This is a genomic window from Massilia sp. Root351, from assembly GCF_001425045.1.
Classification (GTDB): Bacteria; Pseudomonadota; Gammaproteobacteria; order Burkholderiales; family Burkholderiaceae_D; genus Rugamonas.
In genome coordinates, this window is the sequence record NZ_LMDJ01000001.1 from 567,477 (window position 1) to 623,696 (window position 56,220).

The 56,220-nt window shown below is 66.0% G+C and carries 55 protein-coding genes (2 of these 55 running past the window's edge); 35 read left to right on the top strand and 20 right to left on the bottom strand.

Going from position 1 to position 56,220, the window contains the following annotated elements; all coding sequences use genetic code 11:
• The 5 genes from accC to ASD15_RS02545 all read right to left on the bottom strand — a co-directional run.
• Positions 1-552, bottom strand: the beginning of a protein-coding gene (accC, locus tag ASD15_RS02525) for an acetyl-CoA carboxylase biotin carboxylase subunit (protein ID WP_057153154.1). The gene continues 807 nt to the left of window position 1, outside the view; only the first 552 of its 1,359 coding nucleotides appear in the window; its start codon is at positions 550-552; its stop codon lies beyond the left edge, outside the window.
• Positions 553-655: 103 nt separating this feature from the next.
• A complete protein-coding gene (gene accB, locus ASD15_RS02530; protein ID WP_057153155.1) occupies positions 656-1,123 on the bottom strand; it encodes an acetyl-CoA carboxylase biotin carboxyl carrier protein in 468 nt (155 codons plus the stop codon).
• A gap of 90 nt (positions 1,124-1,213) precedes the next feature.
• Entirely contained in the window at positions 1,214-1,651 is a 438-nt protein-coding gene (gene aroQ, locus ASD15_RS02535) for a type II 3-dehydroquinate dehydratase (RefSeq protein WP_057153156.1), read from the bottom strand.
• Positions 1,652-1,734: 83 nt separating this feature from the next.
• On the bottom strand, positions 1,735-2,283 hold the full coding sequence (locus ASD15_RS02540) for a TlpA disulfide reductase family protein (RefSeq protein ID WP_057153157.1): 549 nt from the start codon (positions 2,281-2,283) through the stop codon (positions 1,735-1,737).
• 17 nt (positions 2,284-2,300) lie between these two features.
• Positions 2,301-2,927, bottom strand: a complete 627-nt coding sequence (locus ASD15_RS02545; RefSeq protein ID WP_057153665.1) for a hypothetical protein — start codon at positions 2,925-2,927, stop codon at positions 2,301-2,303.
• Between the two features lie 96 nt (positions 2,928-3,023).
• On the opposite strand from ASD15_RS02545, the gene mpl reads away from it, so the two are divergent.
• The 9 genes from mpl (at position 3,024) to corA (ending at position 11,709) form a co-directional block, all read left to right on the top strand.
• The gene (gene mpl, locus ASD15_RS02550; RefSeq protein WP_082551502.1) at positions 3,024-4,415 is read left to right on the top strand and encodes a UDP-N-acetylmuramate:L-alanyl-gamma-D-glutamyl-meso-diaminopimelate ligase; all 1,392 of its coding nucleotides are present in this window, start codon (positions 3,024-3,026) and stop codon (positions 4,413-4,415) included.
• Positions 4,412-4,996 (top strand): YqiA/YcfP family alpha/beta fold hydrolase, encoded by a 585-nt coding sequence (locus ASD15_RS02555; RefSeq protein ID WP_057153159.1) that lies wholly within the window; start codon positions 4,412-4,414, stop codon positions 4,994-4,996. Before mpl ends, ASD15_RS02555 begins: the two co-directional genes overlap by 4 nt.
• Positions 4,993-5,598 carry a chorismate lyase gene (locus tag ASD15_RS02560; RefSeq protein ID WP_057153160.1) on the top strand — a complete coding sequence of 202 codons (606 nt, stop codon included), beginning with the start codon at positions 4,993-4,995 and terminating at the stop codon, positions 5,596-5,598. The genes ASD15_RS02555 and ASD15_RS02560 overlap by 4 nt, the downstream gene beginning before the upstream one ends.
• A 2-nt stretch (positions 5,599-5,600) precedes the next feature.
• Positions 5,601-7,667 carry a ribonuclease catalytic domain-containing protein gene (locus ASD15_RS02565; RefSeq protein WP_057153161.1) on the top strand — a complete coding sequence of 689 codons (2,067 nt, stop codon included), beginning with the start codon at positions 5,601-5,603 and terminating at the stop codon, positions 7,665-7,667.
• Positions 7,668-7,793: 126 nt separating this feature from the next.
• Positions 7,794-8,678, top strand: a complete 885-nt coding sequence (locus tag ASD15_RS02570; protein ID WP_057153162.1) for a TonB family protein — start codon at positions 7,794-7,796, stop codon at positions 8,676-8,678.
• 18 nt (positions 8,679-8,696) lie between these two features.
• Complete coding sequence (gene aroE / locus ASD15_RS02575) at positions 8,697-9,515, top strand: shikimate dehydrogenase (RefSeq protein ID WP_057153163.1); 819 nt, start codon at positions 8,697-8,699, stop codon at positions 9,513-9,515.
• Positions 9,512-10,234, top strand: a complete 723-nt coding sequence (gene mtgA, locus ASD15_RS02580; RefSeq protein WP_057153164.1) for a monofunctional biosynthetic peptidoglycan transglycosylase — start codon at positions 9,512-9,514, stop codon at positions 10,232-10,234. Before aroE ends, mtgA begins: the two co-directional genes overlap by 4 nt.
• 25 nt (positions 10,235-10,259) lie before the next feature.
• The gene (locus tag ASD15_RS02585; protein ID WP_057153165.1) at positions 10,260-10,655 is read left to right on the top strand and encodes a hypothetical protein; all 396 of its coding nucleotides are present in this window, start codon (positions 10,260-10,262) and stop codon (positions 10,653-10,655) included.
• A gap of 88 nt (positions 10,656-10,743) precedes the next feature.
• Positions 10,744-11,709: a magnesium/cobalt transporter CorA gene (gene corA / locus ASD15_RS02590; RefSeq protein WP_056393003.1), complete on the top strand. Its 966-nt coding sequence runs from the start codon at positions 10,744-10,746 to the stop codon at positions 11,707-11,709.
• 18 nt (positions 11,710-11,727) lie between these two features.
• Here the strand turns inward: corA and ASD15_RS02595 are convergent, their stop codons facing one another.
• The 4 genes from ASD15_RS02595 to ASD15_RS02610 form a co-directional block, all read right to left on the bottom strand.
• Positions 11,728-12,225, bottom strand: a complete 498-nt coding sequence (locus ASD15_RS02595) for a hypothetical protein (protein WP_057153166.1) — start codon at positions 12,223-12,225, stop codon at positions 11,728-11,730.
• A 34-nt stretch (positions 12,226-12,259) separates the two neighbouring features.
• Entirely contained in the window at positions 12,260-13,270 is a 1,011-nt protein-coding gene (locus ASD15_RS02600; RefSeq protein WP_157200792.1) for a hypothetical protein, read from the bottom strand.
• Positions 13,271-13,451: 181 nt separating this feature from the next.
• The gene (gene hemL, locus ASD15_RS02605; protein WP_057153168.1) at positions 13,452-14,741 is read right to left on the bottom strand and encodes a glutamate-1-semialdehyde 2,1-aminomutase; all 1,290 of its coding nucleotides are present in this window, start codon (positions 14,739-14,741) and stop codon (positions 13,452-13,454) included.
• A gap of 12 nt (positions 14,742-14,753) precedes the next feature.
• Positions 14,754-15,608, bottom strand: a complete 855-nt coding sequence (locus ASD15_RS02610) for a hydroxymethylpyrimidine/phosphomethylpyrimidine kinase (RefSeq protein WP_057153169.1) — start codon at positions 15,606-15,608, stop codon at positions 14,754-14,756.
• A gap of 95 nt (positions 15,609-15,703) precedes the next feature.
• Between ASD15_RS02610 and ASD15_RS02615 the strand changes: the two genes are divergently transcribed.
• Genes ASD15_RS02615 through ASD15_RS02640 form a run of 6 tightly spaced genes read left to right on the top strand, consistent with a single transcriptional unit; the run spans position 15,704 to position 25,688 of the window.
• A complete protein-coding gene (locus tag ASD15_RS02615) occupies positions 15,704-15,856 on the top strand; it encodes a rubredoxin (protein ID WP_057153170.1) in 153 nt (50 codons plus the stop codon).
• Between the two features lie 32 nt (positions 15,857-15,888).
• Positions 15,889-16,290: a PleD family two-component system response regulator gene (locus ASD15_RS02620; RefSeq protein WP_057153667.1), complete on the top strand. Its 402-nt coding sequence runs from the start codon at positions 15,889-15,891 to the stop codon at positions 16,288-16,290.
• 17 nt (positions 16,291-16,307) lie between these two features.
• Positions 16,308-16,676, top strand: a complete 369-nt coding sequence (locus ASD15_RS02625) for a response regulator transcription factor (RefSeq protein ID WP_056393017.1) — start codon at positions 16,308-16,310, stop codon at positions 16,674-16,676.
• 3 nt (positions 16,677-16,679) lie between these two features.
• The gene (locus tag ASD15_RS02630; protein WP_057153171.1) at positions 16,680-17,234 is read left to right on the top strand and encodes a chemotaxis protein CheW; all 555 of its coding nucleotides are present in this window, start codon (positions 16,680-16,682) and stop codon (positions 17,232-17,234) included.
• Between the two features lie 26 nt (positions 17,235-17,260).
• Positions 17,261-19,639 carry a methyl-accepting chemotaxis protein gene (locus ASD15_RS02635; protein WP_057153172.1) on the top strand — a complete coding sequence of 793 codons (2,379 nt, stop codon included), beginning with the start codon at positions 17,261-17,263 and terminating at the stop codon, positions 19,637-19,639.
• A gap of 19 nt (positions 19,640-19,658) precedes the next feature.
• Complete coding sequence (locus ASD15_RS02640; protein WP_057153173.1) at positions 19,659-25,688, top strand: Hpt domain-containing protein; 6,030 nt, start codon at positions 19,659-19,661, stop codon at positions 25,686-25,688.
• Between the two features lie 51 nt (positions 25,689-25,739).
• Here the strand turns inward: ASD15_RS02640 and ASD15_RS02645 are convergent, their stop codons facing one another.
• Positions 25,740-27,209, bottom strand: a complete 1,470-nt coding sequence (locus ASD15_RS02645) for a deoxyribodipyrimidine photo-lyase (RefSeq protein WP_057153174.1) — start codon at positions 27,207-27,209, stop codon at positions 25,740-25,742.
• Between the two features lie 161 nt (positions 27,210-27,370).
• Here ASD15_RS02645 and ASD15_RS02650 point away from each other — a divergent pair, with 161 nt between their 5' ends.
• The 6 genes from ASD15_RS02650 to ASD15_RS02675 are packed head-to-tail and all read left to right on the top strand — an operon-like array spanning position 27,371 to position 32,018.
• Positions 27,371-28,030, top strand: coding sequence for a YqgE/AlgH family protein (locus tag ASD15_RS02650; protein ID WP_057153175.1), 660 nt, complete (start codon positions 27,371-27,373; stop codon positions 28,028-28,030).
• Between the two features lie 13 nt (positions 28,031-28,043).
• Positions 28,044-28,445 carry a Holliday junction resolvase RuvX gene (ruvX, locus tag ASD15_RS02655; RefSeq protein WP_373888152.1) on the top strand — a complete coding sequence of 134 codons (402 nt, stop codon included), beginning with the start codon at positions 28,044-28,046 and terminating at the stop codon, positions 28,443-28,445.
• Complete coding sequence (pyrR, locus tag ASD15_RS02660; RefSeq protein WP_057153176.1) at positions 28,429-28,962, top strand: bifunctional pyr operon transcriptional regulator/uracil phosphoribosyltransferase PyrR; 534 nt, start codon at positions 28,429-28,431, stop codon at positions 28,960-28,962. Before ruvX ends, pyrR begins: the two co-directional genes overlap by 17 nt.
• Positions 28,955-29,920, top strand: a complete 966-nt coding sequence (locus ASD15_RS02665) for an aspartate carbamoyltransferase catalytic subunit (RefSeq protein WP_057153177.1) — start codon at positions 28,955-28,957, stop codon at positions 29,918-29,920. The genes pyrR and ASD15_RS02665 overlap by 8 nt, the downstream gene beginning before the upstream one ends.
• Positions 29,917-31,236, top strand: coding sequence for a dihydroorotase (locus tag ASD15_RS02670; RefSeq protein ID WP_057153178.1), 1,320 nt, complete (start codon positions 29,917-29,919; stop codon positions 31,234-31,236). Before ASD15_RS02665 ends, ASD15_RS02670 begins: the two co-directional genes overlap by 4 nt.
• Before the next feature lie 11 nt (positions 31,237-31,247).
• Positions 31,248-32,018 (top strand): 1-acyl-sn-glycerol-3-phosphate acyltransferase, encoded by a 771-nt coding sequence (locus ASD15_RS02675; protein ID WP_057153179.1) that lies wholly within the window; start codon positions 31,248-31,250, stop codon positions 32,016-32,018.
• 94 nt (positions 32,019-32,112) lie between these two features.
• Here the strand turns inward: ASD15_RS02675 and ASD15_RS02680 are convergent, their stop codons facing one another.
• A complete protein-coding gene (locus tag ASD15_RS02680; RefSeq protein WP_057153180.1) occupies positions 32,113-32,958 on the bottom strand; it encodes a symmetrical bis(5'-nucleosyl)-tetraphosphatase in 846 nt (281 codons plus the stop codon).
• Positions 32,959-33,072: 114 nt separating this feature from the next.
• Between ASD15_RS02680 and rfbB the strand changes: the two genes are divergently transcribed.
• From rfbB to ASD15_RS02740, 12 genes are all read left to right on the top strand, one after another.
• A complete protein-coding gene (gene rfbB, locus ASD15_RS02685; RefSeq protein ID WP_057153181.1) occupies positions 33,073-34,143 on the top strand; it encodes a dTDP-glucose 4,6-dehydratase in 1,071 nt (356 codons plus the stop codon).
• Positions 34,140-35,066, top strand: coding sequence for a glucose-1-phosphate thymidylyltransferase RfbA (gene rfbA / locus ASD15_RS02690; protein WP_057153182.1), 927 nt, complete (start codon positions 34,140-34,142; stop codon positions 35,064-35,066). The genes rfbB and rfbA overlap by 4 nt, the downstream gene beginning before the upstream one ends.
• Positions 35,063-35,608, top strand: coding sequence for a dTDP-4-dehydrorhamnose 3,5-epimerase (rfbC, locus tag ASD15_RS02695; protein WP_057153183.1), 546 nt, complete (start codon positions 35,063-35,065; stop codon positions 35,606-35,608). The genes rfbA and rfbC overlap by 4 nt, the downstream gene beginning before the upstream one ends.
• A complete protein-coding gene (gene rfbD / locus ASD15_RS02700; RefSeq protein WP_057153184.1) occupies positions 35,605-36,474 on the top strand; it encodes a dTDP-4-dehydrorhamnose reductase in 870 nt (289 codons plus the stop codon). Before rfbC ends, rfbD begins: the two co-directional genes overlap by 4 nt.
• Before the next feature lie 144 nt (positions 36,475-36,618).
• Positions 36,619-37,710 carry a glycosyltransferase family 4 protein gene (locus tag ASD15_RS02705; protein WP_057153185.1) on the top strand — a complete coding sequence of 364 codons (1,092 nt, stop codon included), beginning with the start codon at positions 36,619-36,621 and terminating at the stop codon, positions 37,708-37,710.
• A 66-nt stretch (positions 37,711-37,776) separates the two neighbouring features.
• The gene (locus ASD15_RS02710; protein ID WP_057153186.1) at positions 37,777-38,088 is read left to right on the top strand and encodes an H-NS family nucleoid-associated regulatory protein; all 312 of its coding nucleotides are present in this window, start codon (positions 37,777-37,779) and stop codon (positions 38,086-38,088) included.
• A 155-nt stretch (positions 38,089-38,243) separates the two neighbouring features.
• Positions 38,244-39,626, top strand: coding sequence for a phosphomannomutase/phosphoglucomutase (locus tag ASD15_RS02715; RefSeq protein ID WP_057153187.1), 1,383 nt, complete (start codon positions 38,244-38,246; stop codon positions 39,624-39,626).
• Between the two features lie 18 nt (positions 39,627-39,644).
• Entirely contained in the window at positions 39,645-40,649 is a 1,005-nt protein-coding gene (waaC, locus tag ASD15_RS02720; RefSeq protein WP_057153188.1) for a lipopolysaccharide heptosyltransferase I, read from the top strand.
• 1 nt (position 40,650) lies between these two features.
• The gene (waaA, locus tag ASD15_RS02725) at positions 40,651-42,018 is read left to right on the top strand and encodes a lipid IV(A) 3-deoxy-D-manno-octulosonic acid transferase (protein ID WP_057153189.1); all 1,368 of its coding nucleotides are present in this window, start codon (positions 40,651-40,653) and stop codon (positions 42,016-42,018) included.
• Positions 42,019-42,136: 118 nt separating this feature from the next.
• On the top strand, positions 42,137-43,945 hold the full coding sequence (locus ASD15_RS02730; RefSeq protein WP_057153190.1) for a CIA30 family protein: 1,809 nt from the start codon (positions 42,137-42,139) through the stop codon (positions 43,943-43,945).
• A 9-nt stretch (positions 43,946-43,954) separates the two neighbouring features.
• Positions 43,955-45,091 carry a sensor histidine kinase gene (locus tag ASD15_RS02735; RefSeq protein ID WP_057153191.1) on the top strand — a complete coding sequence of 379 codons (1,137 nt, stop codon included), beginning with the start codon at positions 43,955-43,957 and terminating at the stop codon, positions 45,089-45,091.
• Positions 45,088-45,693 carry a response regulator transcription factor gene (locus ASD15_RS02740; protein ID WP_057153192.1) on the top strand — a complete coding sequence of 202 codons (606 nt, stop codon included), beginning with the start codon at positions 45,088-45,090 and terminating at the stop codon, positions 45,691-45,693. Before ASD15_RS02735 ends, ASD15_RS02740 begins: the two co-directional genes overlap by 4 nt.
• 136 nt (positions 45,694-45,829) lie before the next feature.
• Here ASD15_RS02740 and ASD15_RS02745 read toward each other — a convergent pair whose 3' ends face one another.
• The 7 genes from ASD15_RS02745 to ASD15_RS02775 all read right to left on the bottom strand — a co-directional run bounded on the left by ASD15_RS02745 (position 45,830) and on the right by ASD15_RS02775 (position 53,886).
• Positions 45,830-46,999, bottom strand: a complete 1,170-nt coding sequence (locus tag ASD15_RS02745; protein WP_229418035.1) for a M48 family metallopeptidase — start codon at positions 46,997-46,999, stop codon at positions 45,830-45,832.
• Positions 46,945-47,637, bottom strand: a complete 693-nt coding sequence (locus tag ASD15_RS02750) for a 1-acyl-sn-glycerol-3-phosphate acyltransferase (protein ID WP_056394927.1) — start codon at positions 47,635-47,637, stop codon at positions 46,945-46,947. The genes ASD15_RS02745 and ASD15_RS02750 overlap by 55 nt, the downstream gene beginning before the upstream one ends.
• A gap of 69 nt (positions 47,638-47,706) precedes the next feature.
• Positions 47,707-48,294: a D-glycero-beta-D-manno-heptose 1,7-bisphosphate 7-phosphatase gene (gmhB, locus tag ASD15_RS02755; RefSeq protein WP_057153673.1), complete on the bottom strand. Its 588-nt coding sequence runs from the start codon at positions 48,292-48,294 to the stop codon at positions 47,707-47,709.
• A gap of 13 nt (positions 48,295-48,307) precedes the next feature.
• Positions 48,308-50,431: a glycine--tRNA ligase subunit beta gene (gene glyS, locus ASD15_RS02760; protein WP_057153193.1), complete on the bottom strand. Its 2,124-nt coding sequence runs from the start codon at positions 50,429-50,431 to the stop codon at positions 48,308-48,310.
• 14 nt (positions 50,432-50,445) lie between these two features.
• Positions 50,446-51,384: a glycine--tRNA ligase subunit alpha gene (gene glyQ, locus ASD15_RS02765; protein WP_057153194.1), complete on the bottom strand. Its 939-nt coding sequence runs from the start codon at positions 51,382-51,384 to the stop codon at positions 50,446-50,448.
• Positions 51,385-51,439: 55 nt separating this feature from the next.
• Positions 51,440-53,008, bottom strand: coding sequence for an apolipoprotein N-acyltransferase (gene lnt / locus ASD15_RS02770; protein WP_057153195.1), 1,569 nt, complete (start codon positions 53,006-53,008; stop codon positions 51,440-51,442).
• Complete coding sequence (locus tag ASD15_RS02775; protein WP_057153196.1) at positions 53,008-53,886, bottom strand: HlyC/CorC family transporter; 879 nt, start codon at positions 53,884-53,886, stop codon at positions 53,008-53,010. Before ASD15_RS02775 ends, lnt begins: the two co-directional genes overlap by 1 nt.
• Positions 53,887-54,027: 141 nt before the next feature.
• On the opposite strand from ASD15_RS02775, the gene ASD15_RS02780 reads away from it, so the two are divergent.
• On the top strand, positions 54,028-54,315 hold the full coding sequence (locus ASD15_RS02780) for a hypothetical protein (RefSeq protein WP_057153197.1): 288 nt from the start codon (positions 54,028-54,030) through the stop codon (positions 54,313-54,315).
• 1 nt (position 54,316) lies between these two features.
• Here ASD15_RS02780 and ybeY read toward each other — a convergent pair whose 3' ends face one another.
• Complete coding sequence (ybeY, locus tag ASD15_RS02785; RefSeq protein WP_057153198.1) at positions 54,317-54,781, bottom strand: rRNA maturation RNase YbeY; 465 nt, start codon at positions 54,779-54,781, stop codon at positions 54,317-54,319.
• The gene (locus tag ASD15_RS02790; RefSeq protein WP_057153199.1) at positions 54,765-55,823 is read right to left on the bottom strand and encodes a PhoH family protein; all 1,059 of its coding nucleotides are present in this window, start codon (positions 55,821-55,823) and stop codon (positions 54,765-54,767) included. The genes ybeY and ASD15_RS02790 overlap by 17 nt, the downstream gene beginning before the upstream one ends.
• Before the next feature lie 154 nt (positions 55,824-55,977).
• Here ASD15_RS02790 and ASD15_RS02795 point away from each other — a divergent pair, with 154 nt between their 5' ends.
• Positions 55,978-56,220: the 5' portion of a hypothetical protein gene (locus tag ASD15_RS02795; protein WP_057153200.1), read on the top strand. 63 nt of this gene lie beyond the right edge of the window; the window shows 243 of its 306 coding nt (coding positions 1-243); its start codon is at positions 55,978-55,980; the stop codon falls past the right edge of the window.

The window sequence follows — 56,220 nt, forward strand, 5'->3', positions numbered from 1 at the left end:
CATGGCCACTGCGTTGATCAGCGCCGCCTCGGTGTGCACCACGCGCATGCCGCGACCGCCGCCGCCGCCAGCTGCCTTGATGATGACCGGGTAGCCCACCTTGCGGGCGATCTGCACGATGGCTTTCGGGTCTTCCGGCAGCGCGCCTTCCGAACCGGGCACGCATGGCACGCCGGCCTTGATCATGGCCTGCTTGGCCGACACCTTGTCGCCCATGATGCGGATCGATTCGGCGCGCGGGCCGATGAACACGAAGCCGGATTTCTCCACGCGCTCGGCGAAGTTGGCGTTCTCCGACAGGAAGCCGTAGCCCGGGTGGATCGCTTCGGCGTCGGTCACTTCAGCCGCGCTGATGATGGCCGGCATGTTCAGATAGCTCAGGGTGGAGGCGGCCGGACCGATGCAGACCGACTCGTCGGCCAGCTTCACGTACTTGGCGTCCTTGTCGGCTTCGGAGTGGACCACCACCGTCTTGATGCCCATTTCTCGGCAGGCGCGCTGGATGCGCAGCGCGATTTCGCCGCGGTTGGCAATGAGGATTTTTTCAAACATGGCAGGTTCTGTGTTTGTGGGGAGCGGCTGCTCCAGGGTGTAGAGAGAGTGCGGAACCAGATCGGGGCGGCCGGCGGAAGCATCCACGGGCCGCGCGCCCGATTTAGCCGATCACAAACAGGGGTTGGCCGAACTCGACCGGTTGGCCGTTTTCCACCAGGACCTGGGTCACAACGCCGGACACGTCCGCGTCGATTTCGTTAAGCAGCTTCATCGCTTCGATGATGCACAGGGTGTCGCCTTCCTTGATGGACTGGCCCACTTCGACGAAGGCGGCGGCGCCCGGCGCCGAGGAGCGGTAGAAGGTGCCCACCATCGGCGACTTGACCACGTGGCCGGTCGGCTCAGCGGGGGCAGCCGGGACGCTGGCGACTGGTGCGGCCGCCACAGGCGCGGCGTGCTGCTGGTACTGCGGCTGCATGCCTTGCGGTTGCATCATCACAACCTGGTTTTGCGGCATGGCGGACGACTTGACGATGCGTACTTTGCTCTCGCCTTCCGTCACTTCGAGCTCGGCAATATCCGATTCAGCGACCAAGTCAATCAACGTCTTGAGCTTGCGTAGATCCATCTGAGACTCCCTGTGTATCTTTGTTATGTGATTGTGGGCAGCGCGCCATTGTGGGGCGGCGCCGCGATAAATGCGCGCAGATCGCGTAGATTAACGTTTTTTAAGAGCAAAGTCGATGGCTAAGCGATACCCGTCTATGCCCAGGCCGCAGATCGTTCCTTGCGCGACCGCGCTGAGAAAAGAATGGTGGCGGAATTCCTCACGCCGGTAAATGTTCGAAATATGGACTTCCACGAACGGAATCGCCACCCCGGCCAGCGCATCGCGCAGGGCCACGCTGGTGTGCGTCAGGCCGCCCGGGTTGATGACGATCATGTCCACGCCTTCGCCGCGCGCGGCATGGATACGGTCGATCAGCGCCCCTTCGTGGTTGCTCTGGAAACAAGACAGCTGGGCGCCGGCGGCTTGCGCCTGCGCTTGCGCGGCCCGTTCCACATCGGCCAGGGTATCACTGCCGTAAACCTCAGGCTCGCGCGTCCCCAGCAAATTCAGGTTGGGGCCATTCAGTAGCAGGAGGTTTTTTGCCATGTGTTCAGACCGTTTTCCGCGAAAGTTTCGCATTTTGCCGCCAACAGCGACCCTTGGCAAGTGAAAATATATTGCCGAAATTATTACATGCTTGCAAGATCCGCACGCAATTCATCGAACTTCAGGCGGCCCAGATAGGTCTTTTTGACCTGGCCATCGGCGCTGATGAGTACGGTGAACGGCAAGCCGCCGTGGGCGTTGCCCAGCTGGCGCGACAAGTCCGTGCCGCTCATGCCGCCCACGTACACAGGATAGGCGATTTTGTGTTTTTCGGCGAATTCGGCGATGTTGGCGGGGCTATCGATGCCGATGCCAATGATTTGCAAGCCCTTGACGGCCTGTTCGCCCTGCAGCGCCGACAATTCCGGCATTTCTTCCACGCAGGGCGCGCACCAGGTGGCCCAGAAGTTCACCACCAGCGGCTTGCCCTGCCACTGCGCCAGCGCCTGCTCCACGCCTTTGCCGTCCTTGAGCTTTTGCTGGTACAGCGCCGCCACCGGCGCCGCTGCCGCCGTGCCCGCCGCTGCAGCGGGTTTGGCGGCGGGGGCTGTGGTCTTCATATTGGCCCACACGCCGGCCGCGCCGCAGGCGATAGCAATCGCCGCGTATACAAGATAGTTCTTCTTAAACATTATATTTCTGAGTTGTATTAAATATCGTGGCTGTCAGATAGTAGCAAGGCCCGTACGCCCGCGATGTCGGCACGGATCGGCCTGCCGTCGCTGCGCGCTTTCAGCGCGCCGCGCATATCGTCCAGTTCATACAGTGCCGCGTGCACGCCCTCCTTGTGCCACAGGAAGCTCACCGTCTCGACCGGTTCGTAGCGCGGCCCCTTGAAGTGCGGCGTTTCCGAGATGTCGATGTTGACGTTCTTATTCAGCAGGAAGATCTCCACCTCCTTGGCGCTGTCGGCAAACAGCTGCAGGTGGATATCGTCGTGCGGCCCTGCCGTGCCGTTCAGCACGGCGCCGGTGAGGAAGGGATTGTACTGCTCCAGCGCTTCCATCACCTGCAGCGCGGCGGTGCGCAGCCGGAACAGGCGCGCCGGCTGCGTGTCCGCGTTGAACAGCGCGTGGTACAGCCGCACCTCTTCTTCGATCTGGCTGTTGTCCGGCAATACGCTGGCGCTGCCGTTGTGCTGTTCGCCCAGCACCTGGCGCGCGGCTTTGCGCTTGGCGGTGGCGTAGTCGGCGCCGTCGGCGGCAATCAGCCGCGCCGCGGCCGCCGCCACCTGTGCGCGCAGCAGTTGAATGTCATCGTTTGGGGGAGGCGTCATGTCCGAGATCATACTCTGAACCGGAAGAAGCCACGCGTCAGGTAAAATCACCGTCCTGACAGTTTGTCCGACCCTTGTTTCATAAGCACCCTCAACATGCATATTCATATACTAGGTATTTGCGGCACCTTCATGGGCGGCCTGGCCGTGCTGGCCAAAGAGGCGGGCCACCGCGTCACCGGCTGCGACGCCAACGTCTACCCGCCGATGAGCACCCAGCTCGAAGCCCAGGGCATCGAGCTGATACAGGGCTTCGGCCCGGAACAGGTGGCGCTCAACCCCGATCTGTATGTAATAGGCAACGTTGTCTCGCGCGGCAATCCGCTGGTGGAGGAAATCCTCAACCGCAGCTTGCCCTACGTGTCCGGCCCGCAGTGGATGGGCGAGCACATCCTGCGCAACAAATGGGTGCTGGCCGTGGCCGGCACGCACGGCAAGACCACCACCTCGGCCATGCTGGCCTGGATCCTGGAAGACGCCGGCTACGCGCCCGGCTTCCTGATTGGCGGCGTGCCGATGAACTTCGGCATCTCGGCGCGCCTGAGCGGCACTGCCGGCGGCAAGGCCGTGGACTCGGACTTCTTCGTCATCGAAGCGGACGAATACGACACCGCCTTCTTCGACAAGCGCAGCAAGTTCGTGCACTACCACGCCAAGACCGCCGTGCTGAACAACCTGGAATACGATCACGCCGACATCTTCCCCGATCTGGGCGCCATCGAAACCCAATTCCACCACCTGGTGCGCACCGTGCCCGGCATCGGCCGCGTCATCGCCAACGCCGACGAGGCGGCGCTGGGCCGCGTGCTCAAGCGCGGCTGCTGGAGCGAGAAGGAAAGCTTCGGTGGCGTCGACGACGCCAACTGGAAATTGAAAGAGCACGACGACGGCAGCTTCGACGTCATCTTCAACGGCGCCGTCGCCGGCAAGGTGCAGTGGCAGCTGACCGGCCGCCATAACCGCAGCAACGCGCTGGCCGCCATTGCCGCCGCGCGCCACGTCGGCGTGCCGATCGCGCAGGCGGCCGAGTCGCTGGCCAAATTCGAGAGCGTCAAGCGGCGCATGGAAGTGCGCGGCGTGGTCAAGGACGTCACCGTCTACGACGACTTCGCCCACCATCCTACCGCCATCGCCACCACCGTGGGCGGCCTGCGCCAGAAGCTCAAGGCCGGGGCCGCCGCCGGACGCATCCTGGCCGTGCTCGAGCCGCGCTCCAACACCATGAAGCTGGGCGCCATGAAAGACGCCTTGCCCGGCAGCCTGGCCGAGGCCGACCTGGTGTTCGGCTTCGGCAGCGAACAGTCGCTCGGCTGGAGCCTGGGCGCCGCGCTCGCGCCCATGGGCGAGGTGGCCAGCGCCTACGACGACCTCGACGCCATGGTGCAAGCCATCGTCGGGCACGCGCGGCCGGGCGACCACGTGGTGGTCATGAGCAACGGCGGCTTCGGCGGCGTGCACCAGAAGCTGCTGGAGGCGCTGACCCGATGATTTTGTATCTGCACGGATTCCGCTCCTCGCCGCAATCGATGAAGGCGCGGCTGATGGGCGAGCGCATGGCCGGGCTGGGCCGCAGCGCCGACTACCTGTGCCCGCAGTTGCCGGCCTCGCCCAGGCTGGCCATGGAACTGGCGCTGTCTCTGGTGGATGGCGTGCCAGCCGGGGAACTGGCGGTGGTCGGCTCCTCGCTGGGCGGCTACTACGCCACCTGGCTGGCCGAGCGCCTCGGCTGCCGCGCCGTGCTGCTCAACCCGGCCATCGTGCCGCGCCAGGACCTGCAGAAGCACGTCGGCGTCACCACCCAGTACCATTCCGACGCGCCGTTCGAGTTCAAGCCTGAATATATAGACGAACTGCGCGCGCTGGATGTGGCGCGGATCAGCCAGCCCGGGCGCTACTTCCTGATTGCCGCCACCGGCGACGAAGTGCTGGACTACCGCGACATGGTGGCGCACTATCAAGGCGCGCGCCAGCATGTGATCCAGGGCAGCGACCACGGCATCAGCGAATTCGCCGACTATATAGATGAGGTGCTGGCGTTCTGCGGCATCGGCGCCGGCGGCCCGCGGTGAAGGGCCGTTCGCTGCGTCTTGCGAACTGGCACAGCCATGTGATCGCCGTCAACGCGCCGGAAGCCGTGCGCCACTGGCTCACCGGCGGCGGTTCGCTGACGAACAAATTGAAAGCGCACAGCCGCGCCTTCCGCGTGCAGAAACTGCACCAGAGCCCGGCGCTCTGCCTGGCCGACGAGGCGGCCGCCATCGGCCTGCACCGGCCCAGCCGGGTGATTGAACGCGAGGTGCTGCTGCGGTGTGATAATACGCCCGTGGTGTTCGGGCACACGGTCGTGCCGACCTCGGCCGACGCCGGCGACTGGCCGCTGTTCAGCGCGCTGGGCGAACGCTCGCTCGGCTCCACGCTGTTCGGCGACCCGCAGGTGCGGCGCGGCGAGCTGGAGTTCGCGCGCCTGCGCGCCAGCCACCCGCTGGCCCGGCGCGCCCGGGCCGCTGTGGGGCAGGCGGCGACGGGCTTGCAGGACGAACAGATATTGTATGCACGGCGCTGCCTGTATCAGCGCCACAATGGATTGCTGCTGGTGACCGAAGTGTTCATGCCCCAAGTGCTGGACCTGGTCCCATCCGCAGTCAACTCGACTTTAGAGAACAGAACATAATAATGAACGTATTTTTCGAAGAATCCGGCGACTTCAAGGTCGGCTCCGTCATGTCCCACGCGGGCGAGGCCTACCAGGTGGAAATGGCCAGCGGCAAGCGCAACAAGGTCAAAGCCAAGGACGTGCTGCTGCAGTACGAAAAGCCGGCCCCGGCCGAGCTGCTGGAGCAGGCCAAGGCGGTCGCCGCCGAGATCGACCTGGAATTCCTGTGGGAAGTGGCCGGCGAAGAAGAGTTCGGCTTTGCCGAGCTGGGCGCCGAGTACTTCGGCCACGCGCCGCTGCCGCACGAGGCGGCCGGCCTGATCCTGGGCCTGCACAACGCGCCCATCTATTTCTACAAGAAGGGCCGCGGCCGCTACAAGAAGGCGCCCGAGCAGTCGCTGCGCGCCGCGCTGGCCGGCATCGAAAAGAAAAAGCAGCAGGCCGTGATCCAGGCCCAGTACGTGGAAGAGCTGAAAGCCAACAAACTGCCCGACAGCATGAAGCCCATCGTCTGGCAGCTGCTGTTCAAGCCGGACAAGAACACCATCGAATACAAGGCGCTGGAAGCGGCCTGCAATGACACGCACCAGAGCCCGCAGCGCCTGATGCTGGCCGCCGGCGGCATTGCCTCGCCGAAGGACTTGCACATGTCCAAGTTCCTGTTCGAGAACTTCCCGAAAGGCGCCGGCTTCCCGGACGTGCCGGTGCCCAGCGCGCCGGCCAACCTGCCGCTGGCTGCCGTGGAAGCGTTCTCGATTGACGACGTCACCACCACCGAGATCGACGACGCCTTCTCCGTCACGCACCTGGCGGACGGCAAGGTCAAGGTCGGCATCCACATCGCCGCGCCCGGCCTGGGCATCCGCCCGGACGACGCGGTCGACAAGATGGCGCGCGCGCGCATGTCCACCGTGTATATGCCCGGCGACAAGATCACCATGCTGCCGGACGCCATCGTCGACGCGTTTACCCTGGCCGAAGGCAAGACCTGCCCGGCGCTGTCGCTGTACGCCACGCTAGACCCGGCCGACTGGAGCGTGGTCGGTACCGAGACGCGCGCCGAGCTGGTGCCCATCGCCAACAATTTGCGCCACAACACGCTGGACGACCTGGTCAACGAAGAGACCTTGGCCAGCGGCGAGGGCGAGTACCCGCGCAAGGCCGAGCTGGGCCTGCTGTGGAAATGGGCGCTGCAGCTGGAAGCGGGCCGCATGGTCAAGCGCGAAGGCTTCGGCCTGAAGCCGGAGCAGAACAACCGGGTCGACTACAACTTCTACGTCGAGGACGACGTGGTGACGGTGACCCGGCGCAAGCGCGGCGCGCCGCTCGACAAGATCGTCGCCGAACTGATGATCTTCGCCAACAGCACCTGGGGCAAGCTGATGCACGACCATGGCGTGCCCGGCATCTACCGCAGCCAGGGCCAGGGCGTGGGCGGCTGGGCCGCCAAGATGCAGGTGCGCATGCTCACGCACGCCGCGCCGCACCAGGGCCTGGGGGTGGACCAGTACGCGTGGAGCACCTCGCCGCTGCGCCGCTACACCGACCTGGTGAACCAGTGGCAGATCCTGGCCGTGGCCGAGAAGGGCGTGGCCGCGCCGTTCGTGGCGCCGTTCAAGCACAAGGACGCCAATCTGTTTGCCATCGTTTCGCAGTTCGACGCCGCCTACTCGGCCTACAACGATCACCAGAGCAATATGGAACGCTACTGGTGCCTGCGCTGGCTGGGCCAGCAGGAGCAGCGCCACGTTGAGGCGGTGGTGCTCAAGGACGAGGTGTTGCGCCTGTCCGACATCCCGCTCATCATCCGCCTGGCCGGCATGCCGCCCGCCGCGCGCGGCGCCCAGGTCAAGCTGGACATCCTGCGCTGGGACGAGGTCGACCTGAGCATCGAAGCGCGCCTGCTGGAAATCGTCACCGCCCCGGCCGCCGCCGATGCCGAGCTGGATTACGAAGAGGAAGAGGAAACCCCGGCCGAGCATGAGCAGGAACTGGCCGCCGCCGCCGCGCCCACCGACGAGCAAGCCGAGGTGGCCGAGCTCGCCAGCGAAACCGCCGTTACCGAGCCGGCCCCCGAGGCGCCATAGGCCAGGTCCGGGCGGGCAGGCCGGGTCAGGCGTGCGCGCCGTGGCCCGACTATGCCAAGCCCGGGTCCCCGCCAGCCTCCGCTTGTCGTAGAATGTCCCATCTTTGATGTTGCCGACGGTCCCTGCGTGAAGTCTTTACAAGAAAACCGCTTCCTGTATTTCGCAACTGGCGTTTCCCTGCTGGCGCACGGCGTATTGCTGGCCGTGACCTTTGTGGCGCCGAAAAACTTCAAGATCGAGCCCACCGACCCCGGCCTGGAAGTGATCCTGGTGAACGCCAAGCACGACAAGGCGCCGCTGAAGGCCGACGCGCTCGCGCAAGCCAACCTGGACGGCGGCGGCAAGGCCGACGCCGGCCGCGCCAAGTCGCCGCTGCCGGACATGCGCAAGAACGAAACCGGCGAAAGCGTGAAAGCCACCAAGCGCCGCATCGCCGAGCTGGAGGAAACCCAGCGCAAGCTGCTGACCCAGGCCGCCAGGCCGAACCCGCTGACCGCCGCCCCGGTGACGGAAAAGGTCAAGCCCGACCCCATGCCCAGCGGCGCCGACCTGCTGGAAAGCAGCAAAGCGATCGCCCGCATGGCCGCCGAGATTACCCAGACCATCGACGACCAGAACAAGCGCCCCAAGAAAACCTTCATCACCCCCAGCACGCGCGAAGTGGGCTACGCCATGTACTACCAGCGCCTGCAGCGCAAGGTGGAAGAGATCGGCACGCTGAACTTCCCGCAGAAGAATGGCCGCAAGCTGTACGGCGAACTGGTGGTCTACATCCCCATCTTCCAGGACGGCACCATCTACGAAAAGGAAGGCGGCGTGCGCGTCGAGAAAAGCTCCGGCAACGACGCGCTGGACGAGGCTGCGCTGCGCATCGTGCGCCGCTCCGCGCCGTTCGGCAAATTCCCGCCGAACATGCTGTCCAGCGAGCGCGACGACCTGTGGGTCATCATCACCCGCTTCAAATTCACCCGTGAAGAAAAACTGGAGTCCGACCTGAGCGGAACAAACTAGAAAACATGGATCGCTTCAATGGATAAGTATTGCGTCTTCGGCAACCCCATCGGCCACAGCAAATCGCCCGACATCCACGCCGCCTATGCGCAGCAAACGGGCCAGCAGCTGAGCTATGAAAAGCGGCTGGCGCCGCTGGACGGCTTCCCGGCCGCCGTGCGCGCCTTCGTCGCCGAAGGCGGCAAGGGCGCCAACGTCACCGTGCCCTTCAAGCTCGAGGCCCACAAGCTGTGCGGCGCGTTGACCATGCGCGCGCAGGCGGCGGGCGCCGTCAACACCTTGCTGTTCACCGACGACGGCACCATCGGCGACAATACCGACGGCGCCGGCCTGGTGAACGACATCGTGTCCAACGCCGGCGTGCCCATCACCGGCAAGCGGGTGCTGCTGCTGGGCGCCGGCGGCGCCGCGCGCGGCGTGGTGCTGCCGCTGCTGGAACACCACCCGGCCCAGCTCACCATTGCCAACCGCACCGTCGCCACGGCCGAGGCCTTGGTCGAACAGTTCGCCGCGCTGTCCGGCGGCGCGGCACTGTCGGCCTGCGGCTTCGACGCGCCGCGCGGCCAGTACGACATCGTCATCAACGCCACCTCGGCCAGCCTGAGCGCCGACCTGCCGCCGGTGCCGCCGGAGATATTCGGCCCCGGCACCCTGGCGCTGGACATGATGTACGGCAAAGAGCCGACGGTGTTCATGCAGTTCGCGGCCGATCGCGGCGCGATCGTGCGCGACGGCCTGGGCATGCTGGTCGAGCAGGCCGCCGAGGCGTTCCTGGCCTGGCGCGGCGTGCGCCCGCAAACCACGGAATTACTGGCACAACTGCGTGCAAAATTATGACAAAAGTGCGCAACCCTGCTGCAAAGCGCGGCAAGTGGTGGTGGGTGAAGTGGCTCTTCATTGCCCCGGTGCTGCTGTTCGTGGTGGTGCAGCTGTATTTCCTGCTGCAGATCTGGTGGTGGGTGGGGCATAACCCCACCACCACCGCCTTCATGCGCGCCCAGCGCGCCGCGCTGCAGGAGGTCAACCCCAAGGCCAACATCCAGCAGCAGTGGGTGCCGTACGCCCGCATTTCGGGCAACCTGAAGCGGGCGATTATCGCCTCCGAAGACGCCAATTTCTCCGATCATGAAGGCGTGGATTGGGAAGCGCTGCAAAAGGCCTACGAAAAGAACAACAAGAAGAAGAAAGTGGTGTCGGGCGGCTCCACCATCACGCAGCAGTTGGCCAAGAACCTGTTCCTGTCCGGCTCGCGCAGCTATCTGCGCAAGGGCCAGGAGCTGATCATTACCTACATGCTGGAAGCGCTGATGGACAAGGAGCGCATCTTCGAGATCTACCTGAACGTGGTGGAGTTCGGCAAAGGCATCTTCGGCGCGGAAGCGGCCGCCAAGCATTACTACGGCATCAGCGCATCCAAGCTGGGCGCGGCCCAGGCCGCCAAGCTGGCCGTGATGCTGCCCAATCCGCGTTTTTACGACAAACACCGCGACTCGAATTACCTGGCGCGCCGCACCGGCGTGATCTTGAGACGGATGGGCTCGGCTGAGTTACCATAGGGCATCATTCTATTTCGGGGGCTTCATGCTTCATCGGCAGCGCGGTATCAGTCTGGTTCTAGTGGCGGTGCTGATGGCGGGCGTGGCGGCGCTGGCGATGGCGGCCATCTTCTCCATGCGCTACGAGCGCAACCTGTTTGCCGAGGGGCTCGCCAAGCTGGCCGGCAAGCCGGCGGCCGGACAGGGGACGGCTGCCGCCGCTGCCGTGGCTCCCTCCCCCGCCAACCAGCTGCGCCGTTGCGTCATCGACGGCAAAACCGTGTTTTCCGACACCGAATGCGGCGCCGCCAACGCCACCGCCAAAAACGTTATCGTGCATGAAACAAAGGGCATAGAAGCGCCCAAGGCGCCCAAGCCGGACCCGGCCGCCGCCGCGCCGCAGGACCTGCGCGCGAAAATGATAGAAAACGCCACCCGCTGAGGCAAAAAACAGCAAGCAAAGGTGGCCGAAAAAAGGGCTTGCGGGTACACTTGCGCTGTTTCGTTCCCACCGCTGGCTGAGAGTGCCTATGATCAATGTCTTCGTCTTACAAAATGGCCGTCTCAACCAGGTTCCCATCGAATCCCGTGAAGACCTGGAAAAGCTCGAACCCGTCTGGGTCGACCTGACCGACCCGAACGACGACGAGCGTGCCTGGGTCAAAGCCATTTACGGCGTAACGCTGCCGGGCGAAGACGAAGTCAAAGACATTGAAGCCTCGGCCCGCTATTACGAGGCGGAAAACGGCGACCTGCACCTGCGCACCGACTTCCTGCTGGAAGAAGACGACGGCCCCTCGCGCATCGTCACCGTGGCCTTCATCCTGGCCAAGAAAATGCTGTTCTCCGTCCATACGGACGACCTGCCGGTGTTCCGCCTGGTGCGCATGCGCGCCCGTTCGCGCCCCGGCTCCATCGCCGACTACATGGACGTGCTGCTGGACCTGTACGCCACCGACGCCGAGTACTCGGCCGATGCGCTGGAAGGCATCTACCAGAACCTGGAGGAAGTGTCGGGCCGCGTGCTGCAGGAAGAATTCACCGACAAGGACGCGGCCGACGCGCTGAGCGCCATCGCCCACGAGGAAGACTTGAACGGCCGTATCCGCCGCAACATGATGGACACGCGGCGCGCGGTCAGCTTCCTGATGCGCGGCCGCCTGCTCAATTCCGAGCAGTTCGAGGAAGCGCGCCAGATTCTGCGCGACATCGAATCGCTGGACGGCCACACCTCTTTCCTGTTCGACAAGATCAACTTCCTGATGGACGCCACCGTCGGCTTCATCAACATTAACCAGAACAAGATCATCAAGATCTTCTCGGTGGCCAGCGTGGCTTTCCTGCCGCCGACGCTGATCGCCAGCGTCTACGGCATGAACTTCGACAATATCCCCGAGCTGAAATGGGCGCTGGGCTATCCGTGGGCCTGGGGCCTGATGATCACCAGCGCCATCGCCCCCTTCCTCTACTTCCGCCACCGCGGCTGGCTGAAATAACGCCGTGCGGCCCGCAGGCTATACCACGCGCGGGCTGAAATCGAGCGACAGGGCGTGATTGAAAGGAATTTCCTGCCATTGCGCGTGCAGCGCCTGGGCGCGCTGGTACAGCGTGGCGTGCACATCGATGCCGCTCAGGTCGAACGGCCGGTGGCCGCGCGCCGCGCAGGCGCTGTTGGCCGCTGCCAGGAAGGCGTCCAGATTGAAACTGCCGCACCAGAGCTGGGTTTGCAGGCCTTCGACGATGGCTTCCACCTGCGCCGCCTGCTGGTGCGCCGCCGGGTTGCCTGCGCCGTGCCCAGCCTGCTCGAGCAGCTGCGCGTCCGCGCCCAGCGCCACCTGGCTCAGGAAACCATGGCGCAGCGGCAGCGCGGATTCCACCACGTAATGGATCAGGTCATGCGGCAGGATGCCCTGGCGTGGCATCAGCGCATCCGTGGCGCTGCCGTTGTTGCGCACAAAGCGGAGTACATCATACTTGTCATTACTGGAACGTTTTTCTGCAATAAGTTTCATTGCAGCAGTATGCCTTTTTTAACATTGTTGAATTCTATCCAACGGTCACGAAAACCTTTTTCCATACTTCCTGGATGAATTCAGCCGGGTCATCCAGGCTCAGGTAAACCTTTTCCAGGCTCTGCTGGCGGCCGAACAGGTCGGGCAGGCTGCTGCCGGGCTTCAATTCGATCAGCACGTTCGGCGCGCCCAACTGGATATAGCGGCGCACGCCGGCGCGCCGCCGCACCGTGCCGCTGGCCGCGTGGACCGCCTGCACCATGGAATAGGGAATCGCGGCGTCGGCTGCCAGCACGCCGCAGCGGATTAAAATCGCGTCATTTGCCAGCGATACCGGCCGATATAAAGTCGCGCGGTAGTCGGCAACCATATACAGCAATGCCCACGCGCTCAATGCGCTTGCCACGATAGCCGCCGTGGGCGACCAGATGAAATGCAGCAGCATATGCATCAGCGGCAGCTCGAACAGGATGGCAATAATGAAGCCGAGCTGATTCGACGCATTGCCGCCGTTGCGTGCATAGCCGAAACGCCGCCCGCCGCTGAATTCCAGCGACGCGCCTTTGCGCATGAATAGCGCGTAATACCAGATCCGCGCCTCGAACAGCGCAAGCGCGGCATAGGTATTCTGCCCCAGCAACCCCGCTATGGATTGTTTTAATGCCTCGTCGGCATTGCGGGAGAGCCTCAGCATGCCGGTCAGCTTATAAATCAGGAAGGCGCCGACGGCGATTTCCGCGATTGCGCCCAATGCCAGCGAAATATACCGGTAGTCCTCCAGTGCGTGGAATATCGCCTTGCTTTGCTCGGGAATAATATAGCGACCGATAAAGATGGCCAGCATCGCCAGCGACAGCCAGCGCATCAGCATTTTCTTTAATCCCGGGCGGTACAGCCACCAGTAAATCAGCGGCAGTGTTACGGTAAAGTCGAACAGCAATGTCCATTCCGGCACCACGCGCAATCGGAACGCGATGTAATAGCTGGCCGTCATCGCCAGCAGAATGAGGGCGAACCAGTATTTCCGTTGCGGCAGTAGAGCCATGCTTGTCTCGTTGGGTGATTTTACTAAGTACTATACCTCAGCCAAGCTTTGTCCGCCGCCTGCCGGAAGGGCTTAACCTGCCCGATTCTGGCGTGTTCAAGCCAGAAACTGGCATGAAATGGACGAAAAAAAGCCGCCGCAGCCCGGGCAGGGCATTGCGGCGGCTTTTCGCGGCGCCGGATTACTTCAGCGACGCAAATACTCTCCGCGCTGCCGCGATGGTTTCGTCGATCACCGCATCGTCGTGCTGGGCGGAGACGAATCCCGCTTCGAACGCCGCCGGGGCGAAATAGACGCCCTGGTCCAGCATGGCGTGGAAGAAGGTATTGAATTTGGCGCGGTCGCCGGCCATCATTTCAGCGTAGTTATTGGGCGGTACCTCGCTGAAATACAAACCGAACATGCCGCCTTCGGCATCGGCGCAGAAAGTCACGCCGGCTTCTTTGGCTGCTGCGGTTAATCCGGCCGCCAGGCGTTTCGCCGAGGCGGCCAGTTTGTCGTAGAAACCAGGCTGCTGGATAATCTTCAGCGTGGTCATGCCGGCAGCCACCGCCACCGGATTACCCGACAAGGTGCCGGCCTGATAAACCGCGCCCAATGGCGCCATTTTGCCCATCAGTTCCGCGCTGCCGCCGAACGCCGCCACCGGCAAACCGCCGCCGATTACTTTGCCCAGCGCGGTCAGGTCCGGTTTAATGCCATACAGTTCCTGCGCGCCGCCCAGGCCTACGCGGAAACCGCACATCACTTCGTCGAATATCAGTATCGCGCCGTGCTTGGTGCACAAATCGCGCAAGGCTTGCAGGAATGCCGGCGTACCTTTAATCAGATTCATATTGCCCGCCACCGGCTCCACAATAACGCAGGCGATGTCGGAACCGAAATTGGCGAATGCCTCGGTAATCTGTTCCACATTGTTATAGTCCAGCACCAGGGTGTGCTTGACGAAATCTTCCGGTACGCCGGCCGACGTTGGATTGCCGAAAGTCAGCAAACCGCTGCCGGCTTTCACCAATAAGGAATCGGCATGGCCGTGATAGCAGCCTTCGAACTTGATAATCTTGTCGCGGCCGGTGGCGCCGCGCGCCAGGCGCAGCGCGCTCATGGTCGCTTCGGTGCCGGACGACACCAGGCGCACCTGCTCGATCGACGGCACCAGGCGGCAGATCTCTTCCGCCATCTCGATTTCAGCTTCGGTCGGCGCGCCGAAGGACAGGCCGCGCGTGGCCGCTTCCTGCACTGCCTTCACCACGTCCGGATGCGCATGGCCGACGATGGCCGGGCCCCAGGAGCCGATGTAATCTATATAACGCTTGCCGTCCGCATCCCAGAAGTAGGGGCCTTCGGCGCGGGTGATGAAACGCGGCGTGCCGCCCACCGAGCGGAAAGCGCGCACCGGTGAATTGACGCCGCCGGGTGTGGTTTTCTGGGCGCGCGCGAACAGCGTGTCGTTCTTCGATTCAGTCGTCATGATGTCTCTTTGCTAAGTTGGAGTGGACCGGAAGGTCCGGTTGGGCACCAGCTTGCCCATGCCGTAGCGTTGCGCATGGGCCAGCGCGCCCTGGGTATAGTCCTGTGCCAGTGCGACGGCGGTCGGCGTGTCCGCGCCGCACGCCAGATAGGCGGCGATGGCGGCCGACAGCGTGCCGCCCGCGCCGAGGAAGGGGCCGGGCAAGTGCTGCCAGGCGTCGTGCCGCACGATGCCGTCGGCGCCGTACAGCGTGTTGGCGCGCACCGCGTCGCCATGGCCGGCGCCGGCCGGAGTGCCGGTGACCAGCACGAATTCGCAGCCCAGTTCAATCAGGTAGCGCACATCGTCTTCCAGCGAGGGCTCGCCGTTGCCGTCCGGGCTGCCGTCCGCATTGCCATCCATCTCGCGCCAGGTCTCGGCCAGGCGGCCCAGTTCCACCTGCGACAGCATCAGCACCGACGCCTGCGGCACCAGCAGCTGGCGCACGATGGTGAGCAATTCGTCGGCGTCCTCGCCCGCATCGGGCAGGCGCGAACTGAACGGATCCAGCACCAGCGGCGCGTCCGGATAGTCCGATACGATTTCGGCAATGGCCGAGGCGTGCTCCATGTTCTGCAGCGCGCCGATCTTGAAGGCCGACACTTGCGCGTCCTCGAGCAGCACGCGGGCCTGGTCGGAGACCCAGTCCGGATCGGTCTCCTGCAAGTCCTCGATGCGGGCGCTGTCGCCGATCAGCAACGCGGTGGTCACGGCCAGGCCCTGGCAGGCCAGGGCGGAAAACACGGCCAGGTCGGCGGTCACGCCGGCGGCGCCTACCGGATCGACGGCGCCGAATGTCAGGATAAGGGGAGAAGTTTGGTTTTGCACGGCTGGTAGATTAAGATACCTGATTCGGCATTTTACTTGATAGAAGGTGACACAACGTGAGTAGCAATGATACAACGCAGGCATACCAAACCTGGATGTGCCTGATCTGCGGCTGGATCTACGACGAGGAAGCCGGCCTGCCGGAAGAAGGTATCGCACCGGGCACGCGCTGGGCCGATGTGCCGATCAACTGGACCTGCCCGGAATGCGGCGCCCGCAAGGACGATTTTGAAATGGTGGCGATTTAAGCTATCGTGTCGGTACATCCCGGTGAATGAATATGACGACTACGCCGCAAGCGACAGGTTTGAAGATCATGGTGATCGACGATAGCAGCACCATTCGCCGGTCGGCCGAGATATTCCTCAGCCAGGCCGGCTACCAGGTGGTGCTGGCCGAAGACGGCTTCGAGGCCCTGGCCAAGATCAACGACCACCACCCGGCTCTCATCTTCTGCGACATCCTGATGCCGCGCCTGGATGGCTACCAGACCTGCGCCCTGATCAAGAAGAGCGCCAAATTCCATGCCACGCCGGTCCTGATGCTGTCCTCCAAGGATGGCCTGTTCGACCGCGCGCGCGGCACCATGGTCGGCTCGGCCGCCTACCTGACCAAACCATTTACCAAAGACAGCCTGCTGGCGGCCGTGCGCGAGCATACCGCAGGCGCGGCGGGGGTCTGAAGAACAGCGAGGGCATTATGGCCATACAAAGAATACTGATCGTCGACGATTCGCCGACCGAGCGCTACTACCTGACCGACATCCTGGTCAAGAACGGCTTTTCCGTTTCCACCGCCGAAAACGGCGAAGAGGCGCTGGTGAAAATCAAGGCCGACAAGCCCCAGCTCATCTTGATGGACGTGGTGATGCCCGGCGCGAACGGCTTCCAGGTCACGCGCTCCATCGCGCGCGATCCTGACCTGCAGGACGTGCCGGTGATTATCTGTTCCAGCAAAAACCAGGAAACCGACCGCATCTGGGGCTTGCGCCAGGGCGCCAAGGATTACCTGGTCAAGCCGGTTGACGCGGCCGAACTGCTGGCCAAGATCGCCGCCCTTGGCGGCTAAGCGATGAGCAGCGCCGAGACTGGACTGCCCACCCCCTCCGGCGCCGAGCGCCGCAGCCGGCTGCGCCGTTACCAGGCGCAGCTGCTCGAGCGCATGCATGACGCGCAAAGCGGCGGCAGCGCCGCCGGGCGCGAGCTGGGCGTGCAGTTCGGCGCCAGCCGCTGCCTGCTGGACCTGACCCAGATCGGCGAGATCGTGCCGTGGCAGCCGGTCAGCCCGGTGCCGCTGGCGCAGGACTGGTACCTGGGCCTGGCCAATGTGCGCGGCCAGCTCACCGGCATCATCGATTTCGCGCGTTATCTCGATTACGCTGCCACCCCTCCCGCGGCGGACAGCCGCATCATCACATTCGCGCCCGGCCTGGGCTTCAACTGCGCGCTGCTCAGCGCGCGGGTGCTGGGCCTGCGCAAGCTCGACGACATGACGCCGGCGCCGCTGGCGGACGACGTTCCATCCTGGTGCGTGCAGCAGTTCCTGGACCAGGAAGGACAGCTGTGGTCGCGGCTGGACCTGGCCCTGCTGGTGCAGGAAGAAAGGTTCCTGCACGTCGGTCTGTAATACTTTTGCAAATGAGGGACGGTGTAATGGGATTCATCAAGAATTTGTTCGCACGCTCCAAGCAGGACGCGCTCCAGGAAGCGGCCCCTGATTCGGAATTCGCCAGCTATGGCGCCGGAAGCGGGGCCGCTGCGGCGCCGTCTGCTGCTGCATCGCTTGCCGCCTCGGCTGCGGCCGCAGCGCCGCCGGCCCACGTAGACGTCCCGGCAGCATCGTCCGACGCCGACAGCGGCGAGGCCAGCGCACCGCTGCGCCTGCGCGACGCGCTGCGCCGCCGTGGCAGCGGCAGCGCGGCGGACACCGCCCCCGGTATCAAGCTGCCGCTGATCGGCCACCTGCCCGCACAGCGCCAGCTCAACATCCTGTCGACCGCGCTGGCCGCCTGCATCCTGCTCAGCGTGGGCGCGGTCGGCCTCAACATCCGCAACAGCAGCATCACCTCGGCCCAGACCCAGATCGCCGCCGATGCGCTGATGCACTCGCAGCGCGTCGGCAAGGCCGCGCCCAACGCGGTGCAGGGCAATCCGGAAGCGTTCCGCCAGCTGGAGGACAGCCGCAAGGAACTGAACCAGGACTTCAAGCTGATGCAGGCCGGCGGCGCCTACCAGGGCCGCAACGTGGGCTCGCCGAACGCCGCCATGGCCAGCGCCGTGGCGGCCGCGCGCAAGGTGTGGGACACCTCCGAGCGCTCGGCCGACACCATCCTGCGCCTGAAACCGGAGCTGACCGGACTGGAGAAAACCCTCAAGCAGCTGGACCGCCTGTCGCCGGACCTGCTGGAGCAGACCGAAGCGATTGCCGCGCTCAAGCTGCTGCGCGGCGGCACGGCGCGCGAGATGGCCGCCCTCGGCAAGCTCACCATGCTGACCCAGCGCATGAACCGCAGCGTCAGCGAATTCATCACCGCCGGCGGCATCAGCGCGGAAACCGCCTTCCAGCTGGGGCGCGACATCACCGTGTTCCGCAACACGGTGGACGGCTTCCTCAACGGCAGCGAGGCGCTGGCCCTGCCGGCCACCCGCGACGCCGAGCTGCGCACCTTGTTTACCGAACTGAAAACCCCGTTCGAAACCTACCAGCAGCTGGTCGGCTCGGTGCTCGACAAGCTCGATAAATTCACCGCCGCCAAGGTGGCCGAACAGCAGATCTTCAGCGAAAACGAAGCATTGCGCGAACGCCTGGGCGCCGTACTGACGGAATACCGCGCGCAGCAGGATTCGCTCACGCTGAGCTTCTGGCTGATGGTGGCCGCCGGCCTGCTCACGCTGCTGGCCGCCGCCGCCATCGGCCGCGTGCTGCTGCAGGACTCCAACAACCGCACCCGCGGCGCCGACCGCCGCCGCCAGGAAGCGGAAGCCATGCGCCTGCAGGCGCAGCGCAAGGAGGAGGAAGCCAAGGCCATGAACGACCAGAACCAGGCCGCGATTCTGCGCCTGATGAACGAACTGCAGGAAGTGGCCGACGGCGACCTGACGGTGCAGGCCACCGTGTCCGAGGACATCACCGGCGCCATCGCCGACTCGGTCAACTACACGGTGGAAGAGCTGCGCGGCCTGGTCGGCCGCGTCACCACCACCGCCGAGCAGGTCACCTCCGCCTCCAGCCATGCGCAGAATATCTCCAGCGACCTGCTGCTGGCGTCGCAGCAGCAGTCGCGCGAAATCCAGGACGCCAGCGCCACCGTGGTGAAGATGGCCAACGAGATCACCGAGGTGTCGAAATCGGCCTCCGAATCGGCCGACGTGGCGCGCCAGTCGGTGGCGGCGGCGCGCCAGGGTTCGACGGCGGTGGAAAACGCCATCAAGGGCATGCACGAGATCCGCGAGCAGATCCAGGAAACCTCCAAGCGCATCAAGCGCCTGGGCGAATCGTCGCAGGAGATCGGCGAGATCACCGAACTGATTTCGGACATTACCGAGCAGACCAACGTGCTGGCGCTGAACGCCGCCATCCAGGCCGCGTCGGCCGGCGAGGCTGGACGCGGCTTCTCGGTGGTGGCCGAGGAGGTGCAGCGCCTGGCCGAACGCTCCGGCGATGCGGCCAAGCAGATCGGCGCGCTGGTGCGCACCATTCAGACCGACACCCACGACGCGGTGGCGGCAATGGAAAAGTCCACCCAGGGCGTGGTCGAGGGCGCGCGCCTGTCCGACGCGGCCGGCGCGGCGCTGTCGGACATCTCGCAGGTGTCCAACCGCCTGGCCGAGCTAATCCAGGGCATTTCCTACGCCACCGGCATGCAGGCGACATCGGCCAGCGGAGTAGCGCAGAATATCCAGCATATCCTGTCCGTCACCGAGCAGGCGCAGGACGGCACCCAGCAAACCGCGCAGTCGATTCACAAGCTGTCCATGCTGGCGCAGGAACTGAAAAACTCGGTTTCGCGCTTCCGCATCTCGGCATCCTGATTATTTTGAAAGCCCCAGCATGACCAAACCTGATTTTCCGACCGCAGCGCAATTCGACACCGGCCCCCTGTCGTGGGTGATGGTGGAAATCCGCGAGGCGCTGGTCCGCTCCAGGACCGCCTTGTTCGAGGCGGGCGGGCGGGCGCCGGAAGACCAGGCCACCTCGCTGCAGCACGCGCGCAGCCATTTGCACCAGGCGCACGGCGCGCTGCAGATGGTGGACGTGGACGGCGTGGAAGTCATGACGCAGGCCGCCGAGGAGGCGCTGGAGCGCTTCAAGTCCGGCGCGCTGAAATGCAGCCCGGACAACGCGCAGACCGTGGCCAATCTGTACCAGGCACTCACCGAATACCTGGAGGAGCTGCTGGCCGGTGCGCCGTTCCAGCCGGTGCGGCTGTTCCCTTACTACCGCGCCCTGCAGGAAATGCTGGGCGCCGAACGCATCCACCCGGCCGACCTGTTCTTCCCGGACCTGTCGCTGCAGGCGCGCATGCCCGCCCCGGCCTCGGCTGGCGCCGGCGCCGCCGATTATCCGGCCTGCCGCCAGCGTTTCGAGCGCGCCTTGCTGCCCTACCTGAAAAGCACGGACGCTGCGGCCCAGCAAACCCATGCGGCAGCGCTGCGCGACGCGGTGGCGCAAGTGGCGGACGCGCAGCAGGACCCCAAGGCGCGCACCTTCTGGCTGGTGCTGCAAGGCTTCGCCGAGCTGGTGGCGGCCGGCCACCTGGAAGGGGGACTGTATGTAAAGCAGCTGTTCGGCCTGATCAATTTGCAGATGCGCCGTCTCACGCAGGGCACCCCGGCGCTGCCGGACGCCATGCTGCGCGAAGCGCTGTTCTTCATCGCCACCGTGCTGGCCGGCCCGCATGCGGACGACGTGTCGCCGCTGGTGCTGCACCTGGGCAGCGTATTCGGCCTGGACGGCGCGGTGCCGAAGGATTACGAAGCGCGCCGCTACGGCCAGATCGACGCGGAGGTGCTGGCCCGTGCGCGGCAGGCCATGGCCGAGGCCAAGGCGGCCTGGCAGCACCTGTCGGAAGCGGTGATCGATCCGGCGCTGGACGAGGCCTTCGGCCAGGCGCTGGCGGTGGTGGCCGTCACCAGTGACAAACTGGGCATGGCGGCGCTGGCCACGCTGATGCGGCAACTGGCCGAAGTGGCCAATGCCGCCATCACGGCCGGGCGCAGCGAAGCGCTCGCGATGGAAATGACCACCGCGCTGCTGTTCGCCGAGCACGGCCTGGAACACATCCGCCACCTGCCGGACGACTTCTCGGTGCACGCCGACACCATCGCCGAGCGCCTGAAGGCGCTGCTGGCCGGCGGCGAGGCGCCCGATCCCGCGCAGTGGCAGGGCGGCCTGGCGCAGCAGATGCAGCAGGACGACACCGTGGCGGCGCTGGCGCTGGAAATGAAGACCGGCCTGCGCCAGGTCGAAAAAGTGCTGGACGAGTATTACAGCGATCCGTCGCTGCGCGCGCCGCTGCAAGGCCTGGACAGCGTGCTGCACCAGCTGCAAGGGGCGCTGGCCATCCTGGACCAGGACGACGCCATGCGCGCCGCGCTGCATGTGAAAGGCGAGGTGGCCAAACTGGCTTCCGGCCAGGGCGACGCGGCCCTGGAGTCCAGGCAACTGGACGACATTGCGCAGAACGTTGGTGCGCTGGGCTTCTTCGTCGACATGCTGGCGCAGAACGCGGCCGCCGCGCGCGAGCGCTTTGCGTTTGACGAAGGGGAGGGCGCCTTCCGCGCCGTGCCGTTCAAGAAACTGGCCGCCGCCGGTCCGGTGCCGGTGCCCGTGCTCGAAGAAAAGGTTTCGCCCACTACTTCGCCGACGCCCGCGCCGGCGCCCGAACCGGCGCCTGAAGCGAGCGACGCGGCGGTCGAAGCGGAGCTGCTGGAGATCTTCATCACCGAAGCGCAGGAAGTGCTGGAGTTCGTACGCGGCACGCTGGCCAGGCCGCGCGCGGAAGCCGGCAGCGCCGAAAATCTCGCCATGCTGCGGCGCTCCTTCCACACGCTCAAGGGCAGCGGACGCATGGTGGGGCTGAACCAGTTCGCCGAAGCTGCCGCCAGCATCGAGCGCACCATGAACGTTTGGCTGGCCGAAGAGCGTCCTGCAACGGAAGCCCTGTTCGGATTGCTCGAATACGCCGCGCAGGACATGTCTGCCTGGGTAGCCGAGCTGATTGCGCAAGGCGTCTCCAGCCGCAGCGCCGACGCGCTCGGCGCCGCTGCCGCCCGCGTCCAGGAAGGCGCCCCGTTCGAGCCGCCCGCTGCGATCGATGCCCCTATCGCCACGCCGCCGGGCGCCGCCGCTGATATCGCCGCCACCCCGCCACTGGACAGCGCCGCCGATACCTCCGCCGGGTTGCCTCAAGCAGCCGAAGATTCCCCGCCCGCCACCGATGACGCCGTCGTTGCAGACGCTTCCGCAGCAACGCCGCCAGCGCCCGCCGAGCCGGAAGAGGCCGTGCCGGCCGCAGACGCTGCGTCCGCCACCGACGTCATCCCCGAAGACACGCTGGCAGCCGGCGCGCCGCCCGTTCCATCCCGCGAGCCTGTGCCATCGAACGGCAACGTGATCGAATTCCCGACCACCGCCGTGCCGCTGGTCCCGCCCGAGGAAGACAACGTCAAGCACATCGGCGCGCTGACCATCCCGCTGCCGCTTTACAACATCTACCTCGCCGAAACCGACGAGCTGGTGCGCCTGCTGGCGCGCGACTTTGGCGAGTGGCGCCATGAGGCGCGCCGTCCGGTCAATCCCGAAGCGCTGCAAGCCGCGCATACGTTGACCGGCACCTCCGGCACGGTGGGCTTCAAATCACTGCGCGATTTGGCCCACGCGCTGGAGCAGACGCTGGAAGGCCTGCAAGCCCCTGCGCCGCACCTCGACCATGCCCAGCACGACTTGCTGGACTTCGCCGTCGAACGCATCCGCCAGATGCTGCAGAGCTTTGCGCTCGGCGAGGTCGCGCCCGAGCAGCCGGAGTTGATCAGCGCCCTGCACAAGCTGCGCGACGAACTGTCCGTCCCGGCCGGCGCCAGTCCCGACCTGGACGAGCGCCTCGACACGCTGTTTGCCGCCGCCGGCGAAGGCATGCCCGCCGAAGCCGACGCCGCATTCGCCGCCGCTGGCGCGGGCGACGCGGCAGCCGCCGGCCTGGAGGACCCGGCCGCCAAACTGGACGCGCTGTTCGCCGCCGCCTATGAAAGCTTGATCGCCAGCCCACCGCCGGCCTCCGATTTCGCCAGCCGCGCTCCGGCCGGAAGCGGCTCGGCGCCGAAACCATCCGCCCCCGCCGCACGCGACGACTTCGACGACCTGTTCGACTCCGCCTTTGACGACGCCTTCGCCGCTCCGTTGTCGCAAATCGCCGCCCCCACCGAAGCCGAATCCCTGGCCGACGCCGAAGCTCCCGCCTCCGTCGAGCCGCTGCCGGCAGCAATCGCCGACGCGGCGGCCCCCGCCGCCGGCGCTGTCGCCGAAGTGGGCGCCGAAGCCGAACGGGTCGCCGACGCTACCGAAGCGGAAGCTGCCGAAGTGGAAGCTGCCGCCGCCGGGCCGGACACCGCCGTTCCCGAACCTGAAGTCGAGCCGGACGTCGTCGTTATCCCGCTGCCGGAAGCGCCCGCCGAATTGTCGGGCGCCGCACCCGCGGGCTTCCATGACGAACTGGACGCCGACCTGCTGCCGGTGTTCCTGGAAGAGGGCGCCGACTTGCTGCCGCAAATCGGCCAGTCGCTGCGTACCTGGCAGCGCAACCCGGCCGACTTCAGCCACGCCCACATGCTGCAGCGTGTGCTGCACACCGTGAAGGGCAGCGCCCGCATGGCCGGCGCCATGCGCCTCGGCCAGCACGCGCACGAGATCGAGACCCATATCGAAAACATGGTGCACGCCAACAGCGCGTCGCCCCAGGCGTTCGAGGAACTGCTGGCCCACTACGACCACGCGCTGGTGCTGTTCGAACAGCTCCAGCACCCGGCCGCGCTGGCCGGCGCCGCTGCCGGCCACCCCGTGCCCGATGCAGCCTCAGGCCGTGCCGCAGCCGAAGCCGCTGCATCGCTTCATGCGGACAGCGTGCCAATGCCCGACGCCGCCGCAGCCGAAGCCGGCGCCCCACCGCGCGCAGCAGAACCCACCCCGCGCGCCGCGCCCGCCGACGAAGGCGACCCCGCCGCCCGCTCACCGCTGGTGCGCGTGCGCGCCGACATCCTGGATCGCCTGGTGAACCAGGCCGGCGAGGTCTCCATCACCCGCTCGCGCCTGGAAAACGAAGTTGGCACGCTGCGCACTTCGCTGGCCGACTTCTCGGACAACCTCACCCGCCTGCGCCGCCAGCTGCGCGAGATCGAGATGCAGGCCGAATCGCAGATCGCTTCCCGCATGGCCATTTCCAGCGACCGCGAATTCGACCCGCTTGAGTTCGACCGCTTCACGCGCCTGCAGGAACTGACCCGCATGATGGCCGAAAGCGTCAACGACGTGGCCTCTTTCCACGAAAGCCTTACCCGCAGCGTGGACAGCGCCAGCGGCGACCTGGCCCAGCAAGCGCGCATGACGCGCGACCTGCAGCGCGACCTGATGCGCGTGCGCATGGTGCCTTTCGCCAGCATCTCCGAACGCCTGTTCCGCGTGGCGCGCCTGAGCGCCAAGGAAATGGACAAGCGCGTCAACCTCGACATCCGGGGCGGCGCGGTTGAAATCGACCGCAGCGTGCTGGAACGCATGGCCGCCCCGTTCGAGCACCTGCTGCGCAACGCCATCGTGCACGGTGTGGAAAGCCGCGCCCAGCGCAGCGCGGCCGGCAAGGATGAAACCGGCGAGCTGCTGGTACAGGTCAGCCAGCAAGGCAACGAAGTGGTGCTGGAGTTCAGCGACGACGGCGCCGGCCTGGACCTGGAGCGCATCCGCGACAAGGCGCGCCGCATCGGCCTGCTGCAAGAGGGCGAACATCTGAGCGATGCCGACACGGCCGGCCTGATCTTCGAGCCAGGCTTCTCCACGGCGGACGCGCTGACCGAACTGGCCGGCCGCGGCGTGGGCATGGACATCGTGCGCTCCGAAGCGCAGGCCCTCGGGGGCCGCGTGGACACCGCCACCGAAAGCGGCAAAGGCGTGCGCTTCACCATCCACCTGCCGCTCACGCTGGCCGTCACGCAGGTGGTGCTGCTGTCCGCCGGCGGCCGCACTTACGCGCTGCCGTCGACGCTGGTCGAACAGGTGCTGCAGATGAAGGAAAGCGCGTTGCATGACGCGCGCGGCAAAGGCCACGTGACACTGCAAGGGCAGCAATCGGCGCTGCACTACCTGCCGGCGATGCTTGGCCTGGCCAAACCGCAGCCGCCGGCGCAGCGCTCGGCGCCGGTGCTGATGCTACGCAGCGGTAACGACCGCGTGGCGCTGCAAGTGGATGAAGTGGTGGGCAACCGCGAAGTGGTGGTCAAGAACATCGGCCAGCAGCTGGCGCGCATGCCCGGTATTTCCGGCGCCACCGTACTGGGTTCCGGCGAGATTGTTCTGATTTTGAATCCGGTGGCGCTGGCGCAGCACCTGGCCGCGCGGCCGGACCTGGTGGGACGGCAGGACGGCGCTGCCGCCGCTGCCGGCGACGCTGTTCCGGCCTGCGCCCCGGCGGCCCCGGGTGCGCTGGGCAGCACCATCATGGTGGTGGACGATTCGCTCACCGTGCGCCGCGTGTCGCAGCGCCTGCTGGAACGCGAAGGCTACCGCGTGCTGCTGGCCAAGGACGGCCAGGACGCGCTGGAGCAGATGCAGGAAGGGCGCCCGGACCTGATGCTGGTCGATATCGAAATGCCGCGCATGGACGGCTTCGACCTGACCCGCAACGTGCGCGGCGACGAGCGCACCAAGGACATCCCCATCATCATGATCACCTCGCGCAGCGCGGACAAGCACCGCAACTACGCTATGCAGCTGGGGGTGAACGCCTACTTTGGCAAGCCGTTCCAGGAGCCGGTGCTGCTGGGCGCGATCGAGGGACTGCTGGCGGACCAGCGGCGCGTAATCGCACCCGCGTAGCAGTACGCTAACCCGGCCTATGGAGTACGGGCCGTAACCCGCCGAAGCGCGTCATCCGGCTTTAACCACCGCGTAGCGCTCCAGGGTGCGTTTGCGCGCCTCGTCGTGCATCACCAGCGGCTCGGGATAGTTGTCCCCGAGGCGTACGCCCTTGTCGGCCAGCAGCATGCGCGGCGCCAGCCACGGCGCGTGGATTTCCTTGCCGTCCAATTGCGCCAGCTGCGGCAGATAGCGCTTGATGAACTTGCCCTCGCTGTCGAACTTCTGCGACTGCGTGACCGGGTTGAAAATGCGGAAGTAGGGCTGCGCATCGCATCCCGACGAGGACGCCCACTGCCAGCCGCCGTTGTTGGCCGACAAATCGAAGTCGTTCAGGTGCTGCGCAAAATACGCCTCGCCGCGGCGCCAGTCTATGCCCAGGTCCTTGATCAGGAAGCAGGCCGTCACCATGCGCAGCCGGTTGTGCATGTAGCCGGTGCGGTTCAACTGCAGCATGGCCGCGTCCACCAGCGGATAGCCGGTGCGGCCGTCGCACCAGGCCGCGAACAGCACGTCCGCCTCCGGCCCGGTTTCCCATTCGATGGCGTCGTACGCCGGCTTGAACGACGCTCCCGCCACATGCGGATGGTGGTACAGGATCATCATGTAGAACTCGCGCCAGATCAGCTCCGACAGCCATACCGCGCCGCCTTCTCCCGCCAGGCCGCGCGCCGACAGCTCGGACACCGTGCGCACCAGGTGCCGGATCGACACCGTGCCGAAGCGCAGGTGCAGCGACAGATACGACGGCCCCTTCACGGCCGGGTAATCGCGCGCCGTGCCGTAATCGGCCACCCGCGTCAGGAAGTCCCCGAACAGCTGCGCGCCGCCGCTCATGCCGGCCGGGATCTTCAGCTCGGCCAGGTTGGTGGGTTCGAAGCCCAGCTGCGCCAGCGTGGGCAGGGCGGACGTGGCGTCCGGCCCGCAAGGGGGCGCCGGCGCGAAATGGGTCGCCAGCGGCTCCACCGGCAGCGCCGCCAGACACTCCGGCTCGGCCAGCATCTTTTTCAGCCAGGCGTTCTTGTACGGCGTGAACACCGAAAACGGCGTGCCCGACTGCGACAGCACTTCGCTTTTCTCGAACACCACCTGGTCCTTGAAGGTGAAAAAGGGCCGCGCATCGGCCGCCAGTGCCTTGGCCACGGCATCGTCGCGGGCAATGGCTGCCGGTTCATAGTCGTGGCTGGCGAACACCGCGTCCACCGCCAGCGCGGCCGCCAGGCGCGGTATTTCCTGCTCTGCCACCGCGTGCCGCACGATCAGATGCCCGCCCAGCTGTTGCAATTCCGCCGCCAGTTCCGCCACGCAGGCGTGGATGAATTCCACCCGCCGGTCCGCGCGCGGCAGGCTGTCCAGGATGGTCTTGTCAAAAATGAAAGCGCAATGCACGCGTTCGCTGCGTTGCAAGGCGTGGTGCAGGGCAGCATGGTCGAAAGCGCGCAGGTCGCGCCGGAACCACACCAGCGAAGTAGTCAGTGTCATGGGATTGCCAAACTCGTGTGCCGGGTCAAGACCGGGGCCGATTTCCGGCCTAATATAAGGGTGCGGCAGCACCGGAAGTGGCCGCAACGGCGTTTCATAGTAAACTATCGCCTGAACCATTATAAAAGAACACCCGCAGCCCAGCAGAGAGAGCAACGCGTATGAAGAAAACTAAAGCTGGTCACGCTCTGCCCGCTCCCGGCCGACTCCAGGAGCCGGATGATCCGTTGGCGCCCGCCGCGTCCAAGGACCCCGCCGCGCTGAACCTGGCGAATCACTTCCTGATCGCCATGCCCGCCATGCAAGACCCCGTATTCGGCGGCACCGTCGTCTACGTGTGCGAACACAACGAAAACGGCGTGCTTGGCGTGGTCATCAACAAACCCACCGACATGACCATGCAAGTGCTGTTCGAGCGCATCGACCTCGAGCCGGCGCCCAGCCTGGCGCCCGCTATCGTCGATGAACCCATCATGTTCGGCGGTCCGGTGCAAGACGACCGCGGCTTCGTGCTGCACACGCCCGGCGCCCGCTACTCGTCGTCGCTGACGGTGACCGACGACGTGGCCTTCACCACCTCGATCGACGTGCTGGAAGCGGTGGCGCGCGGCGCCGGCCCGGAACGCATGCTGGTATCGATCGGCTACTCGGGCTGGAGCCCGGGCCAGCTGGAAGACGAAATCAGCCGCAACGGCTGGCTCACGGTCGGCGCCGACGCCCACATCCTGTTCGAGGTGCCGGTGGAGGAGCGCTATTTCGCGGCCATGAAGCTGCTTGGCTTCGACCCGCTGATGCTGGCGTCCGAAGCGGGCCACGCCTGATGCGGTGCTGAGCGTGGAGCAACTCGACACCATCCTCGGCTTCGATTTCGGCATCAAGCGCATCGGCGTTGCCATCGGCAACAGCGTGCTGCGCCAGGCGACGCCGCTGGCGGTCATTGCCAGCATCGGCAACGACGCGCGCTTCGGCGAAATCGCCGAACTGATCAAGCAATGGGAGCCGACCCGCTTCGTGGTCGGGCTGCCCAGCCATCCGGACGGCACCGCGCACGACATGACCGCGCGCTGCCGCAAGTTCGCCAACCAGCTCAACGGCCGCTTCAACCTGCCGGTGGTGCTGGTCGACGAGCGCTACTCGTCGGCCGTCATCCCGGCCAAGCGCGGGGAGGTCATCGACGACCGCGCCGCCTCCATCATTCTGCAACAATACTTTGACGAATATGTCCCTACCAACTAACCCCACCGCGCCGGCCCCGCTGGACGCGGAAGCGCTGTACGCCGAGTTGCTGCAGCAGGTGAAGGCCGGCCTGGCCGACGCCCACGAACCGGCCATCGTCGGCATCCATTCCGGCGGCGCCTGGCTGGCCGAGCGGCTCGCGGCCGACCTCGGCCTGTCGGCGCGCTGCGGCGTGCTGGACGTGTCCTTCTACCGCGACGACTTCGCGAAGAAGGGCCTGCCGGCCGAAGTGAAGCCGACCCAGATCGGCTTCGACGTGGCCGGCGCCACCCTGCTGCTGGTGGACGACGTGCTCTACACCGGCCGCACCACCCGCGCCGCCATCAACGAGCTGTTCGACTACGGCCGCCCGGCGCGCATCATGCTGGCCGCGCTGGTCGACCGCGGCGAGCGCCAGTTGCCGGTGGCCGCCGACTTCGTCGCCGCGCGGGTCGCGGTGCAGCCGGGCCAGGCGCTGCGCCTGAAACGCAGCGACGCCGGACAATTCACGCTTACCATCGAAAACGACCATGCTTAATCCGCAACTGAACAAACACGGCGAGCTCCAGCACTTGCTGTCGATCGAGGGACTGCCCAAGTCCATCGTCAACCACATCCTGGACACCGCGTCCTCCTTCGTCGGCGTGTCCGACCGCGAAGTGAAGAAAGTGCCGCTGATGCGCGGCAAGAGCGTGTTCAACCTGTTCTTCGAGAACTCCACCCGCACCCGCACCACCTTCGAGATCGCTTCCAAGCGCCTGTCGGCGGACGTGATCAACCTGAACATCCAGGCGTCCTCGGCCAGCAAGGGCGAATCGCTGCTCGACACCATCGACAACCTGTCGGCCATGCACGCCGACATGTTCGTGGTGCGCCACTCGCAGTCCGGCGCCCCCTACCTGATCGCCAAGCACCTGAACGACCACAAGCAGAACCACGTGCACGTGGTGAACGCGGGCGACGGCCGCCACGCGCACCCGACCCAGGGCCTGCTGGACATGTACACCATCCGCCACTACAAGAAGGACTTCACCAAGTTGACGGTGGCCATCGTCGGCGACATCCTGCACAGCCGCGTGGCCCGCTCCGATATCCACGCGCTGACCACGCTGGGCGTGCCGGAAGTGCGCGCCATCGGCCCGCACACGCTGCTGCCGGGCGGCCTGGAGCAGATGGGCGTGCGCACCTTCACCAATATGGACGAGGGCCTGAAGGGCGTGGACGTGATCATCATGCTGCGCCTGCAGAACGAGCGCATGAACGGCGCGCTGCTGCCGTCGGCGCAGGAATATTTCAAGAACTACGGCCTCACGCCGGAGCGCCTGGCGCTGGCCAAGCCGGACGCCATCGTGATGCACCCGGGTCCGATGAACCGCGGCGTGGAGATCGACTCCGCCGTGGCCGACGGCCCGCAGGCGGTGATCCTGCCGCAGGTGACGTTCGGTATTGCAGTCCGCATGGCGGTGATGAGTATTCTGGCAGGGGCGAAGGAATGAAACTGGTAATCAAGAACGGCCGCGTGATCGACCCGGCCAACGGCGTGGACGGCGTGCAGGACCTGTACATTGAAGACGGCAAAATCGCTGCGCTTGGCAGCGCGCCTGCGGGCTTCGTCGCCGAGCACAGCGTCGACGCCACCGGCCTGGTGGTGGCGCCCGGCCTGGTCGACCTGGCCGTGCGCCTGCGCGAACCGGGCTACGAATACAAGGCCACGCTGGAATCGGAAATGCAGGCCGCCATGCAGGGCGGCGTCACCAGCCTGGTGTGCCCGCCGGACACCGACCCGGTGCTGGACGAGCCGGGCCTGGTGGAAATGCTCAAGCACCGCGCGCGCCGCCTGAACCAGGCCCACGTGCACCCGCTGGGCGCGCTCACCATGGGCCTGAAGGGCCAGTCCATCACCGAGATGGCCGAGCTGACCGGCTCCGGCTGCATCGGCTTCTCGCAGGCCGAAGTGCCGGTGGAAGACACCACCGTGCTGCTGCGCGCGCTGCAATACGCCAAGACCTTCGACTACACCGTCTGGCTGCGTCCGCAGGACGCCCACATCGGCCGTGGCGGCGTGGCCCACAGCGGCCCGCTGGCTTCGCGCCTGGGCCTGTCGGGCGTGCCGGTGATGGCCGAGACCATTGCCCTGCACACCATTTTCGAACTGATGCGCGCCACCGGCGCCCGCGTGCACCTGTGCCGCATCTCCTCGGCCGCCGGCCTGGAACTGGTGCGTGCCGCCAAGGCTGAAGGCTTGCCGGTCAGCTGCGACGTGGGCGCCCACCACGTGCACCTGACCGACGCCGACATCGGCTTCTTCGACTCCAATGCGCGCGTCACGCCGCCGTTCCGATCCCAGCGCGACCGCGACGCCATCCGCGCCGCCGTGCTGGACGGCACGGTGGACGCCATCTGCTCCGACCACACCCCGGTCGACGACGACGAAAAGCTGCTGCCCTTCGGCGAAGCCTCGCCGGGCGCCACCGGCCTGGAACTGCTGCTGTCGCTGGCGCTGAAATGGGCCGACGACTACGCCGCCGCGCAGCCGGGCATGCAAGAGGGCGGCGCGCTGGCGCTGGCCATCAGCCGCATCAGCGCCGATGCCGCGCGCGTGTCCGGCCTGGACCGCCTGGGCGCGGGCCAGCTGGGTGTCGGCAGCGTGGCCGACGTCTGCATCTTCGACCCGGCCGTGCGCTGGACGGTGGACGGCAGCGCGCTGGCCAGCCAGGGCAAGCACACGCCCTTCCTCGGCTACGAGCTGGCAGGGCAAGTGCAAGCCACCCTGGTTGCCGGCCGCGTCGCCTACCAGCGCAACGCCCGCTGACTGCCGCAGGGTTGAACATTTTGCTTATTTTCCGCTTGCTGCGGATGGTGTTGCACGTGCTGTACGGCATGGCCGTGTGCGCCACCATCTTTCCGTGGATCGGCGTCGAGGCGCGCAACCGCCATATCCGGCGCTGGTCGCGCACCTTGCTTGGCATCTGCAATGTGACGGTGGAGATGGCGCCGGACAGCGCCCAGCCGCTGGAGCACGCCATGATCGTCGCCAACCACGTGTCGTGGCTCGATATCTTCGTGGTCGATGCGCTCTATCCCTGCCGCTTCGTGGCCAAGGCGGAGATCCGCTCCTGGCCGCTGGCCGGCTGGCTGGCCGAGAAGGCGGGCACGGTGTTCATTGCGCGCGGCAGCAAGCGCGACCTGCGCAATATCTTCAAGGGCCTGGTGCACAGCCTGCAGGCCGGCGAGCGGGTGGCGTTCTTCCCGGAGGGCACCACCGCGCCGCAGGGTTCGCTGCTGCCGTTCCACGCCAATCTGTTCGAGGCGGCGGTGGACGCCAAGGTGATGGTGCAGCCGCTCGCACTCAGCTATTCGGACGCGTCCGGCGGGCATCATCCAAACGTGGACTTTATCGGCGAGACCACCTTTGCCGAGAGCGTGCTGGCCATCCTGCGCGGCACGCCGGTGCGCGCGCGCCTGAAGTACATGCCGGCCATGGACGCCGCCGGCGGCCACCGCCGCGAACTGGCGCAGGCCGCGCACGACGCCGTCGCGGCCGGGCTGGGCATTGCGCCGCAGCCCGGCGGCTTGCGGCCGCACGCGGCCTAAGCTGCCCTGCGCCGGGGCCCACGGGCTGCGGGCGCGCAGGCGGCGGCAGGACGGCTTGGCGGGCGCCCGCGTAGCCGGCCGGCGCACCGCCGGCCTACTGTTTACCGGAATGCTCGCGGTACTCCGGACACTGCACCTGCATCAGCGACCGGTCGTCCAGGCACACGGCAGACAGGTAGCCGCCCCACACGCAGCCGGTGTCGAGCGCGATCAGCTTCGGTTTCAGCATCAGCCCCAGCGCCGACCAGTGGCCGAACACCACCGTCACGTCCTGCGTGCGCCGCCCCGGCACCTCGAACCATGGCATCAGGCCGCTGGCCGGATCGGCCTTGGCGCTTTCCTTCATCTTGAAATCCATCACCCCGTCCATGCTGCAAAAGCGCAGCCGCGTCAACGCGTTGACGATGCAGCGCAGCCGGGCCGGGCCGTGCAGCTCGTCGTGCCAGGCGTCCGGCTGGTTGCCGTACATCTGCGCCAGGAAGCCGGTCCAGGCGGCGCCGCGCAGCGCCGTCTCCACTTCCCCCGCCAGCGCCATCACCTGCGCCGCGTCCCACTGCGGCAGCACGCCGCCGTGCACCAGCAGGTGGCCGTCGCGCAGCATGGCCATGGGCCGCGCACGCAGCCAGTCCAGCAGTTCGGCGCCGTCCGGCGCTTCCAGGATGTGCTCCAGCGTGTCGGAACCGGAAGCGGGGCGGATGCCGTTGGCCACCGCCAGCAGGTGCAGGTCGTGGTTGCCCAGCACCGTGTCGATGCGGCCGTCGCTGGCTTGCGCCAGCGCGTGCACATAGCGCAGGGTGGCCAGCGAGTCCGGCCCCCGGTTAATCAGGTCGCCCGTAAACAAAATGGACGGCGCCTGTTCTTCCTGGGCAAGGATGCGGTCGACCAGGGCGACGGTCTGGTCGTGGCAGCCTTGCAGGTCGCCAATCACATAAGTTTTCATAAGTGTTGCAATTGAAGAAATAAGTTGTAAGCGGCGCTAAAATCTCGCGGAACCCGGCGAGTTTCACATAAAATCATGCCTATGACTAATTCAACGCTCTGAGCGGGATGCTAAATGATTTTTGTTACAGGCGGTGCGGGCTTTATCGGCTCTAACTTTGTACTCGACTGGCTGGCACAATCGGATGAGCCTGTCCTGAATTTCGACAAGCTGACCTACGCGGGCAATTTGAATAACCTGGCCACGCTGAAGAACGACAGCCGCCATGTGTTTGTGCGCGGCGATATCTGCGACCAGGCCCAGGTGCTGGAATTGCTGCGTACCCATAAACCGCGCGCCATCGTCCATTTCGCCGCCGAAAGCCATGTCGACCGTTCCATCCACGGTCCCGGCGAATTCATTAACACCAATATCAACGGCACTTTCAGCCTGCTGGAAGCGTCGCGCAGTTACTGGAGCGAACTGCCCGAAACCGGGCGCGCCGCGTTCCGCTTCCTGCACGTGTCCACCGACGAGGTCTACGGCACCCTGGGCCCGGAGGACGCGCCGTTTACCGAGACCACGGCGTACGCGCCGAACAGCCCGTATTCGGCTTCCAAGGCCGCCTCGGACCACCTGGTGCGGTCCTACCACCACACCTACGGCTTGCCCACGCTGACCACCAACTGTTCCAACAATTACGGCCCTTACCATTTCCCGGAAAAGCTGATCCCGCTGATCATCGCCAACGCGCAGGCGGGCAAGCCGCTGCCGATTTACGGCGACGGCCAGCAAGTGCGGGACTGGCTCTACGTGAGCGACCACTGCGCCGCCATCCGCCGCGTGCTGGACGGCGGCCGCCTGGGCGAGACCTACAATGTCGGCGGCTGGAACGAAATGGCCAACCTGGACGTGGTGCACACGCTGTGCGACATGCTGGACCAGCTGAAACCGAAGGCGGCCGGCAGCTACCGCGACCAGATCACCTTCGTCAAAGACCGCCCCGGCCACGACCGCCGCTACGCGATCGACGCACGCAAGCTGGAGCGCGAACTGGGCTGGAAGCCGGCCGAGACCTTCCAGACCGGCATCCAGAAAACCGTGCAGTGGTATCTCGACAACCAGCCCTGGGTGGCCGACGTGCAGTCGGGCAGCTATGCGAACTGGGTGGCAACCAATTACTTCAACCGGGACGGCGCGCAATGACCAATCCTGTCAGCAAGTCATCGGCCTCGCCCGTGAGCGGCCGGAAAGGCATCATCCTGGCCGGCGGTTCCGGCACCCGGCTGTATCCGGTTACCATGAGCGTGTCCAAGCAGCTGCTGCCGATCTACGACAAGCCGATGATCTACCATCCGCTGACCACGCTGATGCTGGCCGGCATGCGCGAGATCCTCATCATCTCCACGCCGCAGGACACGCCGCGCTTCCAGGACCTGCTGGGCGACGGCAGCCAGTGGGGCATCAAGCTGAGCTATGCGGTGCAGCCTTCGCCGGACGGCCTGGCGCAAGCCTTCATCATCGGCCGCGAATTCGTCGGCGACTCGCCGTCCGCGCTTATCCTGGGCGACAACATTTATTACGGCAACGACCTGGACGCCTTGCTGCGCAGCGCGGCCGAGCAGGAGTCGGGCGCCACCGTGTTCGCCTACCACGTGCACGACCCCGAGCGCTACGGCGTGGTGGAGTTCGACAAGGAGCGCCGCGCCGTCAGCATCGAGGAAAAGCCGGCGGCGCCGAAGTCCAACTACGCGGTCACCGGCTTGTACTTCTACGACAAGCAAGTGTGCGACATCGCCGCCGGCATCAAGCCGTCCGCGCGCGGCGAGCTGGAGATCACCGACGTCAACCGCGCCTACCTGGCAGCGCAGCAGCTCAACGTGGAGGTGATGGGGCGCGGCATGGCCTGGCTCGACACGGGCACCCACGAGTCGCTGCTGGACGCCTCGCAGTTCATCGCCACGATTGAAAAGCGCCAGGGCCTGAAAGTGGCTTGTCCGGAAGAGATCGCCTACCGCAAGGGCTATATCGACGCGGCCCAGCTGCGCAGCCTGGCCGAGCCGCTGAAGAAAAACAACTACGGCCAGTACCTGCTGCAAATCCTGGAAGACAAGGTCGTGCCGCGATGAAAATCCACGCCACCCCGCTCGCGGGCTTGCTGCTGATCGAGCCGACCGTGTTCGGCGACGCGCGCGGCTATTTCTACGAGAGTTTCAACGCGCGCCGCTTCGCCGAGCTGACCGGCGTGCAGGCCGGGTTCGTGCAGGACAACCACTCGCGCTCGGCCAAGGGCGTGCTGCGCGGCATGCACTACCAGATCCAGCAGCCGCAGGGCAAGCTGGTGCGGGTGACGGCCGGCGCCATCTTCGACGCGGTGCTGGACTTGCGCAAGAGCTCGCCGACCTTCGGCCGGTGGTATGGCGTGGAGCTGTCCGCGGACAACAAGCTGCAGCTCTGGATACCGCCCGGTTTCGCGCACGGTTTCACCGTCACCAGCGACATGGCCGAAGTGCAGTACAAGACCACCGACTACTGGGCGCCCGAATTCGAGCGCTCGGTGATCTGGAACGACCCGGCGGTCGGCATCGTCTGGCCGCTGGACGGCGAACCGCTGCTGTCGGCCAAGGACAAGGGCGGCGTGCCGCTGGCGCAAGCGGAAACTTTCCCATGAAGATATTGCTGACGGGCTGCAGCGGCCAGGTAGGCTACGAACTCGAGCGCAGCCTGCAGGGCCTGGGCCAGGTGGTGGCGGTGGACCGCAGCCGCATGGACCTGGCCGACCTGGACCAGGTGCGCGCCGTGATCCGCGCCGAGCAGCCGGGGCTGATCGTCAACCCGGCCGCCTACACGGCGGTGGACAAGGCGGAAAGCGAGCCGGAACTGGCCTTCCGCATCAACGCCGAGGCGCCCGGGGTCATGGCCGAGGAAGCGAAAAAGCTGGGCGCCGCGCTGGTGCATTACTCCACCGACTACGTGTTCCCCGGCAACGACCCGGCGCCGCGCGCGGAGGGCGACGCCACCGGCCCCATCAACGTCTACGGCGCCAGCAAGCTGGCCGGCGAGCAAGCCATCGCGGCGGCCGGCATTCCGCACCTGATCTTCCGCACCAGCTGGGTGTACGGCATGCGCGGCAAAAATTTCCTGCTCACCATGTTGAAACTGGCGCGCGAGCGCGACGAGCTGCGCATCGTGGCCGACCAGCACGGCGCCCCCACCTGGAGCCGCACCATCGCCGACGCCACCGCGTTGATCCTGGCGCAGGCCGCAGCCGCAGGCCCGGCGGCCGCGGCGGACTGGTGGACGCGCCATGGCGGCATCTATCACCTGAGCAGCCAGGGCCAGACCACCTGGTTCGAATTCACCCAGGCCATCGTCGAGCAGGCCGGCATCGAATGCCGGCTGCAGCCCATCACCAGCGCCGAGTATCCGGTGCCGGCGCGCCGGCCGCAGTATTCAGTGCTGTCTTCGCAGCGCCTGCAGCAGCAGTTCTGCCGGCTGCCGCACTGGCGCGACGCACTGGCCCTGTGCATGCGCTAGGCCTGGCGCGCAATTGTATCGAATGGTAAGCGCGGCGCGGCGCGCGGTGGTATTTGATAAAATCCTGCCGCGCGCTGCGTTCGCGCCTGGCTGGCCGCATTGCGGGTTAGCACGCGCTCCGGAATCTTGTATTGATAAATAATAATGTTTTCATTCTTAGTCAGCTTTATTGCGTCCGCGCTCCTGACCTTGCTGGTCATTAAAGAAGCGAAATTGCACGGACCGGCGCTTGATGCGGATTTCGGCGGCGTACAAAAAAACCACGCCCATTCGGTGGCGCGTATCGGCGGGCTTTCGATATTCTTTGCCGTCGCATTAAGCGCGTGCATCTCCATTTGGCGGGTGCCGGCCATGACCAGCTGGATGGTGTCGCTGATGGCCTGTTCCTTTATCGCCTTCGCCGGCGGCATCGTGGAAGATTATACGGGCAAGGTCAGCGCCATGCGCCGCCTGCTGTTGACCATGGCGGCCGCCTTGCTCGCCTATTTCCTGCTGGATGCCCGCCTGGACCGCATCGATTGGCCATTCTCCGTATGGCCGCTGGCCATCTGGCTGGCGCTGCCGCTGTCGGTACTGGCGGTGGCCGGTATTGCCAACGCAATTAATATTATCGACGGATTTAATGGCCTGGCCAGCGTGGTCACTATCTGCATGCTGCTCTCCCTCGGTTATGTGGCCTTGCAAGTAAATGATATGTTTGTGCTGGTGGCGGCGCTGATGGTGGCCGGCGCCACCGCCGGCTTCCTGATTTGGAACTACCCGGTCGGCCTGATTTTCCTGGGCGACGGCGGCGCCTACTTTATTGGATTCATGCTAGGGGAACTGGCGCTGTTGCTGGTGGTGCGCAACCCGCAGGTATCGACCTGGTACGCCGCGCTGCTGCTGATCTATCCGGCTTTTGAAACGCTATTTTCCGCTTATCGCCGCATGTTCGTGCGCGGCAAATCGCCGACCATGCCCGATGGCATACATTTGCATAGCCTGATATTCCGCCGCATCGTGCAATGGGCGGTGGGCCGCAAGGAAGGGCGCGCCTTATTGCGCCGCAATTCATTGACGTCACCTTATCTGTGGATGTTTTCGCTGATGGCGGTTATTCCCGCCACCGTGTTCTGGCGCCACACCTGGGTTTTGATGATCTTCTGCCTGTTGTTTATGACCAGCTACATCTGGTTATATGTGCGTATTGTGCGATTTAAAGCACCGCGATGGATGATACGGCACAAGAAACACTAGAAAATTTTACATTTTGTAGTATATTTCGATCAGAATCTTTTTACCCAATCACACAAGGATAAAGTTATGGATCTGACGAATCTGTCTTCGGCTCAATTGCGCGATCTGCAAAAGCAACTGGAGCGCGAATTGAAGAAACGCGAAAGCGAAGACCTGGCGAAAGCCCGCGAGCAGATACTGGCCATCGCCCAATCCGTTGGCGTACCGGTGAAAGACCTGATCGGCAACGCGGTGCGCGTTAAAACCGGCGGCACGGTGGCGGCCCGCTACCGCAATCCGGCCGACTCGTCGCAGCAATGGACCGGCCGCGGCCGCCAGCCGAAATGGGTCAAGGAATGGGTCGAGTCCGGCAAGGCGCTGGACGGCCTGCGCATCTGACGCCCCGCGCGCGGAGCCGGCTGTCGTCAGCTTTGTGCCCGCGTTACAGGTTATACTTGCAAGCAATTGGCTAGCAATTGCACCAGCGCCCGCACTTGTGCGGGCTGCTTTTTTGTGCGGGCCGCCTTCTTCTCACTTTCCATCCAGTATCCTCTATGGTCTCCCTGTCTAAATCGATCTTCAAAGCTTACGATATCCGCGGCATCATCGGCACAACGCTGGACGCCGGCGTCGCCAAACAAATCGGCCACGCTTTCGGCCTGGCCGCAGCGGCCAAGGGCGAGCGCAGCGTGGTGATCGGCCGCGACGGCCGCCTGTCCGGCCCCGAGCTGGCCGCCGCGCTGGCGCAAGGCTTGCAGTCGGCCGGCGTGGACGTGATCGACCTGGGCGTGGTGGCCACGCCGATGGTGTACTTTGGCACCAATGTGCTGTCGGCCAAGTCCGGCATCATGGTCACCGGCAGCCACAACCCGCCCGACTACAACGGTTTCAAGATGGTGCTGGCGGGCGAAGCCATCCATGGCGAGGCGATCACCGGCCTGTACGATTCCATCCTGGCCAACGCCGACAAGGTGGCGGCCGAGCCGGGCGCCTACAGCACCCACGACATCCGCGCCGAATACCTGGCGCGCATCATCGGCGACGTGAAGATCGCGCGTCCGATCAAGATCGCGGTCGACTGCGGCAACGGCGTGGCCGGCGCCTTCGCGGGCGACCTGTATCGCGGCATGGGCTGCGACGTGGTGGAACTGTTCTGCGAAGTGGACGGCACCTTCCCCAACCACCACCCTGACCCGGCGCACCCTGAAAACCTGCAGGACCTGATCCGCGCGCTGCAGCAGACCGACGCCGAAATCGGCCTGGCCTTCGACGGCGACGGCGACCGCCTGGGCATCGTCACCAAGGACGGCCAGATCATCTACCCGGATCGCCAGATGATGCTGTTCGCGCAGGACGTGCTGACCCGCCATCCGGGCGAGCAGATCCTGTACGACGTAAAATGCACCCGCCACCTGGCGCCGTTCATTGAAAAGAGCGGCGGCGTGCCGCTGATGTACAAGACCGGCCACTCGCTGGTGAAGGCCAAGCTGAAGGAAACCGGTGCCCCGCTGGGCGGCGAAATGAGCGGCCACATCTTCTTCAAGGACCGCTGGTACGGTTTCGACGACGGCCTGTACTCGGGCGCGCGCATGCTGGAGATCCTGACCCGCGAAGCCGACCCGTCGGCGCTGCTGAACTCCCTGCCGCAGTCGGACAGCACCCCCGAGCTGCACCTGCACTTGAAGGAGGGCGAGAACTTCATCGTGATGGACAAGCTGCGCAGCGACGCCAAGTTCCCCGGCAACGAGCGCATCATCACCATCGACGGCCTGCGCGTGGAATACGCCGACGGCTTCGGCCTGGCGCGCTCCTCGAACACCACCCCGGTGATCGTGATGCGCTTCGAAGCTGAAACGCCGGAAGCGCTGGCGCGCATCCAGGGCGAGTTCAAACGCGTGATCCTGGCCGCCAAGCCGGACGCGGAACTGCCATTCTAACGCGCGCTTTTTAGTTCTATGAAGATTCTGCTGGTGCGCGTCTCCTCGCTGGGGGACGTGCTGCATAACATGCCCATCGTGGCCGATATCGCGCGTCACTACCCCGACGCGCAAATCGACTGGGTGGTGGAAGAGGGCTACGTCAGCCTGGTGCGCCTGAACGGGCGGGTGCGCAACATCATCCCGTTCGCGCTGCGGCGCTGGCGCAAGAGCCTGGGCAACCCGGCCACGCGCGCCGAGATCAAGGCCTTCTTCCGCACGCTGCGCGCCGAGCGGTACGACTACGTGTTCGACACCCAGGGCCTGCTCAAGACCGGCATCATCATGGGCGCCGCGCGCGTGGTGAAGGGAGGGCAGAAGGTGGGCCTGGCCAACGGCAGCGAAGGCTCCGGCTACGAAGGCATTTCGCGCTTGTTCCACACAAAAAGCATTCCGCTCGACCCGCGCACGCACGCGGTGGCGCGCGGCCGCCTGGTGGTGGGCACTGCGCTGGGCTATCTGGCCGACGCCGCCGGTACGCCGGCCGACTTCGGCCTGCCCGCCGTGTCGCCGTCCGATGCGCGTCCCGAGTGGATGCCGGCCGGGCCGTACGTGGTCTACTTCCACGGCACCGCGCGCGACGCCAAGAAATGGGCGCCCGCCAGCTGGATAGAACTGGGCGCCGCGCTGGCGCCGATGACGATTTTGCTGCCGTGGGGTTCGCCGAAGGAGAAGGCCGAAGCCGAAGCGCTGGCCGCCAGCCTGCCGCACGCGCGCGTGCTGCCCAAGCTGTCCATGGCCGACGCGGTGCTGCTGGCGCGCCATGCGGCGCTGGCCGTCGGCGTCGACACCGGCCTGACGCACATCGCGGCCGCCTTCACCACGCCGACAGTGGAAATCTACGCCGACTCGCCGCGCTGGAAAACCGAGGGCAACTGGTCGCCGAAAATCATCAACCTGGGCGACCGTGGCGCGCCGCCGTCCGTGGCCGAAGTGCTGGCCGCGGCGCGCGCGCTGCTCGGCCCGCTGCTGCCGGTCCGTTGACATGCTGAGACTCTATTCCCTGATGTGGTGGTTGGCCATGCCGCTGGTGCTGGGCCGACTGTGGTGGCGCGGGCGCCAGGAAGCGGGCTACCGCCAGCACTGGAATGAACGCCTGGCCGTGTACCGGCCGCGCGCCGCCAACGACGAGCCGCACACCATCTGGCTGCACGCTGTCTCGGTGGGTGAAACGCGCGCCGCCGAGCCGCTGGTCGACGCGCTGCTCAAGGAGTATCCGCGCAGCCGCATCGTCATGACGCACATGACGCCGACCGGCCGCGCCACCGGCAAGCAGCTGTTCGGCAAGCACGGCGCGCGCCTGGCGCAAGCCTATCTGCCGTACGACACTATCACCATGGTGCGGCGCTTCATCAAGCACTTCGAACCGCGCATCTGCATCCTGATGGAGACCGAAGTGTGGCCGACCCTGATCGCCGAATGCGGCATGGCCGGCGTGCCGGTGGTGCTGGCCAATGCCCGCCTGTCCGAGCGCTCGCTGCGCAAGGCGCGCCGGCTCGGCAAGCTGATCGCGGACGCCGCGCGCGGCATCACGCTGGTGGCGGCGCAGACCGAGGCGGATGCCGAACGCGTGCGCTCGCTGGGTGTGCGGGAAGTGGCCGTCACCGGCAGCATCAAATTCGACGTGGTGGTTCCTGCCGCCGCGCTGTCGACCGGCGCCATGCTGCGCGCGCAGGTCGGCGGCCGGCCGGTCCTGCTGTGCGCCAGCACGCGCGAAGGCGAAGAAGAACTGATCCTGGACGCGTTCCGCGCTGCGCTGGCCGCCGCCGCGCAGCCCACGGCTGCGGCGCCCGGCGGGGCGATGCCAGCCGCAATGGCCTCCGCAATGCCGGCCGCCATGCCGCCGGCTACATTGCTACTGCTGGTCCCGCGCCACCCGCAGCGTTTCGACGCCGTCGAACAGATGGCGGCAACGCGCGGCCTGTCTGTTCAGCGCCGCAGCGCGCTCGCGCAGCCCGGCGCGGCCGTGGCCGCTGCAACGCAAGTCCTGCTGGGCGACTCGATGGGCGAAATGTTCGCCTACTTCGCCGCCTGCGACGTGGCCTTCATCGGCGGCAGCCTGCAGCCGCTGGGCGGCCAGAACCTGATCGAAGCGGCCGCGCTGGGCAAGCCGGTGCTGATCGGCGAGCACACGTTCAACTTCGCGCTGGTCACCGAGCAAGCCGTGCAAGCCGGCGGCGCCGCCCGCATCGCCAGCGCTGACGACCTGATGCTGCAAGCTGCCGGCCTGCTGCGCGACGACAGCGCCCGCGCCGCCATGGGCCGCAGCGCGCAAGCCTTCGCCAACCAGCACCGCGGCGCCACCGCACGCACGCTGGCGCTGCTGCCGGCCTTGCTGCCGCCACTGGATTAGCCGGTGCTGGCGCGAACCCTGGCTCCTGACATTTGTCATGCGCAAATGGTGGCATATGGTGCTGGCGCGGCGATGTAAAAAAATACATACTCGTGTCATCCCAACCTGGAGGACCAGTATGAAATTCCGCCCATTGCAATCTTTGGTGTTCGCCTGCGGCCTGGCCGCAGCGCTGCCGGCCTTCGCCGACGTATGGCTGATCCAGAACGTCCGCGTGTTCGACGGCCAGCGCATGCACGCCGGCCGTTCGGTGCTGGTGGAAGGCGCCAGCATCGCCGATGGCGATTTTCGCGGCAAGGCGCCGGCCGGCGCCAGGATCATCGATGGCAAAGGCCGGACCCTGCTTCCAGGGCTGATCGATTCGCACGTGCACGCCTATCGCCACCACGAATTGCCGCTGCTGTTCGGCGTCACCACGCAGATCGACATGTTCACCGGCATCTCGGTGATGCAGGACATCACGCGCCGCATGCAAAGCGGCGCCAACGGCGACCAGGCCGACCTGTACTCGGCCGGCACGCTGGCCACCGCGCCGGGCGGCCACGGCACCGAATACGGCATGGCCATTCCCACGCTCAGCAAGCCGGAAGAGGCGCAAGCTTTCGTGGATGCCCGCATCGCCGAAGGTTCCCACTTCATCAAGATCGTCATGGAAGCCGGCCACCCCGGCCGCGCGTTCCAGTCCCTGGACGCCGCCACGGTGAAGGCCCTGATCGACGCGGCGCACAAGCGCGGCAAGCTGGCCGTGGTCCACATCAGCACCCTGGCCGATGCGCGCACCGCGCTGGAGGCGGGCGCCGACGGCCTGGTGCACCTGTTCGTGGGCGAGCAGATCACGCCGCAGGAGTTGGAGGGCTTCACAAAACTGGCGCATGCGAAGAAGGCCTTCATCATTCCCACCTTCAGCGTCATGGAAAGTATCGCCGGCCTGACGTCGGCCGACATCATCGGCGACCCCGCCATGCAGGCCTTGCTGGACAAGCAGCAGAAGTCCGAGCTGGCCAAAGGTTACGGCAAGCAGGCCAGGCCGCAACTAATGGCGGCGCCCAAGGCGGTGGTGGCGGCGCTGCGCAAGGCAGGCGTGCCGCTGCTGGCCGGCACCGACGCGGGCAACGCCGGCACGCAATATGGCGCCAGCATCCATCACGAAATGCTGGCGCTGACGCAGGCCGGTCTGACGCCGGCTGAAGCGCTGGCCGCCGCCACATCGGTTCCTGCGCAGGCATTCGGACTGCCGGCGCGCGGCCGCATCGCCAAGGGATACAAGGCTGACCTGCTGCTGGTGCAGGGCGACCCCGGCGCCGATATCGCGGCCACCCGCCGCATCGTGGAAGTGTGGAAGGATGGCGCATTGGTCACCGGCCTGCGCGACGCGCAGCGCGCCAAGGTGGCGCAGGAGCTGATCGGCGTGCCGGTGCAGGCCTTGCCGGCCGATGGCCGCATCAGCCTGTTCAGCAAGGAAAAGCTGGCCAGCCCCTTCGGCGCCGGCTGGATGGCTGCCAACGACACTTTCCTCGGCGGTAAATCGACCGTCAGCCTGACTGCCCTGGACGCGCAACACAGCCAGGGCGGTGCGCTGCAGATCGACGCCAGCGTGGCTCCGGGCTTCGCCTATCCGTTCGCCGGCCTGGCCTTCATGCCGGGCGTACAGCCCATGCAGCCGGCCAACCTGAGCGGCGCCAAGGTGCTCAGGTTCCGCGTGCGCGGCGACGGCCAGCGCTACGGCGTGTCCATCATGTCCCGCAGCGGCAACATCCCTGTCAGCCAGCCCTTCACGGCGGAGGCGGAGTGGCGCGAAGTGAGCCTGCCCCTGGACGCGTTCAAGGGCGTGGACACGGCAGCCATCACCATGATCTCCTTCAACGCCGGCCCCAAGCCCGGTGCCTACCAGTTCCAGATTGCCGACGTGCGGCTGCTGGCCGAATAAGGGTATTGCATGCAGCTGCTCAGGCGCTGGATAGACGGGCCATGGGTGCCGCCGCAGGTGGGGCGCGCGCCTTATCTGTGGATCGCTTCGCTGGCCTTCTTCGGCTGGAAGTACCTCTACGTGGACGCTTACGCGCTGGAGTACGTGCTGCTGGCGCTCACCTTGATTGCCTTTGTGCCGATTTACTTCGGCAGCTTCTGGTACAGCGGGCGCGAGGCGGCGCCCTTCATCGCCGTCGCCTTCGCGCTAGGCGCGGCCTGGGCGCCGTTCAATTTCGGCGCCAGCACCTTCTTCATCTTTGCCGCCGCCATGTGCTCGCGCCTGGGGCCGCCGCGCGTGGCCTATTGCTGCCTGGCCGCCATCCTGATGTCGGCAGCCGGCCTGGCGCTGGCCATGCAACTGCCGCTCAGCTTCCTGATCCCCACGCTGGCCACCGGCACGCCGGTCGGCATCGCCTGCATCATGGACGCCCAGGTGCGGCGTTCGCGCAAGGACCTGCTGCTGAAACAGGAAGAGGTCGAACACCTGGCCCGCATCGCCGAGCGCGAACGCATCTCGCGCGACATGCACGACCTGCTGGGCCACTCGCTGTCGCTGATCACGCTCAAGGCCGAGCTGGCGGGCCGCCTGCTGGAGCGCGACCCGGCCGCCTGCCGCCAGGAGATCAAGGACATCGAAGCCAGTGCCCGCCACGCGATGGCCGAAGTGCGCAGTGCCGTCAGCGGCTACCGCGAAACCGGCTTCGCCCATGAGCTGGAGCGGGCCCGCGCCGCGCTGGCCGCCGCCGGCGTGACGCTGCACGCGGACGCCGCCATGTCGTCCATGCCGGCCATGCCCGCCACGGCGGAGAACGTGCTGGCGCTGGCCCTGCGCGAAGCGGTCACCAACATCCTGCGCCATGCCGGCGCCACGCACTGCGAAGTCAGCCTGGTTTGCCAGGACGGCCTGATCGTGTTCCGCATCCGCGACAACGGCAAGGCCCTGGCGGAGGCCGGCGCCGTTGCGGTGATGCAGGGCAACGGCCTGCGCGGCATGCAGGAGCGCGTGGCGCAGCTGGGCGGTTGGCTGGGCATGCAATTTGAACAGGGCATGTCGCTCGAGCTGCGGCTGCCGATGGAGCGCACCGCGCCGGGAGGAAGGTCTTGATACGTGTACTGATCGCAGAAGACCAGGCGCTACTGCTGGGCGCATTGGCCGCGCTGCTGCGCCTGGAGCAAGACATGGAAGTGGTGGGCCAGGCCCGCAACGGCCAGGACGCGCTGGCGCTGTGCGGCGCGCTGAAGCCGGACGTGGTGCTGACCGATATCGAAATGCCCGTGATGACGGGGCTGGAGCTGGCCGCCGCGCTGCGCGAGCAGGGCAGCGCGGTCAAGGTCGTCATCGTCACTACTTTTGCGCGGTCCGGCTACCTGCGGCGGGCCATGGCCGCCGGCGTGCGCGGCTACCTGCTGAAGGACGCGCCGGCCGACACGCTGGCTGCCGCCATCCGCAGCGTGCACGCGGGCGGACGCGCCATTGCTCCCGAGCTGGCGCTGGAAAGCTGGAGCGGCGGCGAAGACCCGCTGAGTGAGCGTGAGCGGCAAGTGCTGCGGCTGGCCGGCGAAGGCCGCAGCGGCGCCGACATCGCGCGCCAGCTGCACCTGTCCGAAGGCACGGTGCGCAACTACCTGTCCGAGGCCATCAGCAAGCTCAACGCCGGCAACCGCGTCGAAGCCCTCCGCCTCGCCCGCGACGCCGGCTGGCTTTGATCCAGGTCGAGGTGCTATCCACGCCGGCTGCTGGACTGGGCGAAGCGGAGGAGGGTTGGAGGCTCAGCCTTGGCTCCGCGCTGGCGCGGCGAGGCGCTGCGGGATCGGGGCAAGTTCATGGAAGCCGCCGGTAAACTCAGCTGAACAGCACCGGCAGCTCCTGCGCGCGCTTGCGCAGCAGGGCTTTGGCGTCGTCGTAGGCGGGGTAGATGCGGCCGACGGCGGACCAGAATTTCGCGCTGTGGTTCATCTCCAGGATGTGCGCCAGCTCGTGCGCCACCACGTAGTCGATCAGCGGCAGCGAGAAGTGGATCAGGCGCCAGTTCAGGCGGATCACGCGCTGCACCGTGCACGAACCCCAGCGCGTGCCGGCCGACGATAGCGCGAAGGCGCTGTATTCCACGCCCAGGCGCGCCGCGTACAGGTCCAGGCGCTGCTCGAACAGCACCTTGGCCTGCTGCTGCATCCACGCGCGCACGCGCTCCTTGAGCAGCGTTTCGGTGGCGCCCTGCACCAGCCCCATATGCAGTTCGCGCGTGTCGGCGTTGTAGTCGGTGCGGTTGCGCGTTGCGGTGTACAGGCGCAGTTTCAGCTCGCCGCCCAGGTAGGGCAGCACGGCGCCGTCTTCCCACGCCACCGGCGGCTTTTGCAGCCGCGCCGCGCGCCGTTCGCGCCGCTCGTCCAGCTTGGAGATGATCCAGTGCTGCTTGGCGCGGATGGCGTTGTCGATCTCGGCCAAGCTGACGCGCTTGGGCGCGGTCACGCGCAGGCCTTCGTCGTCGATCATGAAGCCGATCGAACGGCGGGTGGAGCGGCGCAGCGTGTATTCGAGGATGAACTGGCCCACCAGCAGCTGGCGGCGCGGCAGCGCGTCCACTTCCGGCGCGGGCGGCTCCGGCGTGCGCACCGGGACAGGCGGCGGGCGCAGCAGGTTGGCGCTGGGCGGTGCGTGGGTTGCGGACGCGTCGCCGGCCGCGGCGCGGGACGGTGCTGCGTCAGACTGGGAAGCGGGGCCGGGCGGGCCCGGTATTGCGGAAGCAGGAGATACGGAAGCAGGGGATACAGGGCGGGGAGCCTGCCAGGTGGAAGGTGCGGGAACGGGGACGGGCGAGGACGGCTGGTGCATCACTGCCGCATTGGCGGCGGGACCGGCGGGACGCGATGCCACGCCCGGCGCACTCTCGCCGAACAAATCGAGCTGCCCCTCGTCGGCCTTGCTGGCTGCCGGCCTGGCAGCGGTGGCCAGGTCCTCTAGCCAGCGCTGTAGGCGTGGGGCGAAATGACGCGCATTTCTGATTCTATCCACTGTTCCACCTGCTCCATCAACTCGTCCGGACTGCGTCCTTCCGAGGAAATCGGCTTGCCGACGGAAACCGTCACCTTGCCGGGCTTTTTGATAAACGAATTCTTGGGCCAGCATTCGCCCGAGTTCAGCGCGATCGGCACCACCATGGCGCCGGTCTCGATGGCCAGGCGCGTGCCGCCGCTCTTGTACTTGCCGGACTGGCCGACCGGGATGCGGGTCCCTTCCGGGAACATGATAATCCACAGGCCCGCTTTCAGGCGGCGCTTGCCGTGCGCGACCACCTGCTTGAAGGCGTTCTTGCCCTGCTTGCGGTCGATCGGGATCATGCGCAGCGCGGCGATGCCCCAGCCGAAGAAGGGGATGTACAGGATCTCTTTCTTGAACACGAACACCAGCGGGCGCGGCAGGCTGCACAGCAGGAAGATGGTTTCCCACGCCGACTGGTGCTTCGACAGCACCACGGCCGGCGCGTCCGGGAAGTTCTCCCAGCCCTTGATTTCGTACTCGATGCCGCAAATGACCTTGGCGCACCAGATGATGAACACATTCCAGCGCGAGACGACGTAGTAGCGCTGGGCGTACGGCAGCGGCGTTGCCAGCATGCAGACGACGCACCAGATAATGGTGGCGATCGCCATGACGACGGCGAATATCAAGGAACGCAGAAACAGTACAGGCTTACCCAATGCGATACTCCAGAATCATAATCAGTTGGCTGCGGCGGCTGCAGCGGCTGCGGAAGCAGCAGCGGCGGGGACGGGCGCTTTCAGCAAGTGGTCCACCATGGCCGCCAGGTTGGCGAAGACCATTGTACCGGGTGGCAGGCCACCCGTGGCATTGGTTTTTTCACCTTTCCCGGTCAGCACCAGGTAGGGCGTGCAGCCGCTGATGAACCCGGCCTGCAGGTCGCGCAGCGAATCGCCCACCGTGGGCACGCCCTTGAGGTTGACGTTGTAGCGCTTGGAGATCTCGGCGAACATGCCCGGCTTGGGCTTGCGGCAGTCGCAGTTGTCGGCCGCCGCATGCGGGCAGAAGAAGATAGCCTCGATCTCGGCGCCCACCTGCTGCGCCAGCGAGTGCATCTTCTGGTGGATGGCGTTGAGCACCGTCATATCGAAATACTCGCGCGCGATGCCGGACTGGTTGGACGCCACCACCACGCGGTAGCCGGCCTGGTTCAGGCGGGCAATGGCCTCGAGCGATCCCGGCACCGGGATCCACTCGGCGGGCGACTTGATGAAGTCCGGCGAATCATGGTTGATCACGCCGTCCCGATCAAGGATGATCAGCTTCATCGCGACGCCCATCTCAGGCCGCCAGTTTCGAGATGTCGGCCACGCGGTTCATCATGCCGTGCAGGGATGACAGCAGCGCCAGGCGGTTGTTGCGCAGGGCGACATCCTCGGCCATCACCATCACGTCGTTGAAGAAGGCGTCCACGTCGTCGCGCAGCTGGGCCAGCGTTTTCAGCGTGCCGGCGAAGTCGCCCTTGGCGAAGGCCGCGTCCACTTCCGGCTGCACGCGCACGATGGCGGCGTGCAGGTTCTTCTCGGCGGTGTCCTGCAGCAGGGCAGGCCGAATTTCAGCTTTCCCTTCGCCTGCGCCGCCGGCTTGGGCCAAAGCGGACTCGTTCTTCTTCAGGATGTTGGTGATGCGCTTGTTGGCGCCGGCCAGCGAGGCCGATTCCGGCAGCGCGGCGAAGGCCTGCACCGCTTCCAGGCGCTGCACGATGTCGTCCAGGCGGTCAGGATTCTGGGCCACCACCGCTTCGATCTCGTTGGGCGTGAAGCCGCGCTCGCGCAGGATGCCGCGCAGGCGGTCCAGCATGAAGGCTGCCACGTCGGCGGTCGGATCCTTGAAGCCGGCCACGGCGGCGAACTGCCTGGCGGCGTCGGCCAGCAGGCCGGAGATCGACAGCGGCAGGCGCTTCTCGATCAGCATGCGCAGCACGCCCAAGGCGTGGCGGCGCAGCGCGAACGGGTCCTTGTCGCCGGTCGGCGCCAGGCCGATGGCCCAGATGCCGACCAGGGTTTCCAGCTTGTCGGCCAGTGCCACGGCAGTACCGGTAGCGGTGGCTGGCAGGGCGTCGCCGGCGAAGCGTGGCTGGTAGTGTTCGGAGGCGGCCAGCGCCACGTCTTCGTGCTCGCCGTCGTGGCGCGCGTAGTAGGTGCCCATGATGCCTTGCAGCTCAGGGAACTCGCCCACCATGTCGGTCAGCAGGTCGGCCTTGGACAGGCGCGCTGCGCGTTCGGTCAGCGCCACGTCTGCACCCAGCTTGCCTGCAATGGCGCCGGCCAGTGCGGTCACGCGCTCGCTGCGCTCGGCTTGCGTGCCCAGCTTATTGTGGTAGACCACGTTCTTCAGCAGCGGCAGGCGCGATTCCAGGGTCTTCTTCTTGTCCTGCTCGAAGAAGAACTTGGCGTCGGACAGGCGCGGGCGCACCACGCGCTCGTTGCCGCCGATGATGGCGTCCGGCGTATCGGTGGCGATGTTGGAGACGATCAGGAAGCGCGAACGCAGCTTGCCGGCCGCGTCGGTCAGCGCGAAGTATTTCTGGTTGGTCTGCATGGTCAGGATCAGGCATTCCTGCGGCACGGCCAGGAACTCTTCCTCGAAGCGGCACTCGTACACCACCGGCCATTCCACCAGCGCGGTCACTTCGTCCAGCAGCGATTCAGGCATCAGCACCTGGTCGGTGCCGGCTTTTTCCAGCAGCGCGGCGCGGATCTTTTCCTTGCGCGCGTCCACGCCCGGGATTACCTTGCCCTGTTCGGCCAGCGTGGCGGCATAGGCGTCGGCGTTGGCCACGGTCACGCTGCGCGCGCCGGGGGCGGTCAGGAAGCGGTGGCCTTCGGTCAGGTTGGACGCGGTCAGGCCCAGCAGGGTCAGCGGCAGCACGTCGGCGCCATGCAGCGCGATCAGGCTGTGCGCGGGACGCACGAACTGCACGGTGGTGCCGTCCGGGCGCTGGTAGCTCATCACTTTTGGAATCGGCAGCTTGGCCACGGATTCTTCCAGCGCGGCCTGCGCGCCCGCCAGCAGCTGCGAGCCGGGCGCGGTGTAGGTGTAGAAGAAGCTTTCGGCCTTGCCGTCCTGCGCGCGTTCCAGGTCGGCCACGGCCAGGTCGGGGAAGCCCAGCGCGGCCAGCTTCTTGGCCAGCGGCGCGCTTGGGTTGCCGTCCTTGTCCAGCGCCACCGTCACCGGCAGCACTTTTTCGCGGATCGACTTGTCCGGCGAGGTGGCGCGCACCTTGGTGATGGACACGGCCAGGCGGCGCGGCGTGGCATGGATGGTGGCGGCGCTGTCTTCTTCCAGGAAGTCGCGCGATTTCAGGCCGTTGACGATGCCGGAGGCGAAAGCGGCGCCCAGTTTGGCCAGCGCTTTCGGCGGCAGTTCTTCGGTCAGCAGTTCAATTAACAGGGTTTGGTTCATGTTCTTCTAATCTTTTACGCGGCAGTGGAGGCAACTGCGGGAGCAGTGGCAGCGGCGGCTGCGGGTGCCATCGGGAAGCCGAGGCGTTCGCGGGAATCGTAGTAAGCCTGCGCCACGAGGCGCGACAGGGCGCGCACGCGGCCGATGTAGGCGGCGCGTTCGGTCACCGAGATGGCGCCGCGCGCGTCCAGCAGGTTGAAGCTGTGCGACGCTTTCATGATCTGCTCGTAGGCAGGCAGCGTCAGTTGCAGCTCGATCAGGCGCTTGGCTTCGGACTCGTGGTTGTTGAACTGCGCGAACAGCAGCTCGGTGTTCGAGTGCTCGAAGTTGTAGGCCGACTGCTCCACTTCGTTCTGGTGGAACACGTCGCCGTACTTCAGCGTTTTGGTCTCCCCGTTCTCTTCCCACTGGGTCCACACCAGGTCGTACATATTCTCCACGCCCTGCAGGTACATGGCCAGGCGCTCGATGCCGTAGGTGATCTCGCCCAGCACCGGCTTGCAATCGAGGCCGCCCACTTGCTGGAAGTAGGTGAACTGGGTCACTTCCATGCCGTTCAGCCAGACTTCCCAGCCCAGGCCCCAGGCGCCCAGGGTCGGGCTTTCCCAGTCGTCTTCAACAAAGCGCACGTCGTTCTGCTTCAAGTCCAGGCCCAGCGCTTCCAGCGAGCCCAGATACAGGTCGAGGATGTTTTCCGGCGCCGGCTTCATCACCACCTGGTACTGGTAGTAATGCTGGCCGCGGTTCGGGTTCTCGCCATAGCGGCCGTCTTTCGGGCGGCGCGATGGCTGCACGTAGGCCGCGCGCCAGGGCTCGGGGCCGATCGCGCGCAGGAAGGTACCGGTGTGGAAAGTGCCCGCGCCGACTTCCATGTCGTACGGCTGGAGCAGGGCGCAACCCTGCTTGTCCCAGTAGGATTGCAGCGTCAAGATGATTTGTTGAAATGTGAGCATCGTTATTCTTTGGGATGGCTAGCCATAAACGGTTAATTTTAGCCGTATTTGGCAACTAATCGGGGTTGGTGGAGCGCTTATTTGCGTTTTTTCGGGCCCACAGCCACGCGCCGGCCACCGCCAGCGCTGCCAGGGCCAGGAACAGGCGGTTGCCCAGGACGATGTAGGGCGTGTCGCCCGCCATGCCGCGCACCGAGGCCTTCAGCACGCCGGCCTGGTAGTAGGGCAGCGCGGCCGTCACCTTGCCATGGCTGTCGATCACCACGGTAGCGCCACTGTTGGTGGCGCCCAGCATCGGGCGGCCGGTTTCCAGCGTGCGCATCTGCGAAATCTGCAGGTGGTGCGGGATGGCGATCGATTCGCCATACCAGGCCAGTTCTGACACGTTCAGCAGCAAGGTGGCCGGTTTGGGATCGTTGGCCAGGTTGGCCGCGATTTCCTCGCCGAACAGGTTCTCGTAGCAGATGTTGGGCAGCACCCGCTGCGACTTCACCTGGAACGCCGCCTGCAGCGCCTTGCCCGGGGTCTGGTCGCCCAGCGGGATGTGCATCATGTCGGTGAACCAGCGGAAGCCGGTCGGAATGAACTCGCCGAACGGCACCAGGTGGTGCTTGTCGTAGCGGTAGGTGGGCAGGCCCGATTCGGGCGGCAGACCGATCACGCTGTTCGAATACCTGGTCGGACTGTCCATCAGCGGAATGCCCAGCACCAGGTGGCTGCGCGAGCGCTTGGCGAACTGGCCCAGGCTGGGCAGGTAGTCCGGCGGCAACTGGTGCTGGAACAGCATGATGGCCGTTTCCGGCGTGGCGATCAGGTCGGCAGCCTCGGCGGTGATGGTGTCGCGGTACTTGTTCAGCGTGGCTTCGGTGTGGCGCGCGTCGAACTTCTGCTGCAGCGGCGTGTTGCCTTGCAGCAGGCGCACCGAGATCGGCTCGCCCACCGGGTGGGTCCAGTCGACGTAGCGCAGGCCGATGCCGAGGCCCATGACGGCGGCCAGGCCGCCCAGCGCGAACCAGCGCGTGCGGTGCGCCGCCAGCAGCAGCGCGCCGGCGCACAGCGCGGCCAGCCAGCTGACGCCGTATACGCCGGCGATGGCGGCATAGCCGCCCAGCGGCGCGTCGTTATGGGCGTAGCCGGCGGCGGCCCAGGGGAAACCGGTAAACAGCCAGCCGCGCACCCACTCGAACAGCGCCCACATGGCGGGCAGCATCAGCAGGTTGGCGGCGGGCAGCGGCAGCAGCCAGCGCTTGCGCAGCCACAGCGCCGAATACATGGCCATGGCGGCGTAGGTGCCCATGGCCACGGCCAGCAGGGCGATGGCGGCCACCGCCAGCGGCAGCGGCAGGCCGCCGAAGCGGTTCAGCGCCACCACCAGCCAGTGCGTGTTGGCCAGGCACCAGCCGAAGCCGAAGGCCCAGCCCACCAGCGCGCCGGCTTTCGGCGTGGCCGAACGCAGCGCCTGGTAGAACAGCAGCGCCAGGCAGGCGATCTGCAGCGGCCACCAGCCGAAGGGCGCGAAGGAAAAAACGCTGGCGGCGCCCGCCAGCGCGGCGATGATCATGCGGCCACGGGTGCTGCGTTGTGGTGCGGGAGCGTCGCCGGGTTTGGCGCGGCGCCAGCGCATCAGTCTTGTTCGTCCACGGCCGGCGGCAGCTTCTCCACCAGCAGCACATGCAGCTGGCGCGCGTCGGCGCGCAGCACTTCGAAGCGCAGGTTGCCTATGTCGAAGGTGTCGCCCTTGTGCGGCATGCGCTCAAGGTGCTTGACCGCGAAGCCGCCGATGGTGTCGGCGTCCTCGTCGGACAGGTCGGTGTCGAGTTCCTCGTTGAACTGGCTGATCTCGGTGAGCGCCTTGATGCGCCAGCGCGGGCCGAACTTGCCTTCCTTGATCGAGAGGATGTTGTCCTCTTCCTCGTCGAAGTCGTATTCATCCTCGATGTCGCCGACGATCTGTTCCAGCACGTCCTCGATGGTGATCAGGCCGGCCACGCCGGAATATTCGTCCACCACGATGGCCATGTGGTTGTGGTTGGCGCGGAAATCGCGCAGCAGCACGTTCAGGCGCTTGGACTCGGGAATGAACACGGCCGGGCGCAGCATGTCGCGCACGTCGAAGCTGTCTTCCGCGTAGTAGCGCAGCAGGTCCTTGGCCAGCAGGATGCCGATGACCTTGTCGCGCTCGCCCTCGATGGCCGGGAAGCGCGAGTGGGCCGTTTCCAGCACGTCGGGCATCCATTCCTCGATGGGTTTGGAGATGTCGATCACGTCCATTTGGGAACGCGGCACCATGATGTCGCGCGCGGACAGGTCCGAGACCTGGAACACGCCTTCGATCATGGACAGCGCATCGGCGTCGATCAGGTTGCGTTCGTGGGCATCGTGCAGCACTTCGAGCAGTTCCGCGCGGTTCTCGGGCTCGGGGGAGATGAAAGCGGTGAGTCGCTCAAAAAGCGATCTATGGGGTTTGGCGTCAGTCTTGACGCCACTAGGGTGCTCTTGCATAGGAGGCGTGAGCCAGTTGTTTCGAAGGTCTATAGGATACTACAAATGGCGGGGGCACTCCGGTTTTGTCGGAATGGCATGGCGCGGAGCATCGTTTTTCCGGCTACAATGCAGGCTCAATCCAACCGCGCGGAGTCCGCCATGATCAGCAGCGTTTCATCCCTGAACCCGGCCGGCGGCCTGCTGCCGCAGCGTAAAATCGCCGAGCAGGAAGCGCCGCCCGACGTGGCCACCGTGGCGCCGGATCCGCAGTCCATCGGCGGCCTGCCGCCGGCCGAAGCCAGCCCCGAAGCGCCGCCGCCGGCAGCGCCGGTGCCGATGCGCTTCGACAGCGCCCCGCCGCCCGACACCACCGCCCGCCTGATCGAAAAGACGCCGTTCGACGTCAACCGCGCCTTGCTGGGCACCACCGGCACCCAGGGCGGCTAATTTATTCCGCGTACGGGTCGGCGTAGCCCAGGCCGGCCAGGATCTCCGTTTCCAGGCCTTCCATTTCGGTAGCCTCTTCATCGTCCATGTGGTCGTAGCCCTGCGCGTGCAGCACGCCGTGCACGATCAGGTGGGCCGTGTGCTCCTCCACCGATTTTTTCTGCTCGGCCGCTTCCTGCTGCAGCACGTCCGTGCACAGGATGATGTCGGCGCGGGTCGGCTCGTCCTCGGCGTAGTCTTCGCCCTCGTTGTAGGCGAAGGTCAGCACATTGGTGGCGTAGTCCTTCTCGCGGTAGCCGCGGTTCAGTTCCCGTCCTTCCTCCGCGTCCACAAAGCGTACCGTCAGTTCGGCCGGCGCGAACAGCGCCGCCTTGATCCATTTGCGCACCATGGGGCGGGTGATGCTGTCCTGCAGGCGCGGGTCGGCGTACTGCACCGACAGGGACAGTTTATTTTTTTCTGGCATGTTTGACGGCGGCAGTCTTGGCAGGGGTGAACAGGGGCGAGATTTCGGCGGACGCGTTGTGCGCGCTCTCGTAGGCGTCGACGATGCGCGCCACCAGCGGATGGCGCACCACGTCGGCGCTGCTGAACTGGGTGAAAGCGATGCCGCGCACGTCGCGCAGCACATGGCTGGCGTCGACCAGGCCGCTCTTCAAGCTCTTCGGCAGGTCGATCTGGGTGGTGTCGCCGGTGATCACGGCCTTGCTGCCGAAGCCGATGCGGGTCAGGAACATCTTCATCTGCTCCACCGTGGTGTTCTGGGCTTCGTCCAGGATCACGAAGGCGTGGTTCAGCGTGCGCCCGCGCATATAGGCCAGCGGCGCGATCTCGATCACGCCCTTCTCGAACATTTTCTGGGTGCGGTCGAATCCCAGCAGGTCGTACAGCGCGTCGTACAGCGGGCGCAGGTAAGGGTCCACCTTCTGCGCCAGGTCGCCCGGCAGGAAGCCCAGGCGTTCGCCCGCTTCCACCGCCGGGCGGGTCAGGATGATGCGCTTGACGGCGTCGCGCTCCAGCGCGTCCACCGCGCAGGCCACGGCCAGGTAGGTCTTGCCGGTGCCGGCCGGGCCCAGGCCGAAGCTGATGTCGTGGTCCAGGATGTTGCGCAGGTATTTGATCTGGTGCGGCGTGCGCCCGCGCAGGTCGGCGCGGCGGGTTTTCAGCACCGGGCTGGTGATGTCCGGCTCGTTGAACGGCGGCTCTTCCTGGTCCGGTTCCAGTGGCGGCGCCAGGCCGGCGCGCTGCTCGACCAGGGCCAGCTGCACTTCTTCCACCGGCACCACCTTCTGCGCCACGTTGTAGAACTGTTCCAGGATCTGCACCGCGCGCTCGGCGTTGGTGCCGTTGACAATGAATTTTTCGCCCCGGCGGAAAATCGTCACGTCCAGCGCGGCGGAAATCTGGCGCAGGTTTTCGTCCAGCGGACCGCACAGGTGCGCCAGGCGCGTGTTGTCGAGCGGTTCCGGGATGAAATAGTGCGGCTGGCTTGGTGTCTTGGTTTTCAAAGGGCGCTGCCTGGTAGATTTTACTGAATGCCGTTAGTTTACCGTATCGTGGCGCGCGCCGCGATTTTCCCTGCCAGTTGACGCTTAGACATTGCTTTCGGCCCAGCTTGCCCTACAGTCGAATCAACGGTCTTACTTTCCCACGGAGCAAACCATGGCAGTCAGTGCGATTCCCAGCGTCAGCGGCAGCAACCCCGCGCAGCAGAGCAGCGCCGTCAGCGACCCGCGCGCCGAGCAGGCCCGCCAGTTGCGCCGCGAGGAAGCGGCGCGGCGCGAGCAAGAGGTGGCCAGCGCCGAACAGCAAAGCCGGCAGGCGCAGCAGGCCGCGCGCGCCGAGCAGGAACGCCAGACCCAGCAGGCCGACGCGGTGCGCCGGCAGCAACTCGAATCGCAGCAG

Coding starts and splice junctions, on each gene's coding strand:
- accB (WP_057153155.1), bottom strand. CDS start 1,123: ATGGATCTACGCAAGCTCAAGACGTTGATTGACTTGGTCGCTGAATCG.
- aroQ (WP_057153156.1), bottom strand. CDS start 1,651: ATGGCAAAAAACCTCCTGCTACTGAATGGCCCCAACCTGAATTTGCTG.
- ASD15_RS02540 (WP_057153157.1), bottom strand. CDS start 2,283: ATGTTTAAGAAGAACTATCTTGTATACGCGGCGATTGCTATCGCCTGC.
- ASD15_RS02545 (WP_057153665.1), bottom strand. CDS start 2,927: ATGACGCCTCCCCCAAACGATGACATTCAACTGCTGCGCGCACAGGTG.
- mpl (WP_082551502.1), top strand. CDS start 3,024: ATGCATATTCATATACTAGGTATTTGCGGCACCTTCATGGGCGGCCTG.
- ASD15_RS02555 (WP_057153159.1), top strand. CDS start 4,412: ATGATTTTGTATCTGCACGGATTCCGCTCCTCGCCGCAATCGATGAAG.
- ASD15_RS02565 (WP_057153161.1), top strand. CDS start 5,601: ATGAACGTATTTTTCGAAGAATCCGGCGACTTCAAGGTCGGCTCCGTC.
- aroE (WP_057153163.1), top strand. CDS start 8,697: ATGGATAAGTATTGCGTCTTCGGCAACCCCATCGGCCACAGCAAATCG.
- mtgA (WP_057153164.1), top strand. CDS start 9,512: ATGACAAAAGTGCGCAACCCTGCTGCAAAGCGCGGCAAGTGGTGGTGG.
- ASD15_RS02585 (WP_057153165.1), top strand. CDS start 10,260: ATGCTTCATCGGCAGCGCGGTATCAGTCTGGTTCTAGTGGCGGTGCTG.
- corA (WP_056393003.1), top strand. CDS start 10,744: ATGATCAATGTCTTCGTCTTACAAAATGGCCGTCTCAACCAGGTTCCC.
- ASD15_RS02595 (WP_057153166.1), bottom strand. CDS start 12,225: ATGAAACTTATTGCAGAAAAACGTTCCAGTAATGACAAGTATGATGTA.
- ASD15_RS02600 (WP_157200792.1), bottom strand. CDS start 13,270: ATGGCTCTACTGCCGCAACGGAAATACTGGTTCGCCCTCATTCTGCTG.
- hemL (WP_057153168.1), bottom strand. CDS start 14,741: ATGACGACTGAATCGAAGAACGACACGCTGTTCGCGCGCGCCCAGAAA.
- ASD15_RS02615 (WP_057153170.1), top strand. CDS start 15,704: ATGTGCCTGATCTGCGGCTGGATCTACGACGAGGAAGCCGGCCTGCCG.
- ASD15_RS02620 (WP_057153667.1), top strand. CDS start 15,889: ATGACGACTACGCCGCAAGCGACAGGTTTGAAGATCATGGTGATCGAC.
- ASD15_RS02625 (WP_056393017.1), top strand. CDS start 16,308: ATGGCCATACAAAGAATACTGATCGTCGACGATTCGCCGACCGAGCGC.
- ASD15_RS02630 (WP_057153171.1), top strand. CDS start 16,680: ATGAGCAGCGCCGAGACTGGACTGCCCACCCCCTCCGGCGCCGAGCGC.
- ASD15_RS02635 (WP_057153172.1), top strand. CDS start 17,261: ATGGGATTCATCAAGAATTTGTTCGCACGCTCCAAGCAGGACGCGCTC.
- ASD15_RS02640 (WP_057153173.1), top strand. CDS start 19,659: ATGACCAAACCTGATTTTCCGACCGCAGCGCAATTCGACACCGGCCCC.
- ASD15_RS02645 (WP_057153174.1), bottom strand. CDS start 27,209: ATGACACTGACTACTTCGCTGGTGTGGTTCCGGCGCGACCTGCGCGCT.
- ASD15_RS02650 (WP_057153175.1), top strand. CDS start 27,371: ATGAAGAAAACTAAAGCTGGTCACGCTCTGCCCGCTCCCGGCCGACTC.
- pyrR (WP_057153176.1), top strand. CDS start 28,429: ATGTCCCTACCAACTAACCCCACCGCGCCGGCCCCGCTGGACGCGGAA.
- ASD15_RS02665 (WP_057153177.1), top strand. CDS start 28,955: ATGCTTAATCCGCAACTGAACAAACACGGCGAGCTCCAGCACTTGCTG.
- ASD15_RS02670 (WP_057153178.1), top strand. CDS start 29,917: ATGAAACTGGTAATCAAGAACGGCCGCGTGATCGACCCGGCCAACGGC.
- ASD15_RS02680 (WP_057153180.1), bottom strand. CDS start 32,958: ATGAAAACTTATGTGATTGGCGACCTGCAAGGCTGCCACGACCAGACC.
- rfbB (WP_057153181.1), top strand. CDS start 33,073: ATGATTTTTGTTACAGGCGGTGCGGGCTTTATCGGCTCTAACTTTGTA.
- rfbA (WP_057153182.1), top strand. CDS start 34,140: ATGACCAATCCTGTCAGCAAGTCATCGGCCTCGCCCGTGAGCGGCCGG.
- rfbC (WP_057153183.1), top strand. CDS start 35,063: ATGAAAATCCACGCCACCCCGCTCGCGGGCTTGCTGCTGATCGAGCCG.
- rfbD (WP_057153184.1), top strand. CDS start 35,605: ATGAAGATATTGCTGACGGGCTGCAGCGGCCAGGTAGGCTACGAACTC.
- ASD15_RS02705 (WP_057153185.1), top strand. CDS start 36,619: ATGTTTTCATTCTTAGTCAGCTTTATTGCGTCCGCGCTCCTGACCTTG.
- ASD15_RS02710 (WP_057153186.1), top strand. CDS start 37,777: ATGGATCTGACGAATCTGTCTTCGGCTCAATTGCGCGATCTGCAAAAG.
- ASD15_RS02715 (WP_057153187.1), top strand. CDS start 38,244: ATGGTCTCCCTGTCTAAATCGATCTTCAAAGCTTACGATATCCGCGGC.
- waaC (WP_057153188.1), top strand. CDS start 39,645: ATGAAGATTCTGCTGGTGCGCGTCTCCTCGCTGGGGGACGTGCTGCAT.
- waaA (WP_057153189.1), top strand. CDS start 40,651: ATGCTGAGACTCTATTCCCTGATGTGGTGGTTGGCCATGCCGCTGGTG.
- ASD15_RS02730 (WP_057153190.1), top strand. CDS start 42,137: ATGAAATTCCGCCCATTGCAATCTTTGGTGTTCGCCTGCGGCCTGGCC.
- ASD15_RS02735 (WP_057153191.1), top strand. CDS start 43,955: ATGCAGCTGCTCAGGCGCTGGATAGACGGGCCATGGGTGCCGCCGCAG.
- ASD15_RS02750 (WP_056394927.1), bottom strand. CDS start 47,637: ATGGCGATCGCCACCATTATCTGGTGCGTCGTCTGCATGCTGGCAACG.
- gmhB (WP_057153673.1), bottom strand. CDS start 48,294: ATGAAGCTGATCATCCTTGATCGGGACGGCGTGATCAACCATGATTCG.
- glyS (WP_057153193.1), bottom strand. CDS start 50,431: ATGAACCAAACCCTGTTAATTGAACTGCTGACCGAAGAACTGCCGCCG.
- glyQ (WP_057153194.1), bottom strand. CDS start 51,384: ATGCTCACATTTCAACAAATCATCTTGACGCTGCAATCCTACTGGGAC.
- lnt (WP_057153195.1), bottom strand. CDS start 53,008: ATGCGCTGGCGCCGCGCCAAACCCGGCGACGCTCCCGCACCACAACGC.
- ASD15_RS02775 (WP_057153196.1), bottom strand. CDS start 53,886: ATGCAAGAGCACCCTAGTGGCGTCAAGACTGACGCCAAACCCCATAGA.
- ASD15_RS02780 (WP_057153197.1), top strand. CDS start 54,028: ATGATCAGCAGCGTTTCATCCCTGAACCCGGCCGGCGGCCTGCTGCCG.
- ybeY (WP_057153198.1), bottom strand. CDS start 54,781: ATGCCAGAAAAAAATAAACTGTCCCTGTCGGTGCAGTACGCCGACCCG.